Genomic DNA, 57,671 nt, shown 5'->3' with positions numbered 1-57,671 from the left:
GTTTATTTTTCTCCTTTTTCTTAACGTTTTCTAATTTAACGTTTCTATATGAATTATTATAACGTTTTCATTCAGAGAATGCAAGCGTTATCTATTTCATTAAAATGACTGAATAATACAAGATTTATAAATAAAAACCTGCTAAGTCCTTATTTTTAGGGCTTTCTTATTTTAGGAAGCAAAAAAGACCTTCGATTGAAGGTCTTTTTTGATAATTTGTTTCTCATTTTGAAACAAAAATCATTTTTCATTTTCTAGGAAATACTCAATTGACTTGTGCGCCAAGATTTCTAACAGGGCTAGGACGGGCAGTTGGGTGGTCAGATTGCCCAGAGGATACTGTTTTGACCATTCATTGATGAGGTTGTAGGAGAGGTGGTGATCTGCTAGTTTGGCGACGGAGCAGTCTTCATTATTGGTGATGGAAATGATTTTTGCTCCGCCTGCTTTGAATTCCAGCTCTTTATTGACCACTTGCTCGGTTTCGCCTGAAACAGACAAAATGACTGCAACGATATTGCCCATGCCTTGGACTTGAACGGCTTGGAAGGGATCAGAAATGACAAAGCTCCGCAGGCCGGTATTGGCAAAATATTTGGTCGCATATTCACTAAGCGAGCCAGATGTGCCAAGGCCTAGGAAAATGGTGCAATCGGCTTGAGCAATCATTTGGGCTGCTTTGTTGAGTTTTGCTTGGTAAACGTCTGTATTCATGCGGCGTAAGAACATATTGAATTCCAGCATATTGTCATAGTGCTGTTCTTCGGGCGTTTTTTCTCTGGCTTGGCTTTTGAGGTAGAATTTCAAATCTGCCCATCCTTCAAAGCCAAGTTTGGTACAAAGGCGCACAATCGTCGAGGTTGAAACATGAGCTTGACTCGCCAAATCACGAATCGTCATTTGTTGAACTTGCTCTGGGGACTTGATGATAAAGTCAAAAACAAGCGTTTCTAATTCATTGAGTTTGCTGATTTGCTCTGGAAAAAACATAATAATCCTTCTAATTAAATGTAAAATTATTGACGAAATGGAGTTGCGTCAGTGATTTCTCTGGCTGTTTGTGACGAAATGGAGTTACGTCAGCATTTTCTCTGGAAATTTGTGACGAAATGGAGTTACGTCAGCAGTTTCTCTGGAAATTTGTGACGAAATGGAGTTACGTCAGCAGTTTCTCTGGGAGAAAAATGCTCCTTTGGTGGGGTGTGCTGATTAGAAGCTTTGTTTGCGAGATTCGCGTTGTTTGCGGGCGTTTTTGTTGCGCTCTGCACGGCGATTTTTCTTGTTTTCTTCTTCAATTTGCCACTTGATGGCACGTTTGTAGCCTGGTTTTACTTTTTTCTTACCTTTGGCCAAAGCACCACGGGTTGCTAACGAAATTTCGTCTTGTTTTTTCGTCCGTTTTTCACGGCGATCACGGTCGTATGAGTCCACAATTTCGCCGTCTTTGACTGCTTTTGGTTGGAAAGTCACGCCCATTTTTTCAATTTCGCGAATGCTTGAGTCATCTGAAGGGCTGTAAAGCGTAATGGCTGTGCCAGACAAGCCGTTACGTCCAGAACGTCCAACACGGTGAACAAAGAAAGTCAAGTCTTTTGGAATCTCGTCATTGATGATGTGTGAAACGCCTTCGATGTCAATTCCACGTGCTGCGATATCTGTCGCAACAACGTATTGATAATCAAGATTTTTAATAGAGTTCATGATTCGTTTACGTTCGCGCGGTGGCACGTCACCATGAATTTTGGCCACTTTCAACCCATTGCTGGTCAAGAAATGATGGATATCGTCCACACGTCCTTTGGTATTGGCGAAAATCATGGCCATGTAAGGATTTGTAGCTTTGGTCAATTGGAGCAAAAGTTGGTTGTGTGAGCTGCCTTTTGTTGAAACGAGCCAGTTTTCGATGGTATCTGAAATCACTGTCTTATTCGCAATTTTTTGCATCACTGGATTATGCAAATATTTTTTCAAAAAGGGTTGCAATTTTTGAGGAATCGTTGCTGAGAAAACGAGCATTTGCACGCGTTTACCAAAGCTTGAAGCAATCTGGTCAACGTCAGCCAAGAAGCCCATGTCCAGCGTCATGTCCGCTTCGTCCACGACAAAAGTTTTTGCGGTATAGACAACTAAGGCATTTGATTTGACCAAATCGTGAATTCGTCCCGGCGTACCAATGACGATATGGGGTTGGGCTGCTTCAAGTTTCTTGATTTGGCGCGCTTTGTCCGTCCCACCGACAAAGTTAGACACCCGGATTTTATCGTTTACCTTTGTAAATTCTTGCGCTGCTTTGTAAATTTGTGTGGCAAGCTCACGAGATGGTGCGGTGATGAGGGCTTGAACTTCGTTGAGTTCTGGGTCAATATTTTGGAAAATTGGCAGTAAAAATGTGTGCGTTTTTCCTGAACCTGTTTTAGATTCACCCACCAAATCACGCCCTGAAAGCACGATTGGAATCAGCTTTTCTTGCACTTCCGTAGGTGTTTTAAAGTTGATGTTTTCCAAAGTTTCGTTGATATAATCTTTAAAATTAAAGTCTGTAAATTTCATTTTTTTCTTTCGTTTGTTGAGTTTTTCCGCTAAAAAATTTCGCAAATTGAGCGGTTTTCATTGAACTTGCAAATTTGTCCATCATGGAAGGGACTTTTTACCATTATATCAGAAAATAAACATTTGCGAAACTGCTCTTTGCCTTGATTTTGGGCTTATTTTTGAAAAAGCGTATTCATTTTTAAGAAAATTTTCCAGAGAAAATGCTGACGAAATCTATTTTTCAACTTTCGTCAGCATTTTGGTCAAAAAAAAATCGCTGACACAACGCGTCAGCAATTTCTCTTAATTGTTTTATTTGACGTCAGCATAAAGTTCATTAACTTTATCCCAGTTGACAAGATTGAAGAAAGCTTCAATGTAGTCTGGACGAACATTATGGTATTTGAGGTAATAAGCGTGTTCCCAAACGTCAAGTCCCAAAACAGGAACCAAACCGTCAGAGATTGGATTGTCTTGGTTTGGTGTAGAAACAACTTTCAATTTGCCGTCGCCATCCACAACTAACCAAGCCCAGCCTGAACCAAAACGGCCTGTCGCTGCAGCTTTGAACTCAGCTTTGAAGGCTTCAAAATTACCAAATTCTTTAGCAATCGCATCCCCAATTTCACCGTCAGCGTGGTTTTCAGAACCGTCAGTGTTTGGGCGCAGCCAAAGCCAGAATTGACTGTGGTTGAGATGTCCGCCTCCGTTGTTGCGAACTGCTGTACGAATGTCTTCAGGAACTGCTGACAAGTCCGTCAACAATTCTTCAAGACTTTTATCTTCAAGTTCATTGTGTTTTTCAATCGCTGCATTCAGATTGTTTACATAAGTTTGATGATGTTTCCCATGATGCAAACGCATTGTTGCTTCATCGAAGAAAGGTTCAAGCGCATTGTGTGCGTAGGGAAGTTCGGGTAATGTAAATGCCATGATAGTTCTCCTTTAAACTGTGAGCCAGACTGCCATAAAGGGATGAAAAAAGGGAAAATTCGAGCTCCACACTGTGGCGCTTCTAACTTTTCTCTTTCACCACTTCTGCGGGGGTGAACTCATTTATTTTTTTAATCCTATTCTCATTATAGTTGATTTAGGAGCCATTACCAAATAATTTGCTCAGTAAATTTTTCCTTGTCTTTGTTGCAAAAAATTCAAGGCATTTGCTGAATATAAAAACTCAACCTGAGCAAGTTCTGAGCGATTTTGGCAGCCAGTCAGAACCAAAAATTTTGCCAAATCAGCTTTCCACTGAGCCAATGTCGCTTCCACTTTTTCCGCCCCATTTTCTTGCATCAAAGTGGATAAAATAAAGCCCGCAGAACTTGCCAAATCAGCACCTAAGCATAAACTTTTAAAAATGTCCTCCGCTTTTGAAATGCCGCCTGTCGCAACCAGTTGCTTTTGATTTCCCGCAGCTTTTGCCTCAAATAGGCTTTCCACGGTAGACAAGCCAAAATCATCCACATTGAAACCATTTTTACTGCGCTTACGCTCAATCCAAGCAAAATTTGTCCCGCCAGCTCCGCCGACATTGATGCCGGCTACCGCTGTTTGCGAGAGTTGTTTAAAGGTTTTCTGAGCCATCCCAAAACCTACCTCTTTGACAACCACTGGAACTTCTAATTTACTCGCAATCTCATGAATATTATCTAACCAATAGAATGCGCGATCTCCCTCATCCATCGGCAATTCTTGTGCTGTATTGATATGCAGTTCCAAAGCATTTGCTTCAATCATATCCACCGCTCGTTTAGCATTTTCCAAATCATGCCCAGCACCAAGATTCGCAAAAAGAAAACCATTGGGATGAATTTCTCGAACTTTTTTAAAGCCCGAAGCCAATTCAGGAAATTTTAAAGCAATGGACTGTGAGCCAACGGCGAGTGCCAACTGCTGATTTTTCGCAATGTGTGCCAGTTGTTCATTCAAACGATCGGCGCGAGCTGTTCCTCCCGTCATTGCCTCAATATAAAAAGGAAAAGCAAAATCCTCACCCAAAAACTGTGTTTTGAGCGAGACTTCATTCACCGAAAGTTCCGGCAAACTATTAGGGAGCAAGCGCAAATCAGAAAAAGTCAGACCACTTGTCTGATTTTTGCCTTCTCGCCAATATTTCAAGGCGAGCGAGAGATGTTCATCTTTGCGATGTTGGTGAATATCTTTTTCGTTTTTTGTCATTTATTTCTCAATTATTTTTGGGCGCAATCGTAAATTTTTCAAGACTGATTGCTTCATTTTCTAATTTTTCTTGAAGTTCTTTGATAGGTGCTTCACTTTGGGCAAATAAAATCACATTTTCACCGAAGCCAGCGCCTGAAATTTTCCCAGCAAATTCTGGATAAGTATTGATGAGATTCAAAGCAAGCGCCAATTTTGGGGTCATATAGCCCGCAGGGATGTTTTCCAAAAGCAAGAGTTGATTTTGTGAGAGCTTTTCTTTGAATAATTCAAAGTCTTGTATATCAAGGGCTGTTGCGATTTCAATGACCAACTCGTTTGATTTTTGGTAGAATTCATCAGCTAGTTCGATTTCCAATTTTTCAGCTGTCTTTGCGGCTTTACCAGTCTGAACAACATAAGTCGCCCAGGGGATTTCAAGAGGCATGATGCGCGAATGGTTTTGATAGAAGACCGATCCACCATACATGATTGCCGCAATGTCTCCCATAGACCCCGATCCCTGCACCTCAAAATGTGCTGCGGCTGCAAGTTCAAAACGTTGTTCCAAAGAAAGTTGCAAATCAAAATAGGCATTGACGGCATTAACCACCCCACACACAACCGAAGCACTAGAACCATATCCTTTTTTTTGCTCGCCAAAGCCCATTTGACTTTGGATTTCCAAACAAATCTCAAGCGACTGCTCAGAGATTTTGCTGACGCATTCTTGAGAAGCAGTCAATGTTTTTTGCAAAGCCGTCAGCGCAAAATTCCACGGATTTTCTTTAGTAAAATCAATTTTCGTCAGTGAAAATTCAAAATCAGGCAAGCCTACATTCGTTTTCAAGACTGATTTTTGCTTGCTCGCTGAAATGTTCACTTCAAAATCCGAAGCAATTGTCGTAATCAATGCCAAATGTTCTGGTTTGGTGACCGCATATTCTCCGGCGAAAAAGAGTTTTCCTGGCACCTTGCAACTTACTGTCTGCTTAGAGATATTCATAAGCCCCTCCAGCTCGCGCCACGTCAAAAGTTAAGTCAGGAAATTCCGCTTGAAATTTTTCAAGTAGGCGACGTTCACTTGCACGATCCGTAATAATTTTTACATTCGGCCCAGCATCAATCGTCACAAAGGCCAGCAAGCCTTGACGGTAACAAGTCTTAGCAAAGTCAATAACCGCTTGCGTTTGAGCCGTGAAATAATCAAAAGGTTCACGGCAGAGGCGATTTTGCTCATGCATTCCCAAAGCATTATCTTGGGCAATCAGACCGACCTTCTCAATGTCTGCATGAAGAATGGCTTTTTTCATTTCTTCGAGTTGGTGGGCTGATTTTTCCACCCATGCTGCATAGGTCGGCGCAGTTTGCGCCAATTGCATCCCTTTGGTGGAAGACATTTTTTTCTGCTCCGCTGAAATCTCAGCCACAATCATTGAAAGTCCGATGTCTTCATTGTGAAAGGACTCTGCAAATGACGACTGATCATCCACTCCTTTGTTCCAAACGGCAAAATTTCCAAAAATAGAGCGTGAAGCTGAACCAGAGCCGCGTCTAGCAAGGCGTGACATCTCCTGTTCGTCTTTTGGCAAATCTAAAAGGCCAAACATTGCAACCGTCAGAGCAGCAAAACTCGAAGCGCTAGAAGCTAATCCAGCAGCTGTCGGCACATGATTTTCCGACCGAACCGCAATTTTGGGAAAATCACCATATTTTCCACGCATCATCTCTAAAAATTGACCCACTCGTGTCGCATCAACCGCTTCAGCATTCAAAATCAAGCTATCACTCGGCTCTTGCGTAAAAGCAACCGAAGTTGTCGTATAAAATTGATCTAAAGTCATTGATAAAGAACTCGTCGTCGGGATATTGAGCGCCAAATCCGCTTTTCCCCAATATTTGATAAGGGCGATATTCGTGTGCGCCCTTGCAGTGACAATATTTTTCATGCTCTCATTATATCAAAAAATACAATAGGCAGCACAAATAGAAACAAAAGCTTGATTTTCAAGAGGAAATTTTATAAAATTGTCAAGTAAGTTTTTGTCGCACAGACAATACAGGAAAAATCAGCACAGAAATCTATATCAAACTAAGAACTTAAGCTAATCACGATTTTTGCTTTGCTCTGAAGTATAAAAGCAAAATCAGTCTAGCAGGAGAACTGTTAAAAATGACAATCAACAAAATGGGAGTCGGAATTGCCCATTCCAAACTAATCCTGATTGGAGAACATTCCGTTGTCTATGGTCAGCCAGCAATTGCTTTGCCGGTTACGATTCTCAAAACCACTGTTACCATCACGTCCTCAAAATATGGTCAATACGTTGAAAATAATGAATTTCGTCGAAGATTAGACTTGATGGGAGACGAATTTGAAGGAATTCGCCAGTTGATTATGCGTTTGCTTGCCAAATTCCACTCATCAAAAATGCCTTTTTCTTTGGAAATTGATTCTAATATTCCGCAAGGACGGGGCTTAGGAGCCTCAGCTTCTCTTGCCACAGCAATTACACGCGCCTTCTTTGATTTTTTTGAGGCGGAGCTTTCACAAAAAGACCTGCTCTTTTACGCTAATTTCTCTGAAAATATCACACACGGTAAATCTTCAGGAATTGATGTCGCAACAGTGAATTCCGAACATCCGCTTTGGTTTGTCAAAGATCGTACGATTGAGCCTTTTGAGCTTAATTTACACGGTTTTATCGTCATTGGAGACACCGGTGTCCATGGTTTTACTAGCCAAGCCATCAATATTGTCCGTGAAAAATTAGCCGAAGAAAAAGAAAATACACAAGCTCACCTTGACAAACTTGGTGAATTGGCGACCGCATCCAAAGCTTTCTTGATGACCGACAAACTCAAAGAATTTGGCAAGGTTATGGATCGAGCACACGATGCCCTCACAGCGCTCGGCGTTTCTCATCCTCGTCTGGATAGCTTGGTTGAAATTGCTCGTAATACTGGAGCTTTGGGCGCCAAATTGACGGGTTCTGGACTTGGCGGCGTCATGGTTGCTTTGGCTGAAAACGAAAAAGATGCTATCCGCATTAGCCAGCGCCTCCTCAAAAATGGAGCCAAAAACACATGGATTTACTCGTTTTAAAAAAACACTAAACCTTGCGCTGTTGAGCAGACAAGGTTTTTTTGATATAATCAAGAAAAGGCTTTCTTATTTTTGAAAATAGAGAAAGGAGCAAAATGAATCACTCATTTGAAACTTTACGTCAATTGATTGAAAAAATGGAGGTGGTCACCGTCAGCAGTGCAGTCAAAAAAACTGGACTAACCACTGATGAAATCATTGAATTCGTCCAAACTGACCCACATTTGCGAATTTTTGACGACCAGAAAAAACAGTGGATCAACGAAAACGTCGACGGTCACTGCTAAAGTTCACAATTTTTTTCATCAGTAGAGAATTTACTGACGAAAACTTAAAAATACAGAGATTTTACTGACGAAAATTTTCGTCAGCCCACACAAAAACCGTCAGCAAATTTGCTGACAGTTTTTTTATAATTCATGAAATTGCGCATAAAGTTCTTGACGATTTAAGCCGCGTTCTTTAGCAATTTGTTTGATGGCAACATTGGGCTTTGCTCCCGTAGCAATCAGATTTTGCACCGCTTCTAAAGGAGAACTTTCTGCTTGCTCAATAAGCGCTACGTCTTCGCAAGCACCAGCAACAATGATTAAACATTCGCCCTTGATGGGCTGCTCAGTCAAAGAATCTAAGACTTCCGAAATTTTTCCACGACGATATTCTTCGTAGATTTTAGTGAGTTCACGCACCAAAACCACTGGACGATCGCCGTAGACTTCTTGCATATTTGCCAATGTGTCAGCAACTCGAAAAGGACTTTCGTAAAAAATTTGTGTTTCAGGGTAGGCCAGTTTACTTGTGAAAAACTTGCGCTGTTCCCCTTTTTTGCGTGGTAAAAAACCATAAAAAATGTGAGGTTGCGCCACTAAACCTGAAGCAATCAAAGCCGTAATCCCTGCTGAAGCACCAGGAAGGGCAACCACATCAATTTGCTGCGCAATCGCTGCAAGAACCAAATCATGCCCAGGATCCGAAATTGACGGCATCCCCGCATCAGAAACCTGTGCAATCGATTTTCCTGAGCGTAAAAACTCCACTAATTTTGGAATTTTTTCTTGTGAATTATGCTCATGAAAAGACTCTTGAGGCACTTTGATTTCAAAATGATTCAAAAGTCGCAAAGTATTGCGTGTATCCTCAGAGCAAATCAAATCTACATTTTTCAAAGTCTCTAAAGAGCGCAAAGTCATATCTTGCATATTTCCGATTGGAGTTGGAACCAAATACAGCGTTCCTGATGTTTTTACGCCCTTAAATGAGCGCTGAATATTAAAAGTCATTTCTTCCATTAGCGATACAAAAGCTCCAAACAATCTAAGCAAGATTCACCCTCTGCTAAGCGCTCCGCATAGTGTAGATGACAAACATGAAAACCTTCATTAAAAATTTGAATCAAATTTGGATTCGGCTGATCTTTCAAGGTTTCTTTTTTGACTTCTTTTTTCTCAAATTCCGCCAAACGTTCACGCAATTTTTCTAATTCCATGCGTAATGTGGCATTTTCCGTAATGGACGCTTCAAGCACTTGTCTAATTCCCGAAACCTGTGCCAAAGTTGTGGTCAATGTATTTTCTAAATCCCCCAACTGTTCAAAAATATCATATTTATCCGCCATGCTTTACCTCAATTTCTGCAAGTTCGAACTCCTTGCTATATTCTCCACATCTTATTTTGACTCGATTATTAAGCACATTGAGTCCGATAACTCGCCCTTGCCCCTCAACGGTGTTGACCGTTTCTCCAAAATCGGGAAATCGTTTCTGCGCCTCACTATAAAATTGATCCTCATAAGTTAAACAGCACATCAAACGACCACAAAGGCCATTGAGTTTGCTCTGCTTGAGGGATAAATTCTGGTTTTTCGCCATTTTAATCGAAACATTGGGAAATTCATAAACAAATTCCGAGCAACACAAGGGACGTCCACATGGCCCAATCCCGCCAGAAACCTTCGCTGCATCACGTGGCCCAATCTGACGCAACTCAATTCGTGTCCGAAAAGCGACCGCTAATTCCCGCAACAGCAAGCGAAAATCAACACGATTTTCAGCAGTAAATGAGATAAAAAGTTGCTGTTGATCAAAGCTATAAGCCACATCAACAATTTTCATCTCTAAGTTTTGCACCTCAACCAGCTCACGCACGCGCTTCTTTGCCGCTCTTGAGTATTTTTTCAAAGCTGAAATTTTCTCTAAATCCTCAGCCGAAGCCTCTCTTAAAATCTCAAAATTGGGCACAATTCCATTAGTTTCTGTCAGTTTTCGAAGCACTTTTCCATAAAAAAGACCTTTTTCCGAACGAAGAATGACGCTACTTTGCACGTCGAAAGACGCGCTTGTTTCTGCAAAAATATTTGACTCTCCATGGGCAAATTTAATTTCATAAATCATTTTCTTCTCCTGCTCTCTTGCAAATTTTCCACTTCTTTGAGAGCTTTTTCATTCTTTATAGAACGATAAAATTCAAACTTGATTCAAAACGCACATTACTTTTCCACATTTTTATGGCTTGAAAAGTTTTGAGGATTTCTGGACTCATTTTTTCTTGATTAAAGAGCTGCAAAAGTAACTCAAAAGCAATGCTTTGCTTTTCTTTATCATCAAAAAGTTCAACCACTTCTCGTAAATACAAAAAGGCTTCATCCCCTGACTTTTGGAGCAATTTGACCAAATGTTGAAGTTTTTGTAATCCTTCATTGAACCAATTTTGCTGGCCAATCTCCAAAGCTTCGTCTGGCGAATGGCAAATTTGTGCCAATAATTCGGCTTGTGTTTTTAATAAACCTTTCTGCTCTAGAAACCCTTGCAAATAAGACACATTTTTTGCAAAATGAATGACTTGCGTCCGTGATTTAATCGTTTCTAAAATCATATTTTCATTATTGGTTAGCAGAAAAACGACGATTTGCGTTTCTGGTTCTTCAATTGATTTAAGGAGCGCATTGGCTGCGTTGGGATGCATTTTTTCTGCATCTCGAATCAGCACAACTTGCTGTTTTCCTTCATAGCCAGATTCGCTAAAAACTTGTGTCAATTCACGAATCTGAGCTGTTTTAATCATCTGACCTTCTGGTTCAACAAGATGCAAATCGGTAAATTCTTGCTGAGCGACCAAACGACAAGGGCGGCAATGCCCGCATGGCAAATGATTCTGCGGACTTTGACAAAAAAGTGCCTGACTCAGCCAGATTGCCAATTCAAACGAGCCAAAACCACCTGAAAACAAGTAGGCATGGCTTAATTTTTCCCCTTGCAAAATTTTGGAAAATTGCTTAAAAAGTTGGGGCTGAATCTCTGCTAATTCCACAAAAGAACCTCTCTTTTAAACCTAAAATACAAAAGCTGTTAATTTATTCATTCTTTGACCTTTAGTTTACAAATAATGTTCTAAATTTTTCACGGCTTGTTTTACTTATTTTACTTTTTTCACAAATTGTTCTTTTTCATTTAAAATTCGTTAGAAAAACGATTTTTAAGGACAGAAAGTGTATCAGAGATGACTTGATTTAAGGGTTGACTCGCATCAATTTTCACAAAACGTTCTGGTGATTTGGCTACAATTTCCAAATAACCTTGACGTACTTTGCGGTGCATTTCTGCGCGTTCCAAATCTAATCTATTGATTTCATCTGCTCGATTATTCATGATTCGTTCAAGAGCCACATCTGTGTCAACATCAAAATACAAGGTCAAATCTGGTTTTAAGCCATCTGTAGCAAAATTGTTGAGCCAATCCACGACTTCAACACCAAGCTCACGCCCATAACCTTGATAGGCCACCGATGAATCAATAAATCGATCAACAATAACAACTTTCCCCGCAGCTAAAGCTGGCAGAATTTTTTCTTGCATATGTAAACGGCGAGCTGCCGCAAAAAGCATCAATTCTGTCTTAGAATCAATCTCTGTATTTTTTGGATTAAGGATAACTTGGCGAATTTCTTCAGCCACTCGAACACCGCCAGGTTCGCGTGTCGCGACAATTTCGCGTTTCATGTTTTGGATTTCGGGCAAAATCGCTTGTAAAACTGATGTTTTACCGGCGCCGTCAGGCCCTTCAAGAGAAATAAATATTCCGTTCATAGGCTCTATTATACCAAAAAACAAACTTTTTCGCTTTTTTCCTAAAATAATAACGCCAGTTTTTGCGTAATTTTACTAAAAATTGTATAATATAACTGAAACAGCTTACTATTATTTGGCAAAAACAAATAATGGCAAGAAATCTTCACTAAATAAAACTCACCTGAAAGGACAACTATGAAAAAAATTCTTGTTGTTGATGATGAAAAACCAATCTCAGACATTGTAAAATTCAATCTTACCAAAGAAGGTTTTGAGGTCTTTACCGCTTTTGATGGCGAAGAAGCACTTGAAGCTTTCAAAGAAGTGCAACCTGACCTTATCTTGCTTGACTTGATGTTACCTAAAATTGACGGTCTTGATGTTGCCCGCGAAATCCGTAAAACATCAGAAACACCAATCATCATGGTTTCAGCAAAGGACAGCGAATTTGACAAAGTAATCGGTCTTGAACTTGGTGCAGATGACTATGTCACTAAACCTTTCTCAAATCGTGAACTTTTGGCACGGATTAAAGCAAACTTGCGTCGTGTCAATGCCGCACCTGTCGAAACAAATGATAATGTGAAAAAAGAATTGACTATCGGAAACCTCCGTATCAATCCAACACATTACGCTGCTTACAAAAATGATAAACAGCTTGATCTCACACACCGTGAATTCGAACTGCTCTATTATCTTGCTCAACATCTTGGCGAAGTAATTACTCGTGAAGCGCTCTTGGAAACTGTTTGGGGCTACGACTACTTCGGTGACGTTCGTACTGTTGACGTTACTGTCCGCCGTTTGCGCGAAAAAGTCGAAGACACACCAAGTCGTCCACAATATGTCTCTACACGCCGAGGGGTTGGCTACTACATGAGCAACCCACATGATTAAGTTTTTCCAGTCGTTAATCTTTAGAGGAGTAGTTGCCCATCTACTTCTTTTTGTCATTCTCTTCATGAGTGCTTTTGATTACAATCTGGTTCACTTTGGTTCGGTTTTAGCGAATTATTTTTTCTCTTTAATTTTCGTGGTGGTTTTCTTGGCGCAACAGCAGCATATGCTTCTTGCTATTTCTAAACAGATAACGAATATTAAAAATGGCTATTTACCTAGAGACAAACATCTTAAAGGAACCCGTGAAATCACGGATCTTTACAATAATATTTTAACACTTGGCGAGGATATCATCCGTACCCAGAATAATCTGGAAAATCAGCGGAATCAACTGGATAGTATCTTGGCCTACATGGTTGATGGAGTTGTTGCGACCGACCGTCGGGGCAATATTATCATGACCAACAAATCTGCACTAAGTTATCTAAATGCTACACAAGACGAGTTGATGCAAAAAAGTCTTGTCGAAGTCCTTCAAATCTCTGATCAGTACAATTTTTATGATTTGCTGGAAAAAGAACCTGAGGTTGTTATCGAAACGACTGACGGAAATAATGGTGCGATTTCTCTGCACGTCAAATTTGCCCTATTTCGGAGGGAATCTGGTTTTATTTCGGGAATTATTGCCGTTTTACATGACATGACTGAGCAAGACAAAGCTGAGCGTGAGCGTCGTCTCTTTGTTTCCAATGTTTCACACGAATTGCGAACGCCACTCACTTCCGTCAAAGCCTATCTTGAAGCGTTGGAAGATGGTGCCATTGATGACAAAGAAACGGCTTCTTCATTTATCAATGTTTCACTGACGGAAACCGATCGGATGATTCGAATGATTTCTGATTTACTGACGCTTTCGCGAATGGATCAAGATCGCATTGTTTTAGAAAAAGAAATGATCAATCTGACCGCATTTTTGAACTATCAAATCGATCGTTTGGTACAGATTATCGAAACTGGAGCGAACAGTTCCATCAGTTCTGATTTTACTTTCGTCAGAAATTTCCCTGAAGAGCCTATCTGGGTAGAAATTGACCCTGACAAAATGGCTCAAGTTGTCGATAATATCATCGGCAATGCCCTCAAATATTCACCAAAAGGTGGAACAGTCACCATTAGTCTGGAAACGCGTGAAAATGACGTCCTGATTTCAATTAGTGACGAAGGAATGGGAATTCCGAAGGCTGATTTGCTCAAGATTTTCGATCGCTTTTACCGCGTGGACAATGCTTCACGAAACTCCAAAGTTGGTGGGACGGGTCTCGGCTTGTCCATTGTCCATGACATTGTCAAAATGCATGGAGGTTCGATTTTTGCCACTTCTGATGGTGAAGGCAAAGGAACAACGTTTAGTTTTACTCTCCCTTATTCCTCTGAAGGCGCTGAGGATTGGGACGATTTTACTGACGAATTTGAATAAAACGCTAAAAACTACTGGATGCTCGCTTTTTTCGGGCTGGTCAGTAGCTTTTTTATTTTAGACAATTTACGTCAGCATTTTCTCTGACTTTTTTGATTTACGTCAGTAAATTTTTTTGCTGAATGCTTTTCGTCAGCAATTTCTCTGATTACAGTATTGCTTTTATTCAATTTTAAAAATATCTCATGGAAATCCCAGCCGTTTTCTGCTACAATGAATGTTATGACTGAACAAAATGGCTTTAAATATTCCATTCTGGCATCTGGTTCCACAGGAAATTCTTTTTATTTGGAAACTCCTCAAAAGAAAATTCTCGTCGATGCTGGACTCTCCGGAAAAAAAATAGAAAGTTTACTTAGTGAAATTGACCGCGACATTCATGACATTGATGCCCTTTTGATTACGCATGAACATAGCGATCATATCAAAGGAATTGGTGTACTCGCCCGAAAATACGGTATTGATTTGTATGCAAACGAAGACACCTGGACTGAACTTGACAGTAAAAATGCCCTCGGAAAAATTCCAACTGAGCAAAAACATCTCTTTGAAATGGGTAAAACAATGACGTTTGGCGACATTGATATCGAATCCTTCGGGGTGAGCCACGATGCAATTGCGCCCCAGTTTTACCGCTTCATGAAAGATAATAAAAGTTTTGTAATGCTGACCGATACTGGCTACGTTTCTGACCGAATGCGTGGAATTATCGAAAATGCTGACGGCTACCTCATGGAATCAAATCATGACATTGAAATTCTACGCATGGGTGCTTATCCGTGGCGCACAAAACAGCGTATCTTAGGCGATCAAGGCCATTTATCCAATGAAGACGGTGCCGAAGCAGCCTTCAACGTCTTAGGCAACAAAACAAAACGCATTTTTCTTGGCCACCTGAGTTTGAACAATAATATTAAAGAGCTTGCCCATTTGACCATGGACGGTTATTTACAACAACACGACGTCGATACTAAAAATGACCTCAAGATTCTTGATACAAGCCATGAACACGCAAGTAAACTCTACGACATCTAATTTATCAATAAAAAAGAACCCTTGATAGGGTTCTTTTTTATTCTTACATCATACCGCCCATTCCCATGCTAGGATCCATCGGTGGCATTGCTGGTGCTGGTTCTGGCTTATTCGCCACAACTGCTTCCGTAGTCAAAATCAATCCTGCAACAGATGCCGCATTTTGTAAAGCAGAGCGGGTTACTTTAGCAGGGTCAACAATTCCTGTTTCAATCATATTTACCCATTGACCAGTTGCTGCATTGAAGCCTGTGCCAACTTCTGCTGAACGAAGTTTGTCAATGATAACTGAGCCTTCATAACCTGCGTTAGCTGCAATTTGGCGAACAGGTTCTTCAAGTGCGCGACGAACAATATTGATTCCGGTTTGAACATCCCCTTCTTCTGAAAGTTTATCAAGGGCAGCAATTGCATTAATCAACGCTGTTCCACCACCAGAAACAATTCCTTCTTCTACTGCTGCACGTGTTGCATTTAAGGCATCTTCGATCAACAATTTCATCGCTTTAAGTTCTGTCTCGGTTGCAGCACCAACTTTAATCACCGCAACACCGCCAGCCAATTTAGCGAGACGTTCTTGTAATTTTTCACGGTCAAAATCAGAAGTTGTCTTTTCAATTTGAGCTTTAATAATTGCTACACGATCAGAAATAGCATCAACTGAACCAGCCCCCTCAACAATTGTTGTATGGTCTTTATCAATTGTTGCTTTAGCTGCTTGACCAAGTGCTTCAAGCGTTGCATCTTTCAAATCAAGCCCAAGTTCTTCAGTAATTACTGTCCCACCAGTCAAGATGGCCAAATCTTCGAGTTGCGCTTTGCGGCGATCGCCAAATCCAGGAGCTTTCACTGCAACAACATTGAAGACCCCTTTGATTTTGTTCAACACAAGTGTTGGCAAAGCTTCCCCGTCAACATCATCAGCCACAATAAGCAAAGGACGACTTGTTTTCAAAACTTGTTCAAGAAGTGGCAAGATTTCTTGAATATTTGAGATTTTTTTATCGGTGATGAGAATGTAAGGATTATCCAGTTCAGCTACCATTTTTTCAGTATTTGAAACCATATATTGGCTGAGATAACCACGGTCAAACTGCATTCCTTCAACCACGTCAAGCTCAGTTTGCATTCCTTTTGATTCTTCAATTGTAATCACACCATCAGCACCAACACGTTCCATCGCATCAGAAATGTATTCACCGACTTTTTCACTTCGTGATGAGACAGTTGCTACTTGAGCAATCGCTGATTTATCGTGAACAGGAATTGCCATTTCTTTAATTGCACTAACTGCTGCTTCAGCTGCCAGTTCAATACCACGGCGGATTCCAACTGGATTTGCACCAGCAGTTACGTTTTTCAAACCTTCACGTACAATAGCTTGCGTCAAAACAGTTGCAGTCGTAGTTCCATCTCCTGCGATATCATTTGTTTTTGAAGCGACTTCTGATACCAGTTTTGCACCCATGTTTTCAAAATGATCTTCGAGTTCAATTTCTTTAGCAATTGTAACCCCATCATTGGTGATCAATGGCGAACCATATGATTTTTCCAAAACAACATTGCGTCCTTTTGGCCCAAGCGTTGTTTTTACTGTATCTGCAAGGATATCAATTCCGCGCATCATCGCTGTTCTAGCATCACTTGAAAATTTGATTTCTTTTGACATTTTTGCTCCTTTATAAGAATAACTAAGAATTTTTTAATTGATTATTTAGACAATTGTAAAAGGCAATCAGTAGATTGCGCTTTAAGTGATTACTCAACAATCGCCAGAAGGTCTGAATCTTTGAGAATCAAGAACTCTTCACCGTCCATTTTTACTGTCGTTCCAGCAAATTTTTCAAAGATTACTGTATCCCCAACTTTTACTACTGGAGAAATCAGTGTCCCATGATTCGTTGTTTTTCCTGCACCGACAGCAACCACTTCAGCTGTTTGAGGTTTTTCTTGTGAGGCGCTTGTTAAGACAATCCCACCAATTGATTTTTCCTCTTCTTGTTTTACACGTAAAACCACGCGATTCTCTAAAGGTTTCAACATTTTAATTTCCTCCATTTTTTATTTTTTAGCACTCTATATCATTGAGTGCTAACCCAATTCTTATTTTATCTCAATGGTCAAATTTAGTCAAGAAAAAACCTCTAAAATTTCTATTTTTTATCAATAAAAAGAAATCGCTATCATTCCTCACGATTTAAAAGGGCAATTCTTCCGCTTCAAGCACAGTTTCCTCCAGTCTTGCTGTATTTTCTCGGTGAGCAATTGTCGCTCGACTTTCCAACACATCATAAGTTAAAATCAAAATTTCAGTGACATAATGTTTTTGATTTTGTTTGTCCAAATAATTGCGTGTCCGAATCTCGCCTTCTACGGAAATCAAAGTCCCTTTTTTAGCATAAGAAACCAGACTTTCTGCTTGTTTTCCCCACAAAACAATTGAAATAAAATCTGTTTCTCGTTCCCCATTTTCATTTTTATAGCGTCGATTAACGGCCAAAGTCGTTCGGACATAGGATTTTTCATTGGTCGTTTTCGAAATTTCTGGTGTGCTGGTCAAACGACCAATAAGCATTGTTTTGTTCATTATACTTTCCTCCTAATCTTCTATACGAAAATTAAAGGAAAATGTCACCATTTTTAAATAAAAAAACCTGCCCAATTTATGAGCAAGTTTAAAAGACTTTATTTAGCATTTAAAGCGGCAACAGTCATATAGTTATAAGGACTGTTGAAGTGAGGCAAGAAGAACAAATCAAGTAAAGCAATATCATCCACTGTTTTTTGATCTTGAATAGCCAAGCTAAACATATTGATATTTCCGCCAATGATTTCACTGTAACTTGCCAGCTGAGCACCTACAATACGGCGACTCTCTTTTTCATAAACAATCCGAATTTTAACGCTGTCATTATCCTCGTGAAAGAACCAAGCTTTTTGCTTATCTTCAAAGTCAGTATAAGCCACATCAAATCCCGCCTTTTTAGCTGCTTTAAGCGAAAAACCAGTTGAGGTCATGTGGTAGCCAAAGATAGAAATCCCATTTGATCCTTGCACACCCGCTGACTCGAGCGGTGTTCCTCCAATATTATGTCCCGCAACAATCCCTGAGCGAACTGCATTAGAGGCGAGGGCAATGTAGGTAAAATCTTGCAAAGCATTCGAATAAATCGTTGCCACGTCACCAACAGCATACACATCAGGATCACTGGATTGTTGATGTTTATCGACTTTGATTGCACCATTATTGAGAGTGTCCAAATGATCTGCAGCCAAGGCGCTATTAGCCGTAAAACCGATACAGTTAATAACAAGATCTACATCATAAGAAGCTTTGTCCGTCACGATTTGTGATACACGGCCATTGTTTCCTTTAAATTCTTTAGCAAATTCACCAAAATGAAGCTCAATGCCATGCTCTTGCAAATTTTTATCCATAGTTTGGGCAAACTCGGGATCATAATAAGAGGCAAGAGATGTTGATTCTGCGTCAAAAAGTAAAACTTCTTTACCCCGACGACTTGCCGCTTCGGCAATTTCAGTCCCGATATAGCCTGCTCCAATAACAGCGACACGTTTGACTTCTGTTTTGGCAAATTCTTCATCAACGGCTTGGCCTTCTTGGAAAAGCTTCAGAAAATGAATTCCTTCTAAATCTTTCCCAGGTAAATTAGGGATAATTGGTCGTGAACCTGTTGCTAAAACAAGTTTGTCATAAGTTTCGATGATTTCTTCACCTGATTTTGTTCTTGCGTGAACTTCTTTTTTAGCAAAATCAATCTCTGAAACTTCTGTTTCAGTCAAAATTTTAGCTCCTTTTGCCTCAAAATCAGCTGGTTTTGCATAAAATAATTCGTCAGGTTTTTCAATCTGGCGACCAACCCAAATCGCCGTTCCACAGCCCAAATAGCTCATGTTGTTATTGCGGTCAATCATCACGATTTCATGACCTGGATAATTGTCTAGTAAAGTATTTGCTGCGGCAATACCCGCATGGTTTGTTCCGAGAACCACGATTTTCATGTTGGAAAATCTCCTTTTTGTAAAATTTGTTTTACTTATTATAGTTTAACATAAGCTAGAACTTCCTCCTATGAAAGCGCTTGTGAACTTTGTGAAATGTCAAACTGACCTTTTTGACAAAGAAAAAATCCACCAGAATGGACTGATGAATTTTATTTTTTTAAGTTTAAGCTTGCCACATCGTTGCTGCATCAAACGCTGTACCAGCAACCAGATTATCAGGTAGTTCAATGATGCCACGAACTTCTGGTGCATTTGGCAATGCTAACTCACGAGCTGAGCAAAGCATTCCATAAGAAGCAATACCACGCAAAGCACCTGAAAAAATCAAAGCGCCATTTGGCATCATCGCTTCTGGAAGGGCAGCAACTGTTTTTAAACCTACCGCTGCATTTGGCGCACCACAAACAATTTGAACCGGATCAGCAAAACCAGCATTAACTTTACAGATGTGAAGGTGATCAGAATCTGGGTGATCTTCCATTTCAACGATTTCAGCAACAACGAATTTAGCTTGGATGTCATGAACAAGAAGTTCAGTAAAACCTGATTTCCCAAGTTCTTTATTCAATACTTCAATGTCATCTGCTGATAATTCAACTTGTCCATTAACGGATAGGTTGGGGATTAAGCTCTTAGCTTCAAAGATATTCCAAGCCACTGTTTCTTTCGTTTCTTCAACGAACACTCGTGCGACTTTTCCCTTGCGCTCAAAGCTCACCTTTTGCCCTTTGTCATTTGCCACGATAAGCATTAAGACATCGCCAACGTTTGTGTTATATGTTGCAATCATTTTCCTAATTTTCCTTTTAATTTCTTCACATTTTTACTGACGTATTTTTTCGTCAGTAAATTGGGCGCATTTTTACTTAGCGCTTGCTAAAAAGTTATTAACTTCTTCTTTTGTTTTGCGTAATTTATTGACCAAACGCGCAGTTTCTTTGCCATCTTCAAGAACAACAAAACTTGGAATGCCCATGATGCCCCATTCTACTGCGACATCCATGTATTCGTCACGATCAACTTGCACAAATTCAAACTCTGGGTTTTCAGCTTCTATTTCAGGCATTTTGGGTTTGATAAAGTTACAGTCACCACACCAGTCAGCTGTGAAAAAGAAGACACGTTTTCCTGATGCTTTAACTAATTCTGCTAAGCTTTCAATATTTTCTGGGATAATCATAATTATTTTCCTTTCTTGTGAAAATTCCTAGATAACAGTTAAACGATTAACTGTTCCTCATTTTTTTCAAAAATTTCTAAAGTTTTGGCATCAATATCAAAAGAAATAGCGAGATTTTCACTTACAATTCCTCCTTCAAACAGCGCGCCATCTTTGGGATCTTCAAAAATCCAGACCGCATCAATTTGCCGTCCAGAAAAATGCTTACGGATAGTGTCCGTCAGCTCACGCAAGAGATTCTCTTCCATGTTTTTGTAGGTATGATAAGCCACGTGAGCAACCGTCGCACTTGCGATGAGTCCCAAACCAAACTTCAGTATTTTTTTCATATGGAAATTTTAACATATTTCCTGCTATAATTATAGTGTAAATCATTAAAAAAATTGCTGACGGCTTTCATCAGTAAAATTTCTTAACTTTTGGAGGAAAAAATGGAACTTTTTGACAAAATTAAAGCACTGACTGAAATTCAGGCTACATCTGGCTTTGAAGGCCCTGTTCGTGAATATCTCAAAAAACGTATGATTGAACTTGGCTATCAACCTGAATTCGATGGACTTGGTGGTATCTTTGTTACTAAAACATCAAAAGTCGCAGATGCACCTCGGATTATGGTTGCTGCTCACATGGATGAAGTTGGTTTTATGGTCAGCAGTATCAAAGCTGACGGAACTTTCCGTGTTGTTCCACTTGGTGGTTGGAATCCACTTGTTATTTCTGGTCAACGCTTTAGCTTGTTTACGCGCGATGGGAAAAAAATTCCAGTTGTCACAGGTGGTCTGCCTCCGCATCTCTTACGTGGCACGGGTGCTACCCCACAAATGCCTGCTGTTTCTGATATTGTATTCGATGGCGCTTTCGAAGATGCTGCTCAAGCTCGTGAATATGGTGTAGAACAAGGGGATGTTATCATTCCTGAAACAGAAACAATTCTTGCTGCTAATGGTAAAAATGTCATTTCTAAAGCTTGGGATAATCGCTATGGATGTCTTATGGTTCTTGAACTCCTTGAATTCTTGGCAGACAAAGAATTGCCAGTAACTCTAATTATTGGTGCCAATGTCCAAGAAGAAGTTGGACTTCGTGGAGCAAAAGTATCTACTACAAAATTCAACCCTGATCTTTTCTTTGCCGTTGACTGTTCACCAGCCAGTGATACCTTTGGCGATGATAACGGCCGCCTTGGTCAAGGTACAATCTTGCGCCTTTTCGATCCTGGTCACATCATGCTGCCAGGAATGAAAAACTTCCTGATTGACACTGCTCAACAAGCTCAAATCAAAACACAAGTTTATATGGCAAAAGGTGGCACAGATGCTGGCGCTGCACACTTGGCAAATGAAGGTGTTCCGTCAACAACCATCGGTGTAGTTGCACGTTACATCCACAGCCATCAAACTATTTTTAATCTTGATGATTTTAACCACGCACAAAACTTCTTGCGTGCAATCGTTAGCTCATTAGACGCTGAAAAAGTTAGTCAAGTTAAAAATTACTAATTTTTAGCTCTACATCAAACAAAAAGACACTAGGCAAATCAAATTCCTAGTGTCTTTTTTGTTTTTAATTACTTTTAGCAGCTGCTCCAAAGTCAACACTTGGTAAAATCTTTTTCCAAGCATCTGCTAAGTCACTAGCTGATCCCCCGATTGAGAAATTGTAGCTCGTCGCAGGCGCTCCCGCTTTTGTAGCCCAAAAACTCGTTGTCGTGTCTCCCTCAAGATTGACCTCTTGAGTTTTTCCATTAGCTAGTTTAACTGAGACTTTTCCAGCTTTCTCACCTGTACTCACTAAGACTTTACTCTTAGTGACATTAGCATCCTGATTAGGGTCTGGGAATGATTTTCCGGCTCCCAAAATAGCTGGGTCTGCCGCATTGATTGCATTCACGAGCTGTGCCATGTAAGCTGCATTATTGATATAACCTGAGTTGCTTGACATCGGAGAATTATCATCGTGACCAGCCCAACCACCAAGGGTTACGGTAGGTGTTGACAGCATCATCCAAACGTCTGTATAGTTATCTGTTGTCCCTGTTTTTCCGGCCCATTGTACCCCAGAAGCCAGAGCAGGGTTAATTGCTTGTAGATTGCTATAGAACTTACTCGTTTTTTGAGCTTTAATCGCATCTTGGAGCATATATTCCATAATCGTTGAGGTCGCTTCGGAATATACCTGTGTGCCTCCCGTGTCCTTGTGTTGATAAATTACTTTCCCAGTATCATCTTTGATACTATCAACGATATACCAAGGTTCGTACTTCCCACCATTGGCCAAAGTTTGGTAACCATTAGTATGCTGAACAACAGTTGGATCTACCCCACCGCCAAGTGGCAGTGATTCAACTGAATAATCGGAAATCTCATATCCCATTTTGGTCATATAAGGTTCAACAGATTTTCCTGTTTTTAAAATGGTTTGATAAGTCCAATAGGCTGGAATGTTATAGGACACATTGAGCGCTTCTGAAAAAGGCATCATGGCTGTTCCAGTTGAGCCAACGTGTTCAATGTCTTGACCACTGCTATATTTGGCTGGATAATTAGACAGTACGCTAGCAGAACCCATCAACCCCATGTCAATGGCTGGACCATAGGCGAGAATTGGCTTGATTGAAGAACCAGGAGAACGTTCGGTATCAAAAGCATGGTTGACTTGATTGCTTGAATAGTCTAAACCGCCAATGAAACCATATACAGCACCAGTTTTATTATCCATCAAAACATTACCGGTCTGGATTATCCCTGTGCCGTCTTGCATCAAACTTCCGTAGTTAGCAACGGCGTTTTGCATTCCTGTATAAACCGCTTGATTGATTGTCGTTGTGACTGTGTAGCCACCGTTTTGCAGGGCTTGCTCAGCCAGATTTTGATAGTGTTCCTTAGTTGTGTCATTACCAAGAGCAGTCGCCGAGACTTTATCTCGCTGGATTAAATAATTATAAACTTTTGTGACCGCTTCAGTGTAGGCCACATTGTAGAGATAGCCGTGTTCTTGAGATTCTGCTGGAGCTGTTGGTAAAAATTCTTGAGAAATATCGTAAGCTTTGTATTTTTCATAGTCCGCTTTTGAAAGGTAGCCCCCACGATAAAGATTAAAGAGGACATCTTTTTGTCGGGCGAGTCCATAGCTCATGTTTTCTTTTGATTTCAAAGAACCATCAGCCGCGTAAGGAGAATAAACAATTGGACTTTGTGGTAAACCTGCAATGAATGCTGCTTCTGGGACTGTTAAATCTTTTGCCGACTTGCCGAAAATCCCTCGAGCTGCTTCTTCTACCCCCGCAATATTTTGTCCTTTATTGTTCCGACCAAAAGGAGAAACATTGAGGTAGTCCGTCAAAATCTGATCTTTGCTGAGGTAGTTATTGAGCGCTAGAGCATACACAATCTCACTGGCTTTTCGTTGGAAAGTAACACTATCTCCCAAGACCTGTTGCTTTATCAGCTGTTGAGTCAAAGTTGACCCACCTGATGTCAGACCGCCACCAACTGAGCCAATGATTCCCCGAATGATTGCTTTAGGAACGACACCTTTATTGGTTAAAAAGCTGTTGTCTTCGGTTGCAATCAGTGCATTTTTCACATTTTGCGAAATTGCGTCGCTTTTTACAGTAACTCGAACCAAGTCGCTTGAGATGTCCGAAATAGATTGACCATTACTGTAGTTGATGACCGATACACCGTGAATGTCATTGATTTTGGATATGATTTCTGCTTTGTCTGGTGTCTTGGTCACTTCGATAAGACGCGCAAAATAGCCTACACCTGCTGCTGCCCCAAAAACCCCCGCTAAAGCAAATAACGTCCCAAATACAATGATGACTCCACGGATAACGTGAAAGGTCAGTGACCATACGGAATGTTCTTCTTCATTATTTTTGTCTTTTGGGGTTTTTGGTGCGTTTCTTCTATTCTTTTTTTCTTGACGCTGGCTGAGTTTTTCTTCCAAGCGCGCTTTTATTTTTTCTTGTGATTCCTTTGGGTCTTTTTCCATGCCCTTATTATATCAAATTTAATTTCATTTTTCGCTATTTTCGGAAAATTTTTTAGCTTTTTGGTATAATATGAACTAGTGCTGTTGTTTTCGCTTTTTGCATTAAAGATTGGGCAGCCAAAATCATTATAGAAAGGATTTTTTTATGAACATTTTTGACGAACTTAAAGCACGTGGTTTGATTTTCCAAACGACTGATGAAGATGCGCTCCGCAAGGCGCTCACGGAGGGAATGGTTTCCTATTATGTTGGTTATGATCCTACTGCTGATTCTCTCCATCTGGGAAATTTGGTGCAAATTTTGACGATGCGTCGTTTGCAACTGGCTGGCCACAAACCTTATGCGCTGGTTGGTGGTGCGACTGGGTTGATTGGTGATCCTTCGTTTAAAGATTCTGAACGTGCCCTTCAAACCAAAGATACGGTTACACAATGGTCTGGAAAAATCCGCGCCCAACTTGAACGTTTTCTTGATTTTGAAAATGGCGAAAACAAAGCAGAGATGACGAATAACTACAATTGGTTTGAAAAACTGACTTTCATTGATTTCTTGCGAGATGTGGGTAAACATTTCACTGTTAATTACATGATTTCTAAGGATTCTGTGAAATCTCGTATGGAAACAGGGATTTCTTATACGGAGTTTGCTTACCAAATTATGCAAGGTTATGATTTTTACGAGCTTAATCAATTACACAATGTGACTTTACAGCTGGGTGGTTCTGACCAATGGGGTAACATGACTGCTGGTACTGAACTTTTACGTCGTAAAGCTGATAAACAAGGACATGTTATCACTATTCCTTTGATTACAGACTCAACGGGTAAGAAATTTGGGAAATCTGAAGGGAATGCGGTTTGGCTTGATGCAGCGAAGACTTCTCCTTATGAAATGTACCAATTTTGGCTCAATGTTGATGACGCCGATGCTGTAAAAATGCTTAAGATTTTCACTTTCCTTTCATTAGAAGAGATTGCTGAAATCGAAAAAGAATTTGATGCAGCTCGCCATGAACGCTTAGCGCAAAAAGTCCTAGCGCGTGAAGTAGTCACTTTAGTGCATGGTAAAGACGCTTATGAGCAAGCTGTGAAAACTTCTGAAATTTTATTTGGTGGTGGTGATTTACGTCAATTAGATGCGAAGTCAATTTTGACTGGGCTGAAGGCTGCGCCACAATACCAAGTTAGTGCTGATGAAAATCTGGCTTTGGTTGAGTTGCTGATTTCTTCTGGTATTGTTAATTCTAAGCGCCAAGCGCGTGAAGATATTACAAATGGTGCGATTTATATCAATGGCGAACGGGTGCAGGATTTGGAATATGCGCTTTCTGACACAGATAAGATTGAGGGACAATTGACCGTTATCCGCCGTGGTAAAAAGAAGAACTTTATTTTAACATACTAAATCGCTTACTTTTGATTAGTGGACTCCTTGCACTTTGGCAGGGAGTTTTTGTTATAAAAATTTTATTCAATTTAGTTTCATTTTTAGGGCTTTGTGTTATAATGTGGGTAGTGAATATATTTTAGGTGATTGATATGATAGATAAAAAGTTTGAAGATAAATTAAAAAATCTTCGGGAATTATACCTTGACAAACGCTCTAGCGTCGCTAACGATGAAAAATCCAAAGAAATGGATGCTTTTATGGCGCTCACGGATGAGGAAAAAGTCAAAAAAATCCGTCTTCACTTGAAACAAATTGTTGAAAAACTTACGTTATTAGATAATAAATTGACGCAAGCGCGTGCAGCAAAAGCTGATAAAACTGAGCTTGCGGAGATTAAAGCTTATATTGATGCGGTCAAAACTAAAAAATTAATTCTGGAGCAAAAGCTGAAATACATCGAAACAGGTGAATTTGATGCGACGCGTAAGGAAAAAATCAAACGTCAATTGGCAGACTTGGAGCTTAAGCGTTGTAAGGCGCTTTTAGGTAAAAAAGACTGCTCGAAAATTGAGGAAAAGATTGCGCTCAAAAAAGATTCGATTAAACGCTTGAAATAGCTATTGGGCTTGATTTTTTGATTTTTGATTGCTGTTTTTACTGAAAGGACTTTATGCTTCATACCATTCTTTATGTCATTGTGTTTCTTTTGACATTGGTTTTCTCAAACGTCCTCAACAAAGTATTCCCAAAACTTGCTCTACCCCTTATTCAAGTGGTTTTTGGGCTTATTTTGGGTTTTTTTGGTGCTGATGACATTTTACACGTTGCTCCTGAATTTTTTCTTGGTTTTATTATTGCTCCTCTGCTTTTTCGTGAGAGTGAGGAGGCTGATGTTAAGCATATTTTAAAGCATAGCAAGTTGATTTTGGTACTCATTTTTCCCTTGGTATTTATTACAACCTTGGGCTTGGGCTTGATTTCCAATTGGATTTACGCTGGTCTGCCACTTGCGGCTTGTTTTGCTTTGGGGGCAAGTTTGGCGCCCACAGATGCTGTGGCGGTGGGGGCTTTATCCAAAAATTTTAGTTTTCCCAAGCGAGTGATGAGCGTTTTACAAGGCGAAGGCCTACTTAACGATGCTTCGGGAATTATTGCTTTCCAAATTGCGCTGGTGGCGCTGGTGACGGGCTATTTTTCTTTGCCTGATGCGACAATGAAACTGGCAATTTCTGCACTGGGTGGGGCGATTATTGGTTTTATTTTGATTTACCTGAAAAACTTAGTGCTACGACTTTTGGAAGATGTGGATGCACGTGACGTTTCTGGTTATTTACTGTTGGAATTGGCGATTCCGCTATCGGCTTTTTTGCTTGCGGAGGAAGTTCATGTCTCTGGAATTATTGCCGCAGTGGTTGCTGGTGTGATGTCTGCAAACGGTTTGAAAAGAACGACTTTATTTGATGCTCAGGTGGAAAAGGTCAAGAACACAATTTGGGACACTTTGACTTTTATTTTAAATTCGATTGTCTTCTTTTTCTTGGGGATTGAGCTTTATCAGTTGGTGGTACCTTTATTGGTCAATCCTGTGTATTCATCTACGCATTTGCTTTTATTGACGGTGGCTTTGACGGTTGGGCTGTTTGCTTTGCGCTGGGCGGTACTTACGCTGTATTTTTGGATTCGGGCTTTGCGTAAAAAACAGGTCTTTGCGGCTTATTGGAATGATATTTTACTTTTGACTTTTGCTGGTTCTAAGGGTACCGTGAGTATTGCGACGATTTTATTGATTCCACGATCGGTAGCTGCAATTCAGCCAGTACTGGTCTTTCTTGCAGCGGCTGTGACGGGACTGAGCTTTTTGGTCGGAATGTTTGTCTTACCTTTCTTTGCGGTTAAAAAGGTGGTTAAGGTGGATAATATTGCCAAAATTTCAATCTTAACTGAAGTGGTCGAGGAGTTGCATAAGGATATGCAGGCGGCTAAAAATCCGCAGGGGTACAATATTGCCATCGATGCTTATCAGGAGCGGATTCAGCTTTTAATCATTGAGCAGGAATCAACGGATATGGCGATTGATTATAATGATTTGCAGCTCTTGATTATTCGGATTGAGTCGGAGGGGCTGGAAGCGGCTTTGCGTGAGGGGAAAATTTCGATGTATACTTATCGGACTTACCAGCGCTATATTCGCTCGCTTGAATCAAGTATTGTGCATTCGTTGGTATCGAGTTTGCAGTTTGTGTATGTCCTTTTGGTACGTGCTTTTAACTTGTTGCTCTCACGGCTCTTACACGTCGATTTCTTTGCGCGCAGGTCTAAGGATGCTCAAGCCAATACGACGGAAGAAATCACGGAGCTTTACTTTAATAATACGGAATTGATTTTGCAGGCTTTGGGCAATTTGGCTGAGGTTTATGATGAGCAACTGCTGAATTTCTTGCAAGCGGAGCGCTTGCGGACGTCAGAAATTGTAGCGGAGGGAGTTCACCTTTCTCGGATGATGAACAAGGCTCAGCCTAATAATTTGACGGAGATGATGCGTGCTTATTATTTGGAGCGCAAAATTATTTTTGAGTATGAATTGGCGGGACATTTGACAGCGCGCGAGGCGCGCGAGATGCGCGTCAATGTCAATGTTTTAGAGGACTATACCTTGGCAAGTAATCATCACACACTCCTTTTTGAATTTTTGGAGCGGCGTAAAAACAAAAAAATGAACTGACGCTTGTCGGTTCTTTTTTTGTGGGGCGCAAAAAGCTAGAGAATTTGCTGACGTAAATGAGTTGAGTGGTGCGAGAAGCCAGAGAATTTGCTGACGTAATTAAGTGGGACTGCGAAGGCTAGAGAATTTGCTGACGTAATTAAGTGGGACTGCGAAGGCTAGAGAATTTGCTGACGTAATTACTGAGGATAATGAAAACTAAAAAAAATCACTGCAATCAGTGATTTTTCTCGATGGTAATCAATGTTTCAAGTTGGACGTTACCCTGAATTGCTCGAGAAATCATGCAGGCTTGTTCGGCACGTTCGGCGAGCTTGCGGGCTTTGATTTCGTCAGCGTCAGCTGGCAGTTTGAGCAGGACGTGGTGGGTGATTTTTTCGTAAGTAAAAATGCCACGACTGACGTCAACGCTGCTCTCAGAGTTCACTTGCAACGCTTCAAGCGCGATGGCGTTACGCTCTAGCATGGCCGCGAGAGTGATGGTATAGCAGGTGCTTGCTGCACCGAGCAACATTTCGTCTGGATTTGTGCCAAGTCCTGGGCCGTCCATGGCGAGTGGAACTGAGATTTTTTCGTCAAGAGCCCCTGTGTGCAGTTCACCAACAGTATTTCGTCCGCCTGTCCAAGTAATCTGTGAATTAAAAGTGTGTTTTGCCATTTTTTCCTCCTTGCGAAATCACTGACGCTTTTTATTGGGCCATTCGGTCAGTAATTTTGCAAAAAGTCTGTCAATTGACAGACCATTTTTTAAAATGTTTTTGCGGCAGTTTCGATTTTACTGATGAAATCATTCAATAATTCGTCCGTTTTTGAAGGATCGTAAGCGTGACCTTCCACCGCAATTTGGCTGAAATCTGCACCGATAAAGTTGAAAATTGCTGACATATAAACAGTCGCAGGATCTTGTGCACCGTACACGCCACCGTTGGCTTGGAGTTGCAAGACTTTTTTGCCTTGCGCAAGACCAACTGGGCCTTCAGCCGTATATTTGAAAGTTTTTCCAGCAACGTTGACTGTGTCAACCCAAGATTTCAATTCCGCTGGAATCATCAAATTATACATTGGATTAGCAATGACAACTTTGTCAGCCGCCAAAAATTGCTCTGTCAACTCACCAAAACGCGCTAATTTTGCTTCTTGTGAAGCAGTCAAGCTTGCTCCTTCGCCTGCAAACATGGCGCTCACGAGTTCTGTATTAAGTGACGGAATAGTGCCGTCAAAAACATCAAGTTCTTCGATTTCGTCATTAGGATTTGCAACTTTGTAAGCTGCCAAAAATGCATCCAATCCCTTGAGAGACATAGAGTAGTCGGCTGTGAGTGGGTGACCTTTTACAACGAGAAGTTTAGACATATTTATTTTTTTCCTTTAGTGTTAATTTTTTAATACGAAATGTATTATAACAAACTTTTATCCAAATTCCTCTGATTTAGTACGTGAAAATTTACACATGTAAACCTTGTGGTAATCTTCTGATTTCATCCTCTCTTTTTCCACATTTCAACAGCTAAATCAATTCCGTCAGTAAATTCTCTCAATTTCAAAAGACAAAAACATTTACGTCAGCAAATTTTCCAGCTTTCCTAGCACCAATCAATTCCGTCAGCAAAAAAAACAGCACATCTGCTGTTTTTAAAGTGTTTTTTTGCGACCAAGTAAGCGCAAAAGTCCCAAAATCCAAGTGACCAGCACCAAGAAAGTTGAAAAATAGAAAGCCACATGAAAACCATGTAAGAACGCACCAGGTTCACTGACCAAATAAGTCGTCACCTTGTGTCCCAACTGATTGGACATGGCGGTAAATAAAATCAAGGTCGCAAGCGAAGTTCCCAATACAAAGGCCATATTTCGCGCCAAAGAATTGACCGAACCCGCAATTCCCAGATATTTACGATCGACCGTTTCCATGATTAACGCATTGTTTGGACTTTGGAAAATCCCCATTGACGACCCCTGTATCACCAAAATCACCAGCACGAGCCAAGGTTTTGATTGAGGAGTAATCAAAAGATATCCTATCTGCGACAAAACAATCCCTGAAATTCCAACAAAAGTCACAATTTCCTTATCCATTTTATCCGCCGCAGCCCCAGCCAGAGGGCTAGAAATCAGCATTGCTGCAGGATAAGCCATCATGATTAGCCCTGCCACACCAGGCGCATACGCCCGAAAATCCTGCAAATAAAAAGGCAACAAAATACTTCCAAACATCGCCACAGTGAAATTAAAAAGGGCCATGATAATACTCATTGAAAAAAGTTTTGATTTGAAAATTCCCAAATCTAACAAAGGTTTTTCCACCTTCTTCTCCGTAAAAATGAACGTCATAAATAAGATCAAACCAAGTCCCCCGCAATCAAAATCAGCGGACTCGTCCAACCCAAATTTTGCCCAAAATTCAAGGCTAAGAAAAGCAAGATAATGACCAGACTCATCTGCAACCCACCAGCAAAATCAACATCCGAAAGCTTGCCATGACTGGTCTCCTTTGGTAAAGCTCGACTCCCAAAAATCCAAGCCACAATCCCAATCGGCACATTAATCCAGAAAATATAATTCCAACTCGCGACCTGTAAAATCAAACCACCCAAAGCCGGCCCAGCAATAGAGCCAACCGATACAAACATTGCCGAAATTGACAAAGCTCTCGCCCGACTTGCCACTGGAAAAATTTCCGAAATAATCCCAAAACCTGTCGCCATGTACATCGCAGCCCCAATCGCCTGCACCACACGTGCAAAAAGCAAAAAGCCCAAGCCCCAACCAAAATTCAAGCCCGCAAGAAACGACCCCAAAATAAAGACCGCCCAGCCAATTCGCGTAATCCGCGCTTTTCCAAGTAAATCTCCAAGACGACCAAAAATTAAAACAATCGCCGAAATCACAATCAAATAAATCGTCACCACCCAAGTAATCTGTGACGTTGAAACCTGCAGTTCCCGTGACATCGTTGGCAAAGCAATATTAACAATTGAACCATCCAACGTGGACATAAACGTAAAAACGCCCAGCGCAATCAGCGCTTTAATTCTGTCTGACATAAAATTCCTTTCTGATAAAAATGAGCGCGCACTACGTGCTACGCTCCAAAATTATTCATTTCATATTATTTAATACCATTAGTGATTATAAACTTGTTTCTTTTCTTTGTCAAGTCTAAACTACTGTTCGTAGTTTTAAACTTCTCATAAGAAAAACCCTGCTCAGCAGAGTTTTACCCGACAAGACCTATAAAAAATCAGCAAATTCTTCTTCTTGAATCTGTTCTTCTTGATCCCAATGCTCACCCGTGATTGTTGTGAGCATAATTCCTTTAACCGCCCGATCAACCATCCCTTCAACATCCATACGTTGTTCATATTGCAAACAATTCTCCAACTTTGGATTCGTTTTTGGTGACGGAGGAGCAAAAACCGTACAACAATCTTCAAAAGGCAAGATTGACAAGTTAAACGTATCAATCTTTTCGGCAATATCAATAATTTCAATCTTATCCATCGTGATAACAGGGCGAATAACCGGCGTTGTCGTCACTTCATTGATGACAGACATTGAACCTAACGTTTGACTCGCAACCTGACCGAGCGATTCTCCGTTGATAATAACCTTACCAAAACGTTCCTCACGCACCCGATCAACCACGCGCATCATGAAACGACGGGTCAAGGTCATCAAGTAAGCTTGCGGTGCTTTAGCCTTGATTTCCTCTTGAATTTCGGTAAATGGTACCTCAATAAAAGTAATTGAACCCCCAAAAACAGTTAATTTTGCTGCCAAATCTTTCGCCTTTTTCAACGCACCTGGCGAAGTATAAGGAGGACTTGCAAAGTGAACCGCTTCAATTTCCACGCCTCGTTTGAGTGCCAAATAACCAGCAACAGGTGAATCAATCCCGCCAGACAACATCAAATGCCCACGACCAGCAGTCCCAACAGGCATTCCCCCAGCACCTTTGATTGTTTCAAAGCTCAAGTACACAGCATCCAAGCGAACTTCCACTCGCAAGGTAATATCAGGATTTTTCATCTGCACCTTAGCATACTCAAAATGATCAAAAACCAAGTCTCCAAGTGTTAAATTCAGCTCTGTTGAGTCCAACTCAAAATTATGATCTGCACGTCGAGCAGCAATTTTAAAAGTTTGTCCTTCTTGATAAATTTCTTTAAATAAATCAACAACAGCTGCCTTCACAACAGGCATTGAGCGTTCAACTTTGATTGATGGTGAAAAGTTTTGAATCCCAAAAACCTTTGTCAAACGACGTGACACTTCTGCGTAGTCCGCACCATTCAACTCAATATGCGCCCGATCACGTACAGCTGTAATTTTAAGTTCTGTAAGATCAGCAAGCACTTCACGAATATTTTTTGCCAAACGATTGATGAAAAATCCGCGATTCTTCCCTTTCGTTGACAGTTCACCATAGCGAACCATGATTTCATTATATACAACAGTCATTATTTTTTTCTCCTACCTTCTTCTCCCAAAACCTTGACAACTGATTGATGAGAGAGGAAGCCCCTCTAAAGATGGCTTTTAAAGTCTTTATCTCCCACTTCCTAAAGGGGGAAATAAATATCGTCTTCCTTTTCAAATTCAAAAAGAAACACATAACCTTCTAATTATAGCACATTATTTCTTGTTTTTCTAACTCCTTTTCATGACCTTAGATTAGAAAACAAAAAAGCAGAAGAAATAGCTTCTACTTTTTATTTAATAAAAATTGTAAGAACGATTTGGGTTAGTTTCTTATTGAAAGCTTGTTCCACTTTTCTTTTTTGAATTTCCTTTAAACCAAAATCCTATCAGTGCAAGTATAGTCAAACCCATAAACTTTAAGAAATAATCCGATGATTGACTTTCCCCTGTTTTAGGTAGACCTGATTTTACACGGACCTTGCTCTGAGCTGGTAGACTTTGAGAAATCGAGATCTTATGAGCACTTAAATTCGTTGTAGATGACAAGCTTTGCGTTCTTGTCGTCGAAGCAGATGAAGACGGAACTGCTGTACTTGTTGAAGACGGAACTGTTGTACTTGTTGAAGACGGAACTGTTGATTTAACCGTTTTTTCACTAGACTGATTCGTCTTGCTTTTTAAGTCTGTTGGGACCGTTAGAGGTTTTACTGGTTCTTCTTTTGAAATTGTCGTAGAGGTTGGGGGATTAGGTGTTGTAGGATTGATGAGTTCTCCATCAACCGCTTTAGTCGTTGTCCCTGGTTTTACTGGTACAGTAATGCTCAAGTTTGGTTCTGGAGGCGTACTGCTTGAGCTCGAGGCCGGAGTAGGAGTAGGTGGCGTCAGAGCAGGACTTGGCACAGGCGTTTTATAAGTTGATGGAGGAGCGATAGGAGTAGGACTTACAACATCATCTGCCGACAAGGCTGGTATCGGATCAGGAACAGAAATGGTAACTGTTTTTATTAAAGAACCTGTTTCCGTAGTAGTTTCTTTTCGCCATAATCCAGTTTTACTACTTAGTTCCCAACTATAACCATTTGTGTCCATAAGACTGTGCGTGCTCATAAATTGCAATACTGGTATCGTCTCGCCACTTCCCAACTGAAGGCTTACACCGATAGAATCATCAGACGTCGTCAATGTTCCTGCGTTTACATGAGGAACATAATAAATCATAGCGATAATTGCAAAGGCTAGATATAAATACTTCCTGCTTTTAAAATTCATTTATTTAAAACTCTCATTCTAGTTATTAGTGGTATCACTTAATATAGTACACATAATTTAATAATGTGCTACCTAATATAGTATACCTAATTTTATATTGATTTTTTCTATCGTTCCATAAAAGATACGATTTTTCCTGCTCATTGAGTATTTTATGGAATAATTGTGTTATAATTGTCCCGAAGATTCTATTCGCTATTATTAAGGAGAGCAACATGATTTATACCACTTATGGAGAAACTTTTCGCAGGATTAGAGAACAAAAAAAGCTTTCTCTTTCTGACTTTGCCTCTGTTAATATTCCCAAATCCACCCTTTCTCGCTTTGAATCTGGTAAATCAATGATGAGTTTTGACAAATTATACCTTGCTCTTCAATTCATGGAGATTAGTCTTGAAGAATATGAACATTTTATAAATAACTATTTTCCTAACAATGTCAATTCGCTCTTACAAAAACTTGAAGCAGCAACTTTTAGTCAGAATAAAAAGGCCGTTTTAGAGATTGCTGATTTAGCTGAAAAAGAAGGATTTCATTTTATTGCCTTGGCTGCTAAAAGTTTAAGTCATACCCTCACAGATAAAGAAATCAAGTCTATTCTTGATTATTTATATGGTCTCAATTTTTGGAGTTTTCAAGAGCTCTCTATTTTCCATCAAACTCTTAATTTATTTCCAACCAAGGACATCATAAACTTTTCAGATTTTCTCTTTGCTCCTCAACAAAAATTTCTTAATTCACAAAAGTATAATCAATACTTGGTTCAAGCTGCTTGTCGAGCGATATCAGTCTTATCCATAAGGGATTGTAAAGACAGTGCAAAACAAATCCTAGACTTTATCAATAACCATCACTTAGCTACTGAAAATATGTACCTTCACAATCTCTTTAATCTAACACATGGTTTGTGGGTCTACCGTTTTAAGGATTCAAATCAGGGAATGCAAGAGATAAAAAAGGCTCTGGATATTTTCAAAGCTGTAGAATCTGAAGGTGTTTACTCCTATTATCACTCTCTTTTCATTTTTTATATAAAAATGACCGATATGAAAAGAAGTAAAATATTTGATATTTTGGAAGCAGGAACGTTTGAGGACTGAGGATTCGAGATTGCTCCCTTAAGTTTTGCTATTATCGTTCTAGCTGAAGCTGAGAAAAAGGAGTAAAACAAACCAATAAAAACGTATTAAAAACATTTTCTACGTTTTTATTGGTTTTTTCTTTGTTTTAATCTATTAAATGTTCCTAAACAATGGGTGCTTAAATTAACCTTAGTATCAGATTAGGGTTGGTTTTTCCCTTATATCCCTCTCTGATTTCATCTTGTCCACTAAAAGAAGTATCTTGTAACTTTAAGGATAGAAGCTCAATTGTAACAAAATTTCCCGAATATTCGCTAATGAACTGCTAATATATAGTTTTTTTGATTATTTCACGCTAAAGTACTTAAAAATTATAGAAATGGGCTCATTTAAGGAGGAGAAAAATGAGTAAAAGGGCTAAAAGAATTTGAAAAACGAGGGTTGAGAGTCCATAAATCAATAAATTTTTCCCTGCTTTTAAAAATTCAACCAGATTGAGCCGCAGTCCAATTGCAGCCAGTGCAATGGTTTCGCACCAGGTCGATAGGAAATGGGCGAAGTTAGCAATTTGTGGCACAAAATGTAAGAGGGTATTCAAAAGACAGAGTACCAGAAAGCCTAAAACGTACCAAGGTAAGAAAGCTTGGCGTTTTATTTTAATTTGTTGGTTATTTTTCTCGTTTTTTTCTTGCTTTTTCCTCATCGCTCCAAAGTACAAAACAACAAAAACAAGAAATATGATGCGCATGATTTTGAATAAAGTGGCTAAAGTTGCTGTTTGTGAATTGACCATTGTCGCTGAAGCTACTACTTGTCCAACGGATTGAATGGTACCACCAATTAAAGCGCCTCGATACAAGTCATTGCTTCCGAAAATTGCAGTACCAAGTGCTGGTAAACTCAGCATCAAAATCGTTCCCATAAGATTGACCATCGTGATAGCTGTTCTTTTTTCACTCGTTTTGGCGCTGATTACTGGGTCGACAGCAGCGATTGCGGAAGAACCACAAACTGCATTTCCTGCGGCCATGAGGGCTGCTGTATTCTTAGAAAAAGCTAGTTTTTTTCCCATAAAAAGAACAAAAACAATGGTCAAAATCATTTGTAAGACAATAAAAATCAGCCCTTGTAAACCTAATTTGCTAATGGTTTGTAGAGTCACCGTTGCTCCCAAAAACATGACCGAAAGTTCAAGTAATTTCTTTTCTGACCAAGCTGTTCCTGGAAATAAAATGGGCTGTTTAAAATAGAGATTCCCCAGAATAATGCCAAGCAAAATAGCAATTGTCGCTGCACCTAGACTGTGAAAAACAAAACGATTGAGGGCATAGCTAAGGAGTGCTACGCCAAAAGAGAGGAAGAAACCTGCAAAAATCTGGTTTGTGGGCTGTTTTTGGCTGTTTTTTTTCATTATTTTTTGTAATAGATTCATCTTTTTTTCCTTTTCTGCTATCAACTAGTTTACACGCTTGCTTTAATTTTGTAAAATGAATTATTACTATCTTTAAGATTAATTTTTTTAATTAAGGAGAAATCATGTTTTCATTGTTTGAAACTTTTATTGCTGTTTTTGAAACGAAAAGTTTTACAAAAGCGGCGCAACAGCTTTTTATTTCGCAGCCAACGGCGACGGTGCGAATCCGGAAGTTGGAGGACGATTTGAAGGTGAAACTTTTTTCGCGGGGGCAACACCAAGAAGTGATTCCAACGGCTGCTGCTTCGCTACTCTATCCCAAAGCACTGACTTATCTGAATGATTGGAGCGAATTGCAGTTAATGTTGAAGAATCAAACACCTGCACGCCGTTCTTTCAAAATTGGGGCGTCTCATAGTGCGGCAACGACTGTTCTGCCCCTGATTTTTCGCGAGTTACTGGCTGATTTGGAGCAGCTCAATGTGGAACTTTTGATGTTGGATTCTCAAGAAGTTTTTGATAGGATTCAAAATCATGAGCTTCATTTGGGCATTATTGAAAAACCGATGATGAGCGATGTGACGACTACTTTCCCACTTTTTAAGGATGAATTAGTCCTTGCTGGTGATTGGGATTCGGAGCTATTTTTTATTCGTGAGGCTGGTTCTGGAGTTGCGCATTATACGCAGAATTACCTGAAAGAAATGAGTTGGACACCTCAAAATATCGTGTCAGTCAATAATAATGATGTTATTATTAGTCATTTGAGAGCTGGGCTGGGGGCGTCTTTGATTTCCAAACGCTTTGTGGGGCGCGATTTGCCTTATAAACAGTTGGGTGAGCGTTATCAGCGAATTTTTTACGGGGTCAGTTTTTCGGCTGAGCAAGATGTGCTGACGAAAAAACTGATTAAACAGATCAGGCATCTTGGTGATTTCTGAAAATGGTATTTTTAGGGAAATTTCATTTGCGTCAGCATTTTGGTCTTAGAGAATTTACTGACGAAAATGAAATCTGCTCAATCCGCTGGTTAAAGCGTTTACTGACCAAAAAATTTCTGTTAATTTCCTAAAAATATGTTAAAATAGAGAGAATAAAATTTACAAGGAGTATTATTTTGGCTGAAATTGAAGAACTTAATGACCAAATGAAAGTCCGCCGCGAAAAAATGGAAAATTTGCGTGAGTCAGGCATTGATCCATTTGGACATAAATTTACCCGTACACATAACTCGCAAGAATTGCATGACACTTATGATGAAAAATCAAAAGAAGAATTGCACGAACTTGCTTTGTCTGGCATCGTTGCTGGTCGTTTGATGACTAAGCGAGGCAAGGGTAAAGTCGGCTTTGCACATTTGCAAGACCGCGAAGGTCAAATTCAACTTTATGTTCGTAAAGATGAAGTCGGCGAAGAAAACTATGAAATTTTCAAAAAAGCTGACCTCGGAGATTTCCTCGGAGTTGAAGGCGAAATCATGAAAACTGATATGGGTGAATTGTCAATTAAAGCCAAAAAATTGACTTTTCTCTCAAAAGCACTTCGTCCTTTGCCTGAAAAATTCCACGGTTTGCAAGATACTGAAACACGTTACCGCAAACGTTATTTGGATTTGATTTCTAATAAAGAAAGTTTCAATCGCTTTGTGACTCGTTCTAAAATCATCAGCGAAATCCGTCGTTACATGGACGGACGTGGCTATCTTGAAGTGGAAACTCCTGTTTTGAATAATGAAGCTGGTGGTGCTGCGGCTCGTCCTTTCTACACACACCACAATTCTTTGGATATCGACATGGCTTTGCGCATTGCGACTGAGTTGCACTTGAAACGCCTGATTGTCGGTGGCATGGAAAAAGTTTACGAACTTGGCCGTGTTTTCCGTAATGAAGGAATGGATATGACGCACAATCCAGAATTTACAACGATGGAATCTTATGAAGCTTATGCTGATTTTGAAGACATCATGGATTTGACTGAAGGAATTTTCCAACACGTCGCTAAAACGGTTGTCGGCAAAGACATCCTCGAATACGACGGTAAAGAAATTAATGTCGGCGGCAAATTCAAGCGTGTACACATGGTTGACGCCATTAAAGAAGTTTCTGGTGTTGATTTCTGGCAAGAAATGAGCTTTGAAGAAGCTGCAGCACTCGCCAAAGAACACGGCATTCATGTTGAAAAACACTTCACTTCTGTGGGTCATATCATCAATGAATTTTTCGAAAAATACGTTGAAGAAACATTGATTCAACCAACTTTTGTCTTTGGACATCCAAAAGAAATTTCACCACTTGCCAAAATGAATGAAGAAGACGCTCGTTTCACTGACCGTTTTGAATTGTTCATCAATGGTAAAGAATATGCCAATGCCTTTAGCGAATTGAACGATCCAATTGATCAATTAGAACGTTTTGAAGCACAAGCCAAAGCCAAAGAACTTGGTGATGACGAAGCAACTGGTGTCGATTATGATTACGTTGAAGCGCTCGAGCACGGAATGCCACCAACAGGCGGACTGGGTATCGGGATTGACCGCTTGGTTATGCTTTTCACAGGCACAACATCAATTCGCGACGTTCTCCTTTTCCCAACAATGAAATAACATAAAACTCCGCTAAAGCGGAGTTTTTTTATGTGGAAAATTTACTGACGGAAACAAAAATAATTAAGTTTCCACAGAGAATTTACTGACGAAATCAAAAAAGCTTAATTTTCTTTGGAAAATCAAACTTTTGACTTCTTTCATTCCAAGATAAAGCTTGGATCAATAATTTGCACCTGTTCTGGAGTAATTCCTACCAGTTTTATTTTTTTATCGCGGCTGATAAAAATTGCCCCATATAGCTCTTCATGCTCACAAAGCCAATCTTCAAGCTCTTCCGCAGCGAAAAAGAGGCGGGTCGTTTCAATTTCCCCATCTACTGACTTCTTCGACAAAACAGTCACACTTGCAATGTCATTATCATGTGGAAAACCCGTTTGAGAATCAATAATATGATGATAAAATTGACCATCCACTTCCATAAACCGCTCCGCAATGCCTGAAGTTACCACAGAAGCTGCACCTGTCACAAGTTGAGCCACAGAAACTCCTGTGTTCGTCAGCGGATTTCGAATCCCGACACGCCATTTTTTATCCACCTGATGCGGAGCATCCCCCATCAAAACGAGATTGCCCCCCAGATTGATAATTCCAGCAGAAAGCCCATATGCCCGCCACAAATCTTGAACCCGATCAGCGATATAGCCCTTGGCAATGCCACCCAAATCCAGCTCCATCCCTTCTTTAAGCAGAAAAATAGATAATTCCTCATCGTTCAACACAATATCCTGTGGATCAATCAAAGCCAAGCGTTCATCAATCTGCGCTTGCTGAGGTACCTGCGCATCCGCAAAACCAATGTGCCATAATTTCACCAAAGGGCCGATTGCGGCATTAAAGCCAAAGCATTCCTGACTTTTTTCCACCGCAACCTTGGTCAACCCGTACACAGCACTTGAAACCTGAACGGCCTCTTTTCCCGCTGCATGATTGACCCTCATCAACTCTGATTCCTCCCGATTGACCGTAAAAATATTTTCATATTCTTTAATCAAATCAAAAGCCATATCCAAAAAGCGCTCCTCTTGTGTCCCAAAAACCGTCAAATCAATCACCGTCCCCAAGGCACGATAACGTTTAGAAATTTTGGAACTCGCAAGTGGTGTAAAGTTCTCTGTCATTGTGGCAAATCCTCTCTTAGCCCGTCCGCTTGTTCCTCAGTCTCTTCTTCACCCACTGATTGAGCCGCCGACCGACCTTTTTCTTCTCTCTCCAAGCGCCGATCAAGTTCCTCAAATGCCCAGATGTCCGCCCCTTCAAAAAGTTGATCGTAGACCGACTTGACGCCTTCATCTCTTGCTTCACTTTCCGAAGCTCCTGTATCCGCATCCGAAGCAACCGCTAGACCCAGAGGCGTCCCTTGATTCCAGCGTTCTATATTTTGAGGCTCATCTTTTGAAACTAAGCTACGACTAGCCGATTCCCGCAGTGGTTTTAGCGTCTTCGCATAGCGCATAAACTGCTCAAAACATTGCTCCAACCACTCAATAGTTCGCTCATCCACCAATTCATCCTGAGCATTAAAAGCCGTCACCGCACGCCCCAATAAAAATTGGTGGGTCGGCAAAACAAAAGCATCCAAACCTGGTGAACTCAAAATTTGTCGCAGATTTTCCTGAGCAAAAACAGTTCCCATATTTCCCAAAGAAACCCCCACAATCATCACGGGCATATTGACCAAAGGCTGCAAAGTCTTCCAAGATAACCACTCAATCAACGATTTCAAACTTGCCGTAATTGCATGATCATACTCAGGCGTTGAAAATATCACCCCATCCGCAGCTTCAATTGCCCGAACAATCTCCAAAATCCGCGTTGGAATTTGCTCAAAATCCTCACAAAAAAGAGGAAGATCGGCAATTTCCACCACTTCAATTTGTGCTTGGGGCTCAAAGTGTTTTTTCATATACCAAAGCAATTTTCGATTATAAGAAAAACTTGCATTAGTACCGACAATGGCGATATATCTCATTCATTCCCTCTTTTTTCTATTTCTAAATACCCTGTAATTCTATTCTTTTTCACAATTTTTGTCAAGACGTTATTCAACAAGCTGTTGCTTTTCTTTGAATTTAGCAAATCTATAAAAAAAACGAGCGTAAGCTCGTTTTTCATGTAAAAATTATTTTTCTCGACTCAAATCAACTTCTTCTAATGGAATGATTTTGGTATTATATTTCCATTTGTAGCCGAAATAAAGGAGAATGAAAATCGGAATTGCCGCATACATGGCAAGCCCTTCTCCCCAGTGTGAGCTAAAGAGCATTCTTGGATCAAGATTGATTGCAATTGCCGCCGTCATCAAAAGTGCAACGAGCGGTCCAAAGGGGAACAATTTCGCTTTATAAGGTAAGTCTGCAACGTCGTGCCCTTGGGCAACATAAGCTCTGCGGAAACGCAAGTGACTCACTGAAATCCCCAGCCAAGCTAAGAAACCAGTCAATGAGGACAAATCAACCAAGAAAAGATAAATCTGTGTTCCGAAAATCCCTGTCAAAAAGGCGATGAAACAAATAATTGTTGTGGCAAGCAACGCATAAAATGGAATCCCATTTTTCGCTGTACGTCCAAAGAATCTTGGTGCGCCCTTTTCCTGTCCTAAAGAGTACAAGATCCGTGTTGAAGCGTACATCACTGAGTTGGCTGAAGAAATTACAGAAGTTAGAATGACCGCATTCATGACTGAAGCCGCCACTGCAAAACCAATATTTTTGAAAACAATCGTGAAAGGACTCATGACCGCTGTCGAATTTGGATTAAGGAGGCGTGGGTCTTTAAAATTGATAATCGCTGCAATAACAATAATTGAAAAGATGTAAAAGAGCAAAATCCGCCAGAAGATAGAATTCATAGCTTTCGGAATAGATTTCCCTGGATCCTCAGACTCTCCTGCAGTAACTCCCAAAAGCTCTGTTCCTTGGAAAGAAAATCCAGCGATTAAGAGTACGCCGACAAATCCTGAAATTCCACCGACAAAGCCGTGATTTCCTGCTGACAAATTGGCCATCACATCAACATTTCCCTGTCCCAAAACGCCGATAATTGTCAAAATACCAACAATCAAAAAGAGAACAATTGTAATGACTTTGATCGTTGACAACCAATATTCTGTTTCACCAAAAGCACTTACGGCAAGCACGTTAATCACAAAAATCAAAATGGTTGCAATTCCCGAGAAAATCCAAGATGGAACGTGTGGAAACCAGAACTGCGTAATCAATCCAGCTGTTGTCAAGTCAACGGCAATCGTAATTGCACCATTTATCCAGTAATTCCAGCCCAAAGCAAAGCCAAAAGCGGGGTCAACATAGCGTCCGCCATAATCTGAAAACGAACCCGAAGTTGGAAGGTAGGTCGCCATTTCCCCAAGGGAAGTCATGACAAAATACACCATAATCCCAATAAAACAATAAGCGAGCACTGAACCCCAAGGCCCCGCTTGACTAATTGTTGCTCCAGAGGTCAAGAACAAGCCCGTCCCAATCGTCCCTCCTAAAGCAATCATGGTAATGTGACGTTGTTTAAGGTTACGCCTAACCTGATTTTGATTTTCCAAAATTTTCTCCTTTTTATCCAAAAAATCTTCATAAGTTTCATTCAGCAATTGAGTACAAACAAATAAAAAGACCGGCTGTCTTTACAACCGGTCTTTCGAGAATCACCGGCATAGATACTTGAGCGTACTCCAAAGCTGTATCTATACCTTAAGTATGACACAACTCTTATCTATGCAAATGATGATGACGTGATGAGAAGTTATTCATTTCGTGATTCTCCTTTCATGATTTTTCTATATTTTATATCTTTTTTCTTAAAAATGCAAGAATAAATTTATAATCACTCACTTTTATGTTAAAATATTGCTATGAATAAGAAACATACCCCCATTCTTTTTACTCTTTTTGGCGTGATTTTAGTCGTTGTGGTTGGACTTTTGATTTTCTTTGCTAATCGTCCGAAATCCACGGATAGTACTAATCAAACGACTCAAACAACAACTCAATCTGGTGAACCGACAGCAATTAACGGCAAAAAAGTCAGTCAAGCAAGTCTTGACAAGCTTGATTTACCTCAATTGTCCAACACAGTTGGTTCAGACGAGGCCGAAGTCCAAATCCAAACAACGGCTGGAAATATCAACATCAAGCTCTTTCCAAAACTGGCTCCGCTAGCTGTGGAAAATTTCCTTACCCTTGCCAAACAAGATTACTACAAAGATAATGAGTTTTTCCGCGTCATCAAAGACTTCATGATTCAAACTGGTGATCCATCAAATCAAGGAACAGGTAGCAAGTCTGTCGTTAACGACAATCAACCTTTCGCCACAGAAATCTCTAACAAGCTTTATAACATTCGTGGTGCGCTATCTCTGGCTAACACAGGTCAACCTAACTCAAGCAGTTCACAGTTTTTCATCGTTCAAAGCAGTCAAGATATGAGCAGCCAACTTTCAACTTTCTTACGTCCAAGCAAGATTGAAGCGGCCTACAAAAATGGTGGTTATCCAAGTCTTGATGGTTCATACACCGTCTTTGGCCAAGTTATTTCTGGTATGGATGTTGTGGATAAGATTGCTTCTGGTGAAGTCAAAGCAAACACAACTTCTGGCGAGCAATCTTCTCCTGTCAAAGCCGAGAAAATTACTGGTGTGAAAGTGATTAAAGACTGGAAATTTTAATTAAAAAAATTACTGATTACTCAATCAGTAATTTTTTCATATCTTCTGGCATATCCAGCTCGACGTGAACCATTTCATCGGTAAAAGGATGTAAAAATTGTAAATGGTGGCAATGAAGTGCTTGACGACTGATGAGATCATGATTGCCCCCATACAAGTCATCTCCCATCAAGGGATAGCCCAAATGTGAAAAGTGAACACGAATTTGGTGTGTACGGCCTGTGTGTAAAGTGATATCAAGAAGCGCTAAATCATTCTTACGCTCACAAACAGCGAAGCTTGTCCGCGCAGTCTTCGCTTTTTCGTCAAAGCGAACTTGCCGCTGAATGATAGAGTCATCCCGTCGACCAATCGGTAAATCAATTTCACCAGAATCAAGTAGCCCTTCTGCTTTCACAATCGCAAAATATCTTTTTTCCAAGCTGTCTCGAAACTTGTGCTGCACCATGAGCGCATGGGCATAGCGATGCTTTGCTAAAAACATGATGCCACTGGTGTCACGGTCTAGGCGGGTAATGATATGGACAGTCTGATTGGCGTAATTTTTTCTAGAAATATAGCCTTTGACTGCATTAGACATGGCACCCGTTGGATGAAGGGAACCAGTAATCGATGGCTTACCTGCTGGTTTTTCAACGACAAGGTAATGGTCGTCTTCAAACAAAACATTAAGAGGAACATCATCTGGAATCAACTTTTCGTTATCGGGTTCGTCTGGAACGGTGACGGTGACGACATCATCTTTGTGAAGTCTATGAATGGCATTATGTTCTTCACCGTTGACATGGATTTTTCCTCCGTCAAACTTGACTTTTGCAAGCAATCTTTTGGAAATTCCGTGGCGGGCAAGCATGGATTTGACCATTGTTCCTTCAATGGTGTTGGTAAAGGCGAATTCCACTATTCGACCTCCCCTATGAATGATTTACTCACGCGCTCCCAAAAAGGGGTGTGGGCGCAATTGGTAAAGGAAATCGTGCTGCCATCCAAACTAAATTCGATGGATTTAATATTTTTATATTCAAAGGTCAGTTGGTCAAAGGTCAAGCTATAATCGTCTTCTGGTGCTGGACAGACGGTGATGACGTCTTTTTCGGCGACAATCATGGGCGAGCCTAAAGTTCGGTAGACGACATTATTGAGGCTGGCAATTTCGGCGATTTGCATAGCTTTTACACGAGGATGGACAACGGCTCCACCAATTGATTTGTTATAAGCTGTTGAGCCTGTGGGGGTGGATATAGAGAGTCCATCCCCACGGAAGCGCTCAAAAAGATAGTCCGAAATGCGAACATCTCCCACCATTGTTTTACTAGCACGACGAATGGTTGCTTCATTGAGGACGTGGCGCACAATTTGGTAGCCGTCGGTGAAGTTAACTTGAACTTTGATGAGGGGGTAATGGATGGCTTTGGCTGGATTTTCATCGTAAAGCGCTTCAACGACTTCAAAAAGATCTTCGTCTGTAAAGTCGGTGTAAAATCCAAGATGACCCGTATGTACGCCCAAAAAACGAACCCGATTAAGTTGATATTCATACATATGCATGGCCCGCAAAAGCGTTCCATCTCCACCTACAGAGATGACGATGTCTGGGTTGATATCATCGAAAGCAAAATGTTCAGCTTTGAGAATTTTGCTGAGTTTGGCCATTGTTTTCTTTGATTTTTCACTCGAATTTCCGATGAGCCAGACTTTTTTACCAAAGTTCATCATCTTCTCCATTTTCTTTTTTGAAATCTTGTTTTTGTTGGGGACGATCAAACAGAAGCTGAGCTTCTTGAATGTCTTCCCTAATGGCGCCCATTTCGGCATCTAGTTGAGCGGCTTCTCTTGCTGCATTAGTCAGTCGGTTTTTGACAGCGTCTGGAATTGAGCCACCGTATTTATAGTTGAGCGAATGTTCAATGGTTGCCCAAAAATTCATTGCTAGTGTCCGAATTTGAATTTCTGCATTGACCAGCTGATAGCCGTCAATCGTATCAATCGGATATTCAATGATGACGTGGTACGAACGATAACCTGATGCTTTTTGATTGTTGATATAGTCTCGCTCTTCAATGATTTTAAAATCTCTACGTTTGCGCAGAAGTTCCAGAACGTCCCAGACATCATCGACAAATTGCACCATGACACGAATGCCCGCAAGGTCTTCCATTTCTGACAAATTCTCTTGGGTGTAGCCACGCAGACGCGCTTTTTTAATGATTGATTCGTGTCGTTTTACTCGCCCTGTGACAAATTCAATCGGTGAATAGAGCCCTTTTTTGAGGTATTGTTTGCGCACACCGCGCAATTTTATTTTTAATTCTCCGACAGTTTGTACGTAGGGATCTAAAAATTCTTCCCAATTAAACATAAGTTCACTTTGCAAAAGTACTGCTTTTTGCATTCTCCTTCCTGAGAATTTATTCATTATTTGTTTTTATTTTATTACATCATCCTTTAATATTTTAACATAAGTTCGAGCGTTTTGGCTGATGATGAGTAGCGAAATCTAATGACGACACCCAAGGATAATTTTACATCAATCCTTACATGACTTCAAGGTGCATTGACGTGATTTTTAGTGAAAAAAATGAGAGAAAATGCTGACGTATTTTTACAGCTGCAGAAAATTTACTGACGAAAATTTTCGTCAGCATTTTCTCTGGCTGACCTGACTTTTATTTGCAAATTGCTTGGCTTACTTGTTTGGTTTTTTGCGCAACTTTACTTCTAGGCTGGGTTTTGTTATACTTTTAAGTAATCTATCGTTTACCCAATTTAAATTGAAAGGAAGAATATTTTATGTATCAGAATATTCTTGAAAATTAGTCAAATGAGTACGAATTTGGAGATTGAGTATAAATCGCTCTTATCACTGGCTGAATACGACCAGCTCAAAAAACGATTCACTCACGTTAGCCCAATCAGACAGACCAACCACTACTTGGATTCAAAAGATTTCAAATTGCGCAAGAAAAAATTAGCTTTGCGGATTCGAACCTTCGACAAATCTGCTGAAATGACTTTAAAAGTTCCCCAAGAAGTCGGAAATATTGAATATAATATTGCGCTTAGTTTGGAAGAAGCTCAGTATTTACTTGGCGAGCGCAGTATTACTTGTGGTCAGACCGACCTGAGCGAGATTTGCGAATTGCTCGTGGAACGTGATGTCGATCTGGACGAAATCACCTTGATTGGTAGTCTGACGACTATTCGTTATGAGCAACACTTGCCAATCGGCCTTGCAGCTCTGGATAAAAATGATTATCTGGGACATACCGATTATGAGCTGGAACTCGAAGTTGAAGACAGCACGCAAGGCAAAAAGGATTTCTTTGAGTATTTGGAAAAAAACAAGATCGAATATCGTTTTTCAAAATCAAAAGTTGTACGTTTTTTGGATTGCTTACGCCATTTACGAAAATAATTTTACGTCAGCATTTTCTCTGGGCAAAACCAGAAAAATAGCATTACGTCAGCATTTTCTCTAACAAAAAAACTGCCAAATCAGGCAGTTTTTTCAATTTGATGTAAATAACGTTGTAAAGTAGCATGGCTACACTTTTCCACTTGTAGACATTCCTCAGCAGTCATAATCAAACCTGCTGGAGAAAATTGAAAATCGTTTTTTCTAAAATCCTGTAAAATCAAAGCCAAATGTTGTTTTGCATAAGGGCGATATTCCATGAAATCAGCCGTCGACACGCCAATCTCACTCAAAATTTGCTGACGCAATTGACCTGTATAATCCAAAATCGTCATTTCTGAAAGCAAATCCTGTAGCAGACTCAAAAAAGCCCGCCCATATTTTCTACCATGAAGATTGACCGTCAGATAATCAAGCGAAATTTTTTGCAGACGATCATGACAAGCATTAAGCGCCGCAACATTTTTCGGCAAATCCTCCGTATCTCGCAGCTCCTTGGCCGTAGCCAGCGTTACAATCGGATATAAATACCAAAGGTTTTGATCAAACTGCTCCAACTGATCCAAAATCGGTGTGAAATAATAATGAATTTCCACTCTATTCTTCCTCAACCTGTTTTTTAGTCCAAAATGACTTTGTCAAAGTCTAAAAACATACTTTCCCTGAAAATATTTAAGAGATTGTCGCTCAAAAATCACAAAATTTCATCAAGCCACTCCCTCACTTAACTAATCTTAACAAAAATTTAACAAGCACTCAAATGATATACAAATAGGTTTTCTAAATTACTGATGAAACCCATTACAAAAGGCGTCAGCACTGTTTCATGATAATTTCTCTAGTGCTTCTTTTACTTCCAAATTCGTTTTGGCAAACGCACCAGAAAAATCTTGATTGAGTGCTTTGAGCCGACCCACGCGCACTTTTTTCACAAACTTTAATTCCTCTAATTTTTTCACTAATTCAGCAACTTCGTTATCTTCAACATACAGTAAGCTATAATGAGATTTTGAACTTGTGTAAATCACATCACCAAACCTCGCCAGCTGTCGTGCCCCTTTATAGGAATGACAATAGACATAAATTGCCACACGCTCTGGCACCTCAAGTGGCCGAATTTCTTTTTTGTCCATGATGTCGTCCATGATGTCCTCCTTTTGAATTTTTTAAAGGTAAATGTTCATCCACATAAATATGCTCAGAAATTCCTTGTGTTATTTTTTGAGTCAATGTTGACAAAATCTGCTGAAGGTCATTCTCAGCAAGACGTAGTGCATAGACTTTCTCGTTCCGATTGATTTCCTGTTGCAAAGCGCGCAAATCCGCCCGAAAAGGTATAAATTCCTTATTTTCGTTCCATATCTGTACCTTTTTTTGCAAGGTCGCATCTGACAAAAACTCAGCCCGTGCCTTCCTATAAGCCTCAACTTCAGAAAGTTGCGCAAAAGCACTGACCAATTTGTCCAATAAATCATCTATTTCCACTAAATTTTGATCAATGATTAACATAAATCTATTATAGCACACCCTTTGACCTAACTTCCACCCTTTATCATCTCACATGCGAAAACAATTTGCTTTTTATGAAAACGATTTGCTTTTTTCATAAAAAAATTTAAAAACAAGCTTTTTTTATTCAATAAAATGAAAAATTTGAACTCTGCTTGCAATTATAAAGCTGAATTGTTATAATATTATATAATTTATTCAACAATAGTCAGAAAAATTAGAAAAGAGGTTTCTATGGAAGAACCACAACAACAGCGCGGCTTACAAAACCGCCACATTCAACTGATTGCAATTGCGGGAACGATTGGGACAGGACTGTTTCTCGGTGCTGGAAAAACCATTAAAATGTCCGGTCCTAGCATTATTTTCGCCTATATTATTATCGGGATTGCGATGTTTTTCTTTCTCAGAGCAATCGGAGAACTGCTTTATCGCGATCCTACACAACATTCTTTTCTCAACTTTGTGACAAAATACGCTGGGGTGCGGACAGGTTACTTTACTCAATGGTCTTATTGGCTAGTCATCATCTTCGTTTGTATTTCCGAACTTTCAGCAATTGGCACCTACATTCAATTCTGGCTCCCACAAGTTCCACTGTGGCTGATTGAAATTGTCATGCTTATCCTCCTTTTTGGCCTAAATACCTTGAACGCTCGCTTCTTTGGTGAAACCGAATTTTGGTTTGCCATGATTAAAGTCGCTGCCATCTTAGGAATGATTGCCACTGCCATCATTCTTGGCTTTGGACACTTCAGCTATACTACTGTCCTATCAGGAAAATCTGTTACTGGCTCCGTTTCTTTGAGCAATATTTTTACCCATTTTCAATTTTTCCCTAATGGCGTTTGGAATTACGTTGGGGCTTTACAAATGGTCATGTTTGCCTTCACCTCTATGGAATTTATCGGAATGACTGCCGCTGAAACGGTCAATCCTCGTAAAAGCTTACCTAAAGCCATCAACCAAATTCCTGTACGTATTTTACTCTTTTATGTTGGAGCTTTGTTAGCAATTATGGCCATCTTTGACTGGCATTATATTCCTGCTGACAAATCGCCATTTGTTATGGTTTTTGAGCTTATCGGCATCAAATGGGCCGCAGCTTTAGTCAATTTTGTCGTTCTGACCTCTGCTGCCTCAGCGTTGAATAGCTCGCTTTTCTCAGCCACTCGTAATATGTACTCTCTTTCCAAACAGCACGACAAGGGACGTTTGACTCCTTTTACCAAGCTTTCTAAAGCAGGCATTCCCATCAATGCCCTCTACATGGCTGTCATTCTATCTCTTTTCGCTCCTGTTTTAACCTTAATCCCCCAAATTAAAAATGCTTTTGATTTTGCCGCTTCTTGTACAACGAATCTCTTTTTAGTTGTTTACTTTATCACCCTTTATAGTTTTTGGCAATATCGCAAATCCGCTGATTTTGATAAGAATGGCTTTTTAACACCAAAAGCAAAGCTGACTATTCCATTTGTTACTTTCATCTTTGCGCTCGTTTTCCTTTCTCTCTTTTTCAATTCAGATACTTTCTATCCAGCAGTTGGCGCTGTTGTTTGGACAATTGCTTTTGGACTCTTTTCTCGTTTTAAGAAAATATAGTCAAGCGCTAGTGTTGAGTAGCCGATGAAAATTTCATAAAAAAAAGGTATAATTATAATATGAAAACAAATGAAAATACAGAAAAGCAAACAGCCACGCGCGGTTTGCAAAATCGACATATTCAGCTTATTGCAATTGCTGGAACAATTGGGACAGGATTATTTTTAGGCGCTGGTAAATCAATCAGTCTAACTGGCCCTTCGATTATTTTTGTCTATTTAGCAATTGGTGCCTTGATGTTCATTCTCTTGCGAGCCATTGGTGAGATGCTTTATCAAGATCCCTCGCAACATTCTTTTTTGAATTTTGTTTCTCGCTATATGGGATCAAAAACAGGCTATTTTATTCAGTGGACTTACTGGCTTGTTGTTATTTTTGTAGCAATGGCCGAGCTGACAGCGATTGGAACTTATATCAATTTCTGGTTACCTCAGTTGCCAATTTGGCTAAGTGAAGTCTTTGTCTTACTTTTGCTGACGGCGCTTAACACACTCAATTCAAAATTTTTCGGAGAAACAGAGTTCTGGTTTGGTATGATCAAAATTGTGGCGATTGTTGGTTTGATTTTGACAGCCATCATCCTTATTTTCACCCACTATAAAACAGGATCAGGAACTGATACAGTCAGCTTAAGTAATATCACAAACGGCTTCCAATTTTTCCCCAATGGACTGTCTAAATTTTTCGAAAGCTTTCAAATGGTCATGTTTGCCTTCGTTGCCATGGAATTCATTGGAATGACCGCTGCTGAAACGGCAAATCCAAAACCAACTTTGAAAAAAGCAATCAACCAAATTCCAATCCGAATCATTCTCTTTTACATTGGGGCTTTGCTTGCAATCATGAGCATCTACCATTGGCAAGATATTCCCGCTGATAAATCTCCATTTGTCACGATTTTCCAACTGATTGGAATAAAATGGGCAGCTGCTTTAATCAACTTCGTGGTCTTGACCTCCGCTGCTTCTGCACTTAATTCTTGTCTTTTTTCAACAACGCGAAACCTTTACTCACTCTCAGTAATCAATGGCGATAAGCTTTTAAAACCTTTTACAAAATTTTCCAAGGCTAATATCCCGCTCAACGCCCTACTTTTTACTGCTTTGCTCATCATGATTACACCATTTTTCTCAATGATTCCAGCGATTTCTAACGCTTTTGTCTTTATTACGAGCGTGGCAACTAATCTCTTTTTGATTGTGTATGTGATTACTCTGGTTTCTTATCTCCGTTATCGAAAATCAAAAGATTTTGATGCGACTGGCTTTGTCCTTCCAGCAGCAAAATTTGTGGTGCCGCTGGCAATTCTGGGTTTTAGCTTGATCTTTATCTCATTATTCTTCTTTAAAGACACTCGAGTGCCAGCTATTGGTTCTGTGCTCTGGATTATCTTTTTCGGGATTATCAGTGTTCTTAGAAAACCAAAAACAGCTGAGTAAATCAGCTGTTTTTTTCTTACTTAATCTTCAAGCTCAAGTTCGATTTCTTCTGTTTCTGGAAGTACATCTTCTGCTTTCTTAGCTTTACTTGCTTTCCCTTTGGGAGCTTTTTCTACTTCAGGAGCTGGGTTGCTTTCTGGTTCTTCATCAAGAAGACCATGCGCAACACGAATTTTGTGGTCAATCTCATCAAAAACTTCTGGGTGTTCTTTAAGATAAGCTTTAGCTTTTTCAGATCCTTGGCCAATTTTTTCATCATTGTAAGCAAACCATGAGCCTGATTTTTTGATGATGCCTTCGTCAACAGCGATTGTCAAAAGTTCTCCTGTCTTGGAGATTCCTTCACCAAACATAATGTCTACGAGCGCAACTTTGAAAGGCGGTGCCACTTTATTTTTAACAACTTTGAGTTTGGTAATCTTACCGATTTGAGTCTTATTATCACCAGACCCTTCTTCAATTTTAGTTGAACCACGAACGTCCAGACGAACTGAGGCATAGAATTTGAGCGCACGACCGCCAGGTGTTGTTTCAGGCGATCCAAACATAACTCCTACTTTCTCACGCAATTGGTTAATGAAAATAGCTGTTGTCTTTGTCTTATTGATGTGTCCAGCAAGTTTACGCATTGCTTGTGACATCATCCGTGCTTGAAGTCCGACAGAACTATCACCAATTTCTCCGTCAATCTCCGCTTTTGGCACAAGCGCTGCGACAGAGTCAATAACAACAAGATCTACCGCTCCTGACGTGATCAATTTTTCGGCAATCTGCAAGCCTTGTTCACCAAAGTCAGGCTGTGAAAGCAAAAGTTCATCAATATTAACACCGAGTGCTTTAGCATATTCTGGATCAAGAGCATTTTCAGCGTCAATGTAAGCTGCGATGCCGCCTTCTTTTTGGACAGAAGCTACAGCGTGCAAAGCAACGGTCGTTTTACCAGATGATTCTGGGCCGTAAATTTCTACAATTCGTCCTTTAGGATAGCCACCTGCACCTAATGCGATATCGAGGGCTAGGGAACCTGAGCTCACTACAGATACTTTCTGGTTGGCCGCTTCGCCAAGACGCATGAGTGACCCTTTTCCAAAGTCTTTCTCAATCAGCGCTAACGCATCCGCCAAGGCTTTATCACGTTCTGCTCCGTATTTTTTGGTAATATCATCAAAATTTGTTTTTTTCTTTGTTGCCAAATTTTTTCTCCGTTATTCTTTATTTATTGTTTAATTATAGCATTTTTCAAGACATTTTATAAGTCCCTTACACCTTATCTATACGTTTTTATTTGCAAAATGTCACCAATTTTTTTACTTTTTTAGTGACTCCTAAATTAGAGCCTTTTTTGCTGACATTTTGGACAAAAATGTGTGCCACGACCGGCAACTTTTATTTTTTGAATAGGTGTCAGACAGCGGGGGCAAGGATCTCCTGTCTTTGCGTAGACTTGCAGTTTTTCTTGCATTCGCCCAGGTTCACCAAGTGCGCTATAAGTCCTGATGCTTGAACCACCAAGTTCTATTGCTTCTTGAAGTAGCTCAATTATGGCCGTATGCAGGCTTTGGACTTCGAGTTTGGTCAAATGATTCGCCTGTGTTTCTGGATGAATTTGAGCGCGCCACAGGGCTTCGTCCACATAAATATTTCCCAGACCTACAACCAAACTTTGTTCCAATAAAAAGGGTTTGATTTTTTTGCTGGATTTTTGTAATTTTTCGGCAAAGATGTGACAGTCGAAGTCAGCATATGTCGGCTCAGGTCCCAATTTTTTCGACAAAAAATAGGCGTCTTCCTGCTCTGCCGCGAGTAACTCCCATGTGCCAAATTTGCGGACATCATTGTAAACCAACTGTTTATCAGCAAATTTCACAGCGATATGATCATGCTTTTGACTGATTTCTCCAAGATTTGCCAGTCGATATTTGCCCTCCATCCGCAAATGTGAAATGAGTCGAAATTCATCAGCAAACTCAAAAATCAAATATTTCCCTCTCCGAGAAAGCCCTGTAATTGTACGTCCCGTCAGCTCTTTTTGCAAGTTTTCAAAACCTGTCAAAACCATTCGAGGATAAGTGGCTTCTAGAGCAATAATTTTTTGATTGAGGAGATGCTTTTCTAGCTCTCTTTTGACGGTTTCAACTTCTGGTAATTCTGGCATTTTTCTCCTTTCAGAAGCGTTCAGCCTGTTTTTAGGCTCTTTTTAGCTTATCTTTTGTCCTTTCGTCAGAGTAATTACTGACGGATTTGAAAAATATTTTCGTCAGCAAATTCGCTGACAGAAAAATCACTGACGAAAGTTGTCAGTGACTATTTTACCATTTTCTACTGAAAAATTTTGACGTTTGATTCCAAAATTATTTTCCTGAATCGCCGTAGTTCGATAAGACACGTGCTGATGGATCGTTCACCTCTGCACCTACCCATTCTCGATTTGGCATCCAAAAATCAAGAATCCAATCATTATATCCTGGATAAAACTCTTCAAAAATTTCGCGATAGAGCAGGGATTCTTTAGTAAACGGTGTGTGGCTCGGATATTTCTGTGCCGCATTTGACAAGTCTTCGTCCGAATATTTTTCTTCAGCATATGCCTTCAAATAATCGACCATAGAGTGGCCAACAGCGTCGGAAAAAGCGGCTTTTTCCCGGAATAAAATCTCATCTGGCAGAAGTTCTGTTCCCTCAAAAGCATGGCGCAAAAGGTATTTTCCTTTGCCATAAGTATTGAGTTTTCGACTTGGATTGATCGACATCACATAACTTGCAAAATCCAAATCGGCAAAAGGAACCCGCGCTTCCAAGGAATGAGCAGCTAGGCAACGGTCAGCGCGTAGCACATCATACATATAAAGCTCGTGTACTCGCTTTTGTGCTTCCTTTTGAAAGGCAGATGCTGACGGCGCAAAGTCCGTGTACTTGTAGCCAAACATCTCGTCAGACACTTCGCCAGTCATCAAAACTTTCAAATCTGTATTTTCATGAATATATTTGCAAATCAAATACATCCCAATGGACGCTCGAATCGTCGTAATATCCCAAGTTTCCAAGTGCCAAATAACATCTCTAAGCGCACCAAGCACGTCATCTTTGGTCATCAGCACTTCCGTGTGATCAGTTCGCAAGAAATCGGCAACTTCACGAGCGTATTTGAGGTCAATTGGATCAGTTTCCATTCCAATTGCGAACGTTTTGATGGGCTGTTCCAATTCGCGGGCGGCAATGGCACAGACCAATGATGAATCCAAGCCACCAGACAAGAGATAACCCATCGGTGCATCGGCGTGCAGACGTTTTTTAACTGCCCGTTCCAATTTGCGGCGAATATGACCTGAGATTTCTGCTAAGGGTTCTTCAACAATGCCAGAAACATCTGCAATGTCATTATAAACATGAAATTCCCCATTCGCAAAATAATAACCTGGTGGGAATGGGGTGATTTTTTCACAAGTTGACACTAAAGCTTTGGCTTCTGAGGCAAACGAAATTTTCCCTGTCGCTTTATTGTACCCGTAAAAAAGTGGGCGGATACCAAAAGGATCACGGGCGGCAAAGATTTCACCAGTATTTTCATCAACCAGAACAAAGGCAAACTCAGCGTCCAACATCTTGACCATTGTTTCAATACCCATGACCTCAAAAAGAGGCAAAAGCACTTCACAGTCGGAATCGCCCGTAAATTTGTAATCTTGGGTTTCCAAAAATTTGCGTAAACTTAAGAAATTATAGACTTCACCATTGCACATCAAACGTTTGCCATTTAACCCAAAAGGTTGGCGACCCAAGTCTGACAAATCCATGATTGACAAGCGACAAAAGCCAAAATCATTGCCCAAAGTATCGCGGACGTGCTGTAAATCGTCGGGTCCCCGATGTTCAATCAACTGCAAATTGCCCTTGAACTCCGCCACTGTCAAATCAGATGATTCCATAAACAAAAAGCCACACATAATCTCTCCCCCAAATCTGAATCTGACTGCGCTGAAATTAGAAAATTAGCAGTTCGAGCTTTGATAACAGCGCTCAAACTACATTTTCATTACTTCAGGAGGCAAATTCAATTATTTCAAAATATATAATTTTCAATATTATACCACAATTATCTGTAAATTTCATAATAAAATAAAAAAATAGCGAAAAAACGCTATTTTTTTTTACATATAATCATCACGATTGTAACCAAAATCGGCTAAATCCATTTTGCGATCACGCCAATCGTTCTTGATTTTGACCCATGTTTCAAGATAAACTTTATCACCAAGCATGATTTCAATGTCACGGCGGGCCATTTTACCAATCTTGCGAATCATATCGCCACCTTTGCCGAGAATAATTCCTTTTTGGCTCTTACGCTCAACGATGATGGTTGCCATGATGTGAATTTTTCCTGTTTCTTCATCACGCGTCATTTGATCAGTAGTTACAGCAATGCTGTGCGGTACTTCTTCACGCGTCAAAAGCAAGATTTTTTCACGAATCATTTCGGAAACTAAGAAACGCTCTGGATGGTCGGTAATCTGATCTTCTGGGAAATATTGAGGGCCTTCGTCCAATTTTTCAGACAAAGTACTCAAAAGTCGCTCAGTATTGTTGCCTTCTTTGGCTGAAATAGGGACAACTTCCGCAAATTCCATTTGTGAAGTGTAATCAGAAACGGTTTCAAAAAGACGATCAGGGTGAACTTTGTCAATTTTATTGACCACCAAAATAACTGGCACTTCAGCTTTTTTCAAACGTTCAATGATCATGTTTTCACCCGTTGAACGTGGCTCATCAGCAGCTACCATGAACAAAACGACATCACATTCGCGCAGAGTAGAGTAAGCAGATTGCACCATGAAATCACCCAAAGCATTGTGTGGTTTGTGAATTCCTGGGGTATCAATGAAAACAATTTGCTCATTTTCAGTCGTGTAAATCCCTTGAATTTTATTTCGTGTTGTTTGCGGTTTGTCAGACATGATGGCAATTTTTTGCCCCATCACGTGGTTCATAAATGTTGATTTACCAACATTTGGACGACCTAAAATCGCCACAAAACCTGATTTAAATTTGTTATTTGTCATAGCGCTATTATAGCATAAAATCTGGCTTTTGAAAGCAAATCTTTGGTTTGCTTGTGAAATTTTACTGACGAAATCTAAAAACAGTAGAGATTTTTCTGACGAAAAGAAAAAACACTGACATAAATCAGTATTTTTCATGTTTAGTGCTTATTTATCGCCACGGCTACGCATTACAAAACCAGCTGATTTTTCAGTGCCTGTTGTGCGTTTGCGTGGTGTTTTTTCGCCAGCTTTGCGGTCATCGAAACGACGGTCATCGCGTTTTCCACGGTAACCTCCACGATTGTCATCGCGATCTTTCCAATTACGTTTACGATCTCCACCGCGTTCGCCATCTTTACCATCACGATTACCACGGTATCCACCACGATTGCCGTCACGGTCGCCATTTCCACGGCCTTTATAGCGTCCGCCGCCGCCTTTACCTTTTTTGTTGAAGCCTTTACCTTCACCATTGAATGGCAATGGGCGTTCAGCTGTGATTTTGACTTCTTCTTGATTGTCTGGGTCTTTGACGCGTCCTTGGAGAAGCAGAGCTACCAATTCTTTAGCGTCAAATTTTTCCAACAAACTTTCAGCTTGTTTGTCAAATTTAGCCAATTTTGCTTTACCAGCTTCATCTGTCAAATCACGCAAAACGTCGTCCATCGCAACAGA

General features: G+C 40.2%; 54 protein-coding genes and 1 pseudogene (1 of these 55 only partly in view). 16 read left to right on the top strand and 39 right to left on the bottom strand.

The window, feature by feature from the left end:
• Nucleotides 1-240: 240 nt before the first annotated feature.
• The 6 genes from EQJ87_RS10350 to mvaD all read right to left on the bottom strand — a co-directional run bounded on the left by EQJ87_RS10350 (nucleotide 241) and on the right by mvaD (nucleotide 6,638).
• The gene (locus EQJ87_RS10350) at nucleotides 241-990 is read right to left on the bottom strand and encodes a MurR/RpiR family transcriptional regulator (RefSeq protein WP_190289076.1); all 750 of its coding nucleotides are present in this window, start codon (nucleotides 988-990) and stop codon (nucleotides 241-243) included.
• Between the two features lie 219 nt (nucleotides 991-1,209).
• A complete protein-coding gene (locus EQJ87_RS10345; protein ID WP_130124510.1) occupies nucleotides 1,210-2,550 on the bottom strand; it encodes a DEAD/DEAH box helicase in 1,341 nt (446 codons plus the stop codon).
• Nucleotides 2,551-2,844: 294 nt separating this feature from the next.
• Nucleotides 2,845-3,465, bottom strand: a complete 621-nt coding sequence (locus EQJ87_RS10340; protein ID WP_130124509.1) for a superoxide dismutase — start codon at nucleotides 3,463-3,465, stop codon at nucleotides 2,845-2,847.
• A gap of 183 nt (nucleotides 3,466-3,648) precedes the next feature.
• Entirely contained in the window at nucleotides 3,649-4,710 is a 1,062-nt protein-coding gene (gene fni / locus EQJ87_RS10335; protein ID WP_130124508.1) for a type 2 isopentenyl-diphosphate Delta-isomerase, read from the bottom strand.
• 7 nt (nucleotides 4,711-4,717) lie between these two features.
• Nucleotides 4,718-5,695, bottom strand: a complete 978-nt coding sequence (locus EQJ87_RS10330; RefSeq protein WP_130124507.1) for a mevalonate kinase family protein — start codon at nucleotides 5,693-5,695, stop codon at nucleotides 4,718-4,720.
• Nucleotides 5,682-6,638, bottom strand: coding sequence for a diphosphomevalonate decarboxylase (mvaD, locus tag EQJ87_RS10325; RefSeq protein ID WP_130124506.1), 957 nt, complete (start codon nucleotides 6,636-6,638; stop codon nucleotides 5,682-5,684). Before mvaD ends, EQJ87_RS10330 begins: the two co-directional genes overlap by 14 nt.
• Nucleotides 6,639-6,862: 224 nt before the next feature.
• Between mvaD and mvk the strand changes: the two genes are divergently transcribed.
• Together mvk and EQJ87_RS10315 are read left to right on the top strand one after the other, a co-directional pair.
• Entirely contained in the window at nucleotides 6,863-7,795 is a 933-nt protein-coding gene (mvk, locus tag EQJ87_RS10320; RefSeq protein ID WP_130124505.1) for a mevalonate kinase, read from the top strand.
• A gap of 95 nt (nucleotides 7,796-7,890) precedes the next feature.
• Complete coding sequence (locus tag EQJ87_RS10315) at nucleotides 7,891-8,082, top strand: hypothetical protein (RefSeq protein ID WP_130124504.1); 192 nt, start codon at nucleotides 7,891-7,893, stop codon at nucleotides 8,080-8,082.
• 123 nt (nucleotides 8,083-8,205) lie between these two features.
• On the opposite strand, the gene rsmI is transcribed toward EQJ87_RS10315, so the two are convergent.
• The 5 genes from rsmI to tmk all read right to left on the bottom strand — a co-directional run bounded on the left by rsmI (nucleotide 8,206) and on the right by tmk (nucleotide 11,877).
• The gene (gene rsmI, locus EQJ87_RS10310; protein ID WP_370449775.1) at nucleotides 8,206-9,084 is read right to left on the bottom strand and encodes a 16S rRNA (cytidine(1402)-2'-O)-methyltransferase; all 879 of its coding nucleotides are present in this window, start codon (nucleotides 9,082-9,084) and stop codon (nucleotides 8,206-8,208) included.
• Entirely contained in the window at nucleotides 9,084-9,410 is a 327-nt protein-coding gene (yabA, locus tag EQJ87_RS10305; protein WP_130124502.1) for a DNA replication initiation control protein YabA, read from the bottom strand. Before yabA ends, rsmI begins: the two co-directional genes overlap by 1 nt.
• Nucleotides 9,400-10,185 carry a PSP1 domain-containing protein gene (ricT, locus tag EQJ87_RS10300; RefSeq protein WP_130124501.1) on the bottom strand — a complete coding sequence of 262 codons (786 nt, stop codon included), beginning with the start codon at nucleotides 10,183-10,185 and terminating at the stop codon, nucleotides 9,400-9,402. The genes yabA and ricT overlap by 11 nt, the downstream gene beginning before the upstream one ends.
• A gap of 55 nt (nucleotides 10,186-10,240) precedes the next feature.
• Nucleotides 10,241-11,101: a DNA polymerase III subunit delta' gene (locus EQJ87_RS10295; RefSeq protein WP_130124500.1), complete on the bottom strand. Its 861-nt coding sequence runs from the start codon at nucleotides 11,099-11,101 to the stop codon at nucleotides 10,241-10,243.
• A gap of 140 nt (nucleotides 11,102-11,241) precedes the next feature.
• Entirely contained in the window at nucleotides 11,242-11,877 is a 636-nt protein-coding gene (gene tmk, locus EQJ87_RS10290) for a dTMP kinase (protein ID WP_130124499.1), read from the bottom strand.
• A gap of 177 nt (nucleotides 11,878-12,054) precedes the next feature.
• Between tmk and yycF the strand changes: the two genes are divergently transcribed.
• The 3 genes from yycF to EQJ87_RS10275 all read left to right on the top strand — a co-directional run bounded on the left by yycF (nucleotide 12,055) and on the right by EQJ87_RS10275 (nucleotide 15,211).
• Entirely contained in the window at nucleotides 12,055-12,756 is a 702-nt protein-coding gene (yycF, locus tag EQJ87_RS10285) for a response regulator YycF (protein WP_130124498.1), read from the top strand.
• On the top strand, nucleotides 12,749-14,176 hold the full coding sequence (locus tag EQJ87_RS10280) for an ATP-binding protein (protein ID WP_130124497.1): 1,428 nt from the start codon (nucleotides 12,749-12,751) through the stop codon (nucleotides 14,174-14,176). The genes yycF and EQJ87_RS10280 overlap by 8 nt, the downstream gene beginning before the upstream one ends.
• Nucleotides 14,177-14,398: 222 nt before the next feature.
• Nucleotides 14,399-15,211, top strand: coding sequence for an MBL fold metallo-hydrolase (locus EQJ87_RS10275; RefSeq protein ID WP_130124496.1), 813 nt, complete (start codon nucleotides 14,399-14,401; stop codon nucleotides 15,209-15,211).
• Between the two features lie 43 nt (nucleotides 15,212-15,254).
• Here EQJ87_RS10275 and groL read toward each other — a convergent pair whose 3' ends face one another.
• From groL to EQJ87_RS10240, 7 genes are all read right to left on the bottom strand, one after another.
• On the bottom strand, nucleotides 15,255-16,880 hold the full coding sequence (groL, locus tag EQJ87_RS10270) for a chaperonin GroEL (protein ID WP_130124495.1): 1,626 nt from the start codon (nucleotides 16,878-16,880) through the stop codon (nucleotides 15,255-15,257).
• Nucleotides 16,881-16,969: 89 nt separating this feature from the next.
• Nucleotides 16,970-17,254 carry a co-chaperone GroES gene (gene groES / locus EQJ87_RS10265; protein WP_130124640.1) on the bottom strand — a complete coding sequence of 95 codons (285 nt, stop codon included), beginning with the start codon at nucleotides 17,252-17,254 and terminating at the stop codon, nucleotides 16,970-16,972.
• A 154-nt stretch (nucleotides 17,255-17,408) separates the two neighbouring features.
• Nucleotides 17,409-17,798 carry a single-stranded DNA-binding protein gene (locus EQJ87_RS10260; protein ID WP_130124494.1) on the bottom strand — a complete coding sequence of 130 codons (390 nt, stop codon included), beginning with the start codon at nucleotides 17,796-17,798 and terminating at the stop codon, nucleotides 17,409-17,411.
• A 98-nt stretch (nucleotides 17,799-17,896) separates the two neighbouring features.
• Complete coding sequence (gene nox, locus EQJ87_RS10255; RefSeq protein WP_130124493.1) at nucleotides 17,897-19,234, bottom strand: H2O-forming NADH oxidase; 1,338 nt, start codon at nucleotides 19,232-19,234, stop codon at nucleotides 17,897-17,899.
• Between the two features lie 166 nt (nucleotides 19,235-19,400).
• Nucleotides 19,401-20,027: a YtpR family tRNA-binding protein gene (gene ytpR / locus EQJ87_RS10250; protein ID WP_130124492.1), complete on the bottom strand. Its 627-nt coding sequence runs from the start codon at nucleotides 20,025-20,027 to the stop codon at nucleotides 19,401-19,403.
• Nucleotides 20,028-20,099: 72 nt separating this feature from the next.
• Nucleotides 20,100-20,417, bottom strand: a complete 318-nt coding sequence (locus EQJ87_RS10245; protein ID WP_130124491.1) for a thioredoxin family protein — start codon at nucleotides 20,415-20,417, stop codon at nucleotides 20,100-20,102.
• Nucleotides 20,418-20,455: 38 nt separating this feature from the next.
• Complete coding sequence (locus EQJ87_RS10240; protein WP_130124490.1) at nucleotides 20,456-20,746, bottom strand: hypothetical protein; 291 nt, start codon at nucleotides 20,744-20,746, stop codon at nucleotides 20,456-20,458.
• A 102-nt stretch (nucleotides 20,747-20,848) separates the two neighbouring features.
• Between EQJ87_RS10240 and pepA the strand changes: the two genes are divergently transcribed.
• The gene (gene pepA / locus EQJ87_RS10235; protein WP_130124489.1) at nucleotides 20,849-21,916 is read left to right on the top strand and encodes a glutamyl aminopeptidase; all 1,068 of its coding nucleotides are present in this window, start codon (nucleotides 20,849-20,851) and stop codon (nucleotides 21,914-21,916) included.
• Between the two features lie 64 nt (nucleotides 21,917-21,980).
• Here pepA and EQJ87_RS10230 read toward each other — a convergent pair whose 3' ends face one another.
• Nucleotides 21,981-24,413 carry a transglycosylase domain-containing protein gene (locus EQJ87_RS10230; protein WP_130124488.1) on the bottom strand — a complete coding sequence of 811 codons (2,433 nt, stop codon included), beginning with the start codon at nucleotides 24,411-24,413 and terminating at the stop codon, nucleotides 21,981-21,983.
• A 145-nt stretch (nucleotides 24,414-24,558) separates the two neighbouring features.
• Between EQJ87_RS10230 and tyrS the strand changes: the two genes are divergently transcribed.
• The 3 genes from tyrS to EQJ87_RS10215 all read left to right on the top strand — a co-directional run bounded on the left by tyrS (nucleotide 24,559) and on the right by EQJ87_RS10215 (nucleotide 28,525).
• Nucleotides 24,559-25,818: a tyrosine--tRNA ligase gene (gene tyrS / locus EQJ87_RS10225; protein ID WP_130124487.1), complete on the top strand. Its 1,260-nt coding sequence runs from the start codon at nucleotides 24,559-24,561 to the stop codon at nucleotides 25,816-25,818.
• 134 nt (nucleotides 25,819-25,952) lie between these two features.
• Nucleotides 25,953-26,420 (top strand): hypothetical protein, encoded by a 468-nt coding sequence (locus EQJ87_RS10220; protein WP_130124486.1) that lies wholly within the window; start codon nucleotides 25,953-25,955, stop codon nucleotides 26,418-26,420.
• Between the two features lie 53 nt (nucleotides 26,421-26,473).
• Nucleotides 26,474-28,525, top strand: coding sequence for a cation:proton antiporter (locus EQJ87_RS10215; protein WP_130124485.1), 2,052 nt, complete (start codon nucleotides 26,474-26,476; stop codon nucleotides 28,523-28,525).
• A gap of 217 nt (nucleotides 28,526-28,742) precedes the next feature.
• On the opposite strand, the gene EQJ87_RS10210 is transcribed toward EQJ87_RS10215, so the two are convergent.
• The 5 genes and pseudogenes from EQJ87_RS10210 to EQJ87_RS10190 all read right to left on the bottom strand — a co-directional run bounded on the left by EQJ87_RS10210 (nucleotide 28,743) and on the right by EQJ87_RS10190 (nucleotide 34,213).
• Nucleotides 28,743-29,183: an SACOL1771 family peroxiredoxin gene (locus EQJ87_RS10210; RefSeq protein WP_130124484.1), complete on the bottom strand. Its 441-nt coding sequence runs from the start codon at nucleotides 29,181-29,183 to the stop codon at nucleotides 28,743-28,745.
• Nucleotides 29,184-29,272: 89 nt separating this feature from the next.
• Nucleotides 29,273-29,878 carry an FMN-dependent NADH-azoreductase gene (locus tag EQJ87_RS10205; protein WP_130124483.1) on the bottom strand — a complete coding sequence of 202 codons (606 nt, stop codon included), beginning with the start codon at nucleotides 29,876-29,878 and terminating at the stop codon, nucleotides 29,273-29,275.
• A 279-nt stretch (nucleotides 29,879-30,157) separates the two neighbouring features.
• Nucleotides 30,158-31,566, bottom strand: a pseudogene (locus EQJ87_RS10200) (MFS transporter).
• Nucleotides 31,567-31,753: 187 nt separating this feature from the next.
• Complete coding sequence (thiI, locus tag EQJ87_RS10195) at nucleotides 31,754-32,983, bottom strand: tRNA uracil 4-sulfurtransferase ThiI (protein ID WP_130124482.1); 1,230 nt, start codon at nucleotides 32,981-32,983, stop codon at nucleotides 31,754-31,756.
• Between the two features lie 291 nt (nucleotides 32,984-33,274).
• Complete coding sequence (locus tag EQJ87_RS10190; RefSeq protein ID WP_130124481.1) at nucleotides 33,275-34,213, bottom strand: LPXTG cell wall anchor domain-containing protein; 939 nt, start codon at nucleotides 34,211-34,213, stop codon at nucleotides 33,275-33,277.
• A gap of 143 nt (nucleotides 34,214-34,356) precedes the next feature.
• Here EQJ87_RS10190 and EQJ87_RS10185 point away from each other — a divergent pair, with 143 nt between their 5' ends.
• Nucleotides 34,357-35,313, top strand: a complete 957-nt coding sequence (locus tag EQJ87_RS10185) for an Rgg/GadR/MutR family transcriptional regulator (RefSeq protein WP_130124480.1) — start codon at nucleotides 34,357-34,359, stop codon at nucleotides 35,311-35,313.
• 367 nt (nucleotides 35,314-35,680) lie between these two features.
• On the opposite strand, the gene EQJ87_RS10180 is transcribed toward EQJ87_RS10185, so the two are convergent.
• Nucleotides 35,681-36,706 carry a YeiH family protein gene (locus tag EQJ87_RS10180; RefSeq protein WP_130124639.1) on the bottom strand — a complete coding sequence of 342 codons (1,026 nt, stop codon included), beginning with the start codon at nucleotides 36,704-36,706 and terminating at the stop codon, nucleotides 35,681-35,683.
• A gap of 125 nt (nucleotides 36,707-36,831) precedes the next feature.
• Between EQJ87_RS10180 and EQJ87_RS10175 the strand changes: the two genes are divergently transcribed.
• Complete coding sequence (locus tag EQJ87_RS10175) at nucleotides 36,832-37,650, top strand: LysR family transcriptional regulator (protein WP_130124479.1); 819 nt, start codon at nucleotides 36,832-36,834, stop codon at nucleotides 37,648-37,650.
• 176 nt (nucleotides 37,651-37,826) lie between these two features.
• On the top strand, nucleotides 37,827-39,311 hold the full coding sequence (gene lysS, locus EQJ87_RS10170) for a lysine--tRNA ligase (RefSeq protein ID WP_130124478.1): 1,485 nt from the start codon (nucleotides 37,827-37,829) through the stop codon (nucleotides 39,309-39,311).
• Nucleotides 39,312-39,451: 140 nt separating this feature from the next.
• Here lysS and EQJ87_RS10165 read toward each other — a convergent pair whose 3' ends face one another.
• The 3 genes from EQJ87_RS10165 to EQJ87_RS10155 form a co-directional block, all read right to left on the bottom strand.
• Complete coding sequence (locus EQJ87_RS10165) at nucleotides 39,452-40,432, bottom strand: FAD:protein FMN transferase (protein WP_130124477.1); 981 nt, start codon at nucleotides 40,430-40,432, stop codon at nucleotides 39,452-39,454.
• Entirely contained in the window at nucleotides 40,429-41,283 is an 855-nt protein-coding gene (locus tag EQJ87_RS10160; RefSeq protein ID WP_130124476.1) for an NADPH-dependent FMN reductase, read from the bottom strand. The genes EQJ87_RS10165 and EQJ87_RS10160 overlap by 4 nt, the downstream gene beginning before the upstream one ends.
• 150 nt (nucleotides 41,284-41,433) lie before the next feature.
• Entirely contained in the window at nucleotides 41,434-42,867 is a 1,434-nt protein-coding gene (locus EQJ87_RS10155) for an amino acid permease (protein WP_130124475.1), read from the bottom strand.
• Between the two features lie 303 nt (nucleotides 42,868-43,170).
• Here EQJ87_RS10155 and EQJ87_RS10150 point away from each other — a divergent pair, with 303 nt between their 5' ends.
• Nucleotides 43,171-43,989, top strand: a complete 819-nt coding sequence (locus EQJ87_RS10150) for a peptidylprolyl isomerase (RefSeq protein ID WP_370449781.1) — start codon at nucleotides 43,171-43,173, stop codon at nucleotides 43,987-43,989.
• Nucleotides 43,990-44,005: 16 nt separating this feature from the next.
• On the opposite strand, the gene EQJ87_RS10145 is transcribed toward EQJ87_RS10150, so the two are convergent.
• The 3 genes from EQJ87_RS10145 to EQJ87_RS10135 are packed head-to-tail and all read right to left on the bottom strand — an operon-like array spanning nucleotide 44,006 to nucleotide 46,348.
• Nucleotides 44,006-44,890 (bottom strand): RluA family pseudouridine synthase, encoded by an 885-nt coding sequence (locus EQJ87_RS10145; protein WP_130124473.1) that lies wholly within the window; start codon nucleotides 44,888-44,890, stop codon nucleotides 44,006-44,008.
• Nucleotides 44,890-45,702 carry an NAD kinase gene (locus EQJ87_RS10140; protein WP_130124472.1) on the bottom strand — a complete coding sequence of 271 codons (813 nt, stop codon included), beginning with the start codon at nucleotides 45,700-45,702 and terminating at the stop codon, nucleotides 44,890-44,892. Before EQJ87_RS10140 ends, EQJ87_RS10145 begins: the two co-directional genes overlap by 1 nt.
• Nucleotides 45,689-46,348, bottom strand: coding sequence for a GTP pyrophosphokinase (locus tag EQJ87_RS10135; protein WP_130124638.1), 660 nt, complete (start codon nucleotides 46,346-46,348; stop codon nucleotides 45,689-45,691). The genes EQJ87_RS10140 and EQJ87_RS10135 overlap by 14 nt, the downstream gene beginning before the upstream one ends.
• Before the next feature lie 462 nt (nucleotides 46,349-46,810).
• On the opposite strand from EQJ87_RS10135, the gene EQJ87_RS10130 reads away from it, so the two are divergent.
• Complete coding sequence (locus EQJ87_RS10130) at nucleotides 46,811-47,404, top strand: CYTH domain-containing protein (RefSeq protein WP_130124471.1); 594 nt, start codon at nucleotides 46,811-46,813, stop codon at nucleotides 47,402-47,404.
• A gap of 80 nt (nucleotides 47,405-47,484) precedes the next feature.
• On the opposite strand, the gene EQJ87_RS10125 is transcribed toward EQJ87_RS10130, so the two are convergent.
• The 3 genes from EQJ87_RS10125 to EQJ87_RS10115 all read right to left on the bottom strand — a co-directional run bounded on the left by EQJ87_RS10125 (nucleotide 47,485) and on the right by EQJ87_RS10115 (nucleotide 48,913).
• Nucleotides 47,485-48,000 (bottom strand): dithiol-disulfide isomerase, encoded by a 516-nt coding sequence (locus tag EQJ87_RS10125; protein ID WP_130124470.1) that lies wholly within the window; start codon nucleotides 47,998-48,000, stop codon nucleotides 47,485-47,487.
• Nucleotides 48,001-48,228: 228 nt separating this feature from the next.
• Nucleotides 48,229-48,549: a DUF2129 domain-containing protein gene (locus tag EQJ87_RS10120; RefSeq protein ID WP_130124469.1), complete on the bottom strand. Its 321-nt coding sequence runs from the start codon at nucleotides 48,547-48,549 to the stop codon at nucleotides 48,229-48,231.
• Nucleotides 48,509-48,913 carry a YlbF family regulator gene (locus tag EQJ87_RS10115; RefSeq protein WP_130124468.1) on the bottom strand — a complete coding sequence of 135 codons (405 nt, stop codon included), beginning with the start codon at nucleotides 48,911-48,913 and terminating at the stop codon, nucleotides 48,509-48,511. Before EQJ87_RS10115 ends, EQJ87_RS10120 begins: the two co-directional genes overlap by 41 nt.
• Nucleotides 48,914-49,147: 234 nt before the next feature.
• On the opposite strand from EQJ87_RS10115, the gene EQJ87_RS10110 reads away from it, so the two are divergent.
• Together EQJ87_RS10110 and EQJ87_RS10105 are read left to right on the top strand one after the other, a co-directional pair.
• On the top strand, nucleotides 49,148-50,515 hold the full coding sequence (locus tag EQJ87_RS10110) for an amino acid permease (protein WP_130124467.1): 1,368 nt from the start codon (nucleotides 49,148-49,150) through the stop codon (nucleotides 50,513-50,515).
• 59 nt (nucleotides 50,516-50,574) lie between these two features.
• The gene (locus EQJ87_RS10105; RefSeq protein ID WP_130124466.1) at nucleotides 50,575-51,954 is read left to right on the top strand and encodes an amino acid permease; all 1,380 of its coding nucleotides are present in this window, start codon (nucleotides 50,575-50,577) and stop codon (nucleotides 51,952-51,954) included.
• Between the two features lie 20 nt (nucleotides 51,955-51,974).
• Here EQJ87_RS10105 and recA read toward each other — a convergent pair whose 3' ends face one another.
• From recA to EQJ87_RS10080, 5 genes are all read right to left on the bottom strand, one after another.
• Nucleotides 51,975-53,147 (bottom strand): recombinase RecA, encoded by a 1,173-nt coding sequence (recA, locus tag EQJ87_RS10100; protein ID WP_130124465.1) that lies wholly within the window; start codon nucleotides 53,145-53,147, stop codon nucleotides 51,975-51,977.
• A 137-nt stretch (nucleotides 53,148-53,284) separates the two neighbouring features.
• Nucleotides 53,285-54,109 (bottom strand): DNA-formamidopyrimidine glycosylase, encoded by an 825-nt coding sequence (gene mutM / locus EQJ87_RS10095; RefSeq protein WP_130124464.1) that lies wholly within the window; start codon nucleotides 54,107-54,109, stop codon nucleotides 53,285-53,287.
• A 196-nt stretch (nucleotides 54,110-54,305) separates the two neighbouring features.
• Nucleotides 54,306-55,898: an asparagine synthase B gene (gene asnB, locus EQJ87_RS10090; RefSeq protein ID WP_130124463.1), complete on the bottom strand. Its 1,593-nt coding sequence runs from the start codon at nucleotides 55,896-55,898 to the stop codon at nucleotides 54,306-54,308.
• A gap of 204 nt (nucleotides 55,899-56,102) precedes the next feature.
• A complete protein-coding gene (era, locus tag EQJ87_RS10085; RefSeq protein ID WP_130124462.1) occupies nucleotides 56,103-57,014 on the bottom strand; it encodes a GTPase Era in 912 nt (303 codons plus the stop codon).
• 147 nt (nucleotides 57,015-57,161) lie between these two features.
• Nucleotides 57,162-57,671, bottom strand: the final stretch of a protein-coding gene (locus tag EQJ87_RS10080; RefSeq protein ID WP_130124461.1) for a DEAD/DEAH box helicase. The gene runs 1,134 nt beyond the window's last position; 510 of the gene's 1,644 nt are visible here — the last part of the coding sequence; the start codon falls outside the window, past its right edge — the gene reads right to left on this strand; the stop codon is at nucleotides 57,162-57,164.

It is taken from the genome of Lactococcus sp. S-13 (assembly GCF_004210295.1).
Lineage (GTDB): Bacteria > Bacillota > Bacilli > Lactobacillales > Streptococcaceae > Lactococcus.
The sequence above is the reverse complement of the archived record's forward strand: the minus strand, read 5'-3'. Positions and strand labels throughout refer to the sequence as shown.

Excerpts from the sequence above, each read along its gene's own strand:
- EQJ87_RS10350 (WP_190289076.1), bottom strand. The coding sequence starts at position 990 with ATGTTTTTTCCAGAGCAAATCAGCAAACTCAATGAATTAGAAACGCTT.
- EQJ87_RS10345 (WP_130124510.1), bottom strand. The coding sequence starts at position 2,550 with ATGAAATTTACAGACTTTAATTTTAAAGATTATATCAACGAAACTTTG.
- EQJ87_RS10340 (WP_130124509.1), bottom strand. The coding sequence starts at position 3,465 with ATGGCATTTACATTACCCGAACTTCCCTACGCACACAATGCGCTTGAA.
- fni (WP_130124508.1), bottom strand. The coding sequence starts at position 4,710 with ATGACAAAAAACGAAAAAGATATTCACCAACATCGCAAAGATGAACAT.
- EQJ87_RS10330 (WP_130124507.1), bottom strand. The coding sequence starts at position 5,695 with ATGAATATCTCTAAGCAGACAGTAAGTTGCAAGGTGCCAGGAAAACTC.
- mvaD (WP_130124506.1), bottom strand. The coding sequence starts at position 6,638 with ATGAAAAATATTGTCACTGCAAGGGCGCACACGAATATCGCCCTTATC.
- mvk (WP_130124505.1), top strand. The coding sequence starts at position 6,863 with ATGACAATCAACAAAATGGGAGTCGGAATTGCCCATTCCAAACTAATC.
- EQJ87_RS10315 (WP_130124504.1), top strand. The coding sequence starts at position 7,891 with ATGAATCACTCATTTGAAACTTTACGTCAATTGATTGAAAAAATGGAG.
- rsmI (WP_370449775.1), bottom strand. The coding sequence starts at position 9,084 with ATGGAAGAAATGACTTTTAATATTCAGCGCTCATTTAAGGGCGTAAAA.
- yabA (WP_130124502.1), bottom strand. The coding sequence starts at position 9,410 with ATGGCGGATAAATATGATATTTTTGAACAGTTGGGGGATTTAGAAAAT.
- ricT (WP_130124501.1), bottom strand. The coding sequence starts at position 10,185 with ATGATTTATGAAATTAAATTTGCCCATGGAGAGTCAAATATTTTTGCA.
- tmk (WP_130124499.1), bottom strand. The coding sequence starts at position 11,877 with ATGAACGGAATATTTATTTCTCTTGAAGGGCCTGACGGCGCCGGTAAA.
- yycF (WP_130124498.1), top strand. The coding sequence starts at position 12,055 with ATGAAAAAAATTCTTGTTGTTGATGATGAAAAACCAATCTCAGACATT.
- EQJ87_RS10280 (WP_130124497.1), top strand. The coding sequence starts at position 12,749 with ATGATTAAGTTTTTCCAGTCGTTAATCTTTAGAGGAGTAGTTGCCCAT.
- EQJ87_RS10275 (WP_130124496.1), top strand. The coding sequence starts at position 14,399 with ATGACTGAACAAAATGGCTTTAAATATTCCATTCTGGCATCTGGTTCC.
- groL (WP_130124495.1), bottom strand. The coding sequence starts at position 16,880 with ATGTCAAAAGAAATCAAATTTTCAAGTGATGCTAGAACAGCGATGATG.
- groES (WP_130124640.1), bottom strand. The coding sequence starts at position 17,254 with ATGTTGAAACCTTTAGAGAATCGCGTGGTTTTACGTGTAAAACAAGAA.
- EQJ87_RS10260 (WP_130124494.1), bottom strand. The coding sequence starts at position 17,798 with ATGAACAAAACAATGCTTATTGGTCGTTTGACCAGCACACCAGAAATT.
- nox (WP_130124493.1), bottom strand. The coding sequence starts at position 19,234 with ATGAAAATCGTGGTTCTCGGAACAAACCATGCGGGTATTGCCGCAGCA.
- ytpR (WP_130124492.1), bottom strand. The coding sequence starts at position 20,027 with ATGATTGCAACATATAACACAAACGTTGGCGATGTCTTAATGCTTATC.
- EQJ87_RS10245 (WP_130124491.1), bottom strand. The coding sequence starts at position 20,417 with ATGATTATCCCAGAAAATATTGAAAGCTTAGCAGAATTAGTTAAAGCA.
- EQJ87_RS10240 (WP_130124490.1), bottom strand. The coding sequence starts at position 20,746 with ATGAAAAAAATACTGAAGTTTGGTTTGGGACTCATCGCAAGTGCGACG.
- pepA (WP_130124489.1), top strand. The coding sequence starts at position 20,849 with ATGGAACTTTTTGACAAAATTAAAGCACTGACTGAAATTCAGGCTACA.
- EQJ87_RS10230 (WP_130124488.1), bottom strand. The coding sequence starts at position 24,413 with ATGGAAAAAGACCCAAAGGAATCACAAGAAAAAATAAAAGCGCGCTTG.
- tyrS (WP_130124487.1), top strand. The coding sequence starts at position 24,559 with ATGAACATTTTTGACGAACTTAAAGCACGTGGTTTGATTTTCCAAACG.
- EQJ87_RS10220 (WP_130124486.1), top strand. The coding sequence starts at position 25,953 with ATGATAGATAAAAAGTTTGAAGATAAATTAAAAAATCTTCGGGAATTA.
- EQJ87_RS10215 (WP_130124485.1), top strand. The coding sequence starts at position 26,474 with ATGCTTCATACCATTCTTTATGTCATTGTGTTTCTTTTGACATTGGTT.
- EQJ87_RS10210 (WP_130124484.1), bottom strand. The coding sequence starts at position 29,183 with ATGGCAAAACACACTTTTAATTCACAGATTACTTGGACAGGCGGACGA.
- EQJ87_RS10205 (WP_130124483.1), bottom strand. The coding sequence starts at position 29,878 with ATGTCTAAACTTCTCGTTGTAAAAGGTCACCCACTCACAGCCGACTAC.
- thiI (WP_130124482.1), bottom strand. The coding sequence starts at position 32,983 with ATGACTGTTGTATATAATGAAATCATGGTTCGCTATGGTGAACTGTCA.
- EQJ87_RS10190 (WP_130124481.1), bottom strand. The coding sequence starts at position 34,213 with ATGAATTTTAAAAGCAGGAAGTATTTATATCTAGCCTTTGCAATTATC.
- EQJ87_RS10180 (WP_130124639.1), bottom strand. The coding sequence starts at position 36,706 with ATGAAAAAAAACAGCCAAAAACAGCCCACAAACCAGATTTTTGCAGGT.
- EQJ87_RS10175 (WP_130124479.1), top strand. The coding sequence starts at position 36,832 with ATGTTTTCATTGTTTGAAACTTTTATTGCTGTTTTTGAAACGAAAAGT.
- EQJ87_RS10165 (WP_130124477.1), bottom strand. The coding sequence starts at position 40,432 with ATGACAGAGAACTTTACACCACTTGCGAGTTCCAAAATTTCTAAACGT.
- EQJ87_RS10160 (WP_130124476.1), bottom strand. The coding sequence starts at position 41,283 with ATGAGATATATCGCCATTGTCGGTACTAATGCAAGTTTTTCTTATAAT.
- EQJ87_RS10140 (WP_130124472.1), bottom strand. The coding sequence starts at position 45,702 with ATGAACTTTGGTAAAAAAGTCTGGCTCATCGGAAATTCGAGTGAAAAA.
- EQJ87_RS10135 (WP_130124638.1), bottom strand. The coding sequence starts at position 46,348 with ATGTTTAATTGGGAAGAATTTTTAGATCCCTACGTACAAACTGTCGGA.
- EQJ87_RS10130 (WP_130124471.1), top strand. The coding sequence starts at position 46,811 with ATGAGTACGAATTTGGAGATTGAGTATAAATCGCTCTTATCACTGGCT.
- EQJ87_RS10120 (WP_130124469.1), bottom strand. The coding sequence starts at position 48,549 with ATGGACGACATCATGGACAAAAAAGAAATTCGGCCACTTGAGGTGCCA.
- EQJ87_RS10115 (WP_130124468.1), bottom strand. The coding sequence starts at position 48,913 with ATGTTAATCATTGATCAAAATTTAGTGGAAATAGATGATTTATTGGAC.
- EQJ87_RS10110 (WP_130124467.1), top strand. The coding sequence starts at position 49,148 with ATGGAAGAACCACAACAACAGCGCGGCTTACAAAACCGCCACATTCAA.
- EQJ87_RS10105 (WP_130124466.1), top strand. The coding sequence starts at position 50,575 with ATGAAAACAAATGAAAATACAGAAAAGCAAACAGCCACGCGCGGTTTG.
- mutM (WP_130124464.1), bottom strand. The coding sequence starts at position 54,109 with ATGCCAGAATTACCAGAAGTTGAAACCGTCAAAAGAGAGCTAGAAAAG.
- asnB (WP_130124463.1), bottom strand. The coding sequence starts at position 55,898 with ATGTGTGGCTTTTTGTTTATGGAATCATCTGATTTGACAGTGGCGGAG.
- era (WP_130124462.1), bottom strand. The coding sequence starts at position 57,014 with ATGACAAATAACAAATTTAAATCAGGTTTTGTGGCGATTTTAGGTCGT.